The organism is Klebsiella sp. 10-1 (assembly GCF_009758445.1).
In the GTDB taxonomy this organism is placed as follows: Bacteria; Pseudomonadota; Gammaproteobacteria; order Enterobacterales; family Enterobacteriaceae; genus Klebsiella; species Klebsiella scottii.
In genome coordinates, this window is the sequence record NZ_WQRE01000009.1 from 1 (window position 1) to 57,671 (window position 57,671).

Consider the following 57,671-nt stretch of genomic DNA (forward strand, 5'->3'; position numbering starts at 1 on the left):
GGACCAGTTGAGCGGATTCGCGTTTAAACTCTGCACTGAAATTTCTTTTTTTCATTGAGGCACCTGTAATGTTCTGAGGTGAGCATATCACCTCTGTTCAGGTGGCCAAATTCAGTAAACCACTACAGGTATGACTACATTTTCTATTGAGCATAAGATTTATCTCTTAGCTGATGAGTTTGGCTGCTCTGTGCTTTGACCTTGCCCCAAAATCCTGCGCCATTCAGAAACAGAATTCCGGCATGAGCTACACTCCCTGAACGGAGCCTGAACGGAGGTGGTGTCGATGAAAAAATCACGATTCACCGAAGAGCAGATTTTTTTGCCATGAAGCAGGCGCACTCTGAAAAATGACACGGAAATGTTACCACAGTGCGGTACACGCTGATTTGCGGATTTCCTGCTTCACCGGACAAAGCGCCGTCAGAGTAAAGCTGGTTCTTTGCCTGAACTCACTTCACAAATTTCCAGACGCCAGCCGGAATTTTGTCGTATAGCTTCCCCATTGTCAGTTCAGCCAGCCGATGATCCACGGCGGCATTAAAATGTTCAAGTTCAGAATCTGAAAGCGAATATTTATTTTTTCAATAACCTTCTCCAGAGTTTCCTCTGAAGTACAGCGCCTCAATCTTAAAATCCATTCTTGTTTAGTCATTTCTTCTCTGCCGGCTTAATTACTGTTTTAGTATTAAAATTTTTCAATCATTAGGGGGAGTCAACTGTTTTTTATTGATTACCATCAGGTCTATTAAAGAGTTTATAGATACTAAAGCACAACAGTGCAGAAATGCCATATATCCAGAGGATGGGTATTGCATTATAGAAATGCGTCAAATGGTGCCATCACTACGTATATGAAAAAAACATTTGATATATACATTATTTTTCCTGACAGATCATAACTATCAAGAGTGGAAAACTGAGATATGTAGATGATCCAGGTTGAAAATGCCAAAAAACACAGGGGTATATATGTCGTGACACATATGGAGACAGTCTTAAACTCTTTCATAATAACTTCCTTTTATAAATCATGGCTGCTTAACCGGAACTCATAATGGTTGAAACCTTTGCAATTCTCTGCTTATGTGAGGGTCATGAGCAAGCAGTTCTGTTTTTTTAACATTAATTATGTATACTGAAAAGTATGGTTAGATTACTCTAAGGTTTTTCGAAACCCAGAAAATAAATATATTTATACAGTACGGTTCAGTTTTATGAAAGCATAAGTGTACTGCATGGTTTATACTACTGGGAAAAATTGTTACTCTGCTCATGATGGTACATTACTTATTCTTATTTGGATGGCAAGCAGACGACGATATCCGGGCGGAGTTGCCTTACTTGAAAATCAACCTGCAGAGTCCGGCCATTACTACCGTGGTTCGGACTAAATACGGTCGCACACCGCAGAGGTGGTCAGAAGCCATCGCTGCCGGCTTGTATGAAGGATGTGAAGATGGAGAGTCTGGTTCCTGACGGCAATCCCATACTGCTTCCGGCGCTGGAGCAGTCAATTGTGGCGGCAGTGCTTGTTGACGAGAACGATTGTGTCCTTTTCTTCAACCAGGCTGCGGAGCAGCTTTGGGGGTACGAGCGTCACGAGGTCTTGGGCAAGAACATGCGCCCTCTGCTGCCGGAAAGCCTGCGCGGGGTTCATGACGGCTACGTGCGCAAGAACCGTGAGGGCGGGTTGCCCAAGGTTGCAGGCATAAGCCGTGAAGTTCTCATGGAACGCAAGGATGGCCAGCAGGTCTGGGTCATGTTCTCGCTATCGAAGATCGACGTTGAGGGGCGCATCCACTACCTGGCACTGGTGCGCGACGTATCCGATGAAGTTGCGATGCGTGAGCAAAACCGAATGCTACTGATTGCAGTCAACAATACTGACCGTCCGATGCTGGTCCTGAATGCAGAGCGACGGATCGCGCACGTCAATCATGCGTTCACCGAACTTTGGGGATATGAAATCGATGATGTTCTGGGGCGGGAGCCGTCTTCCTTCCTGACCAGCCCGAACATGCCCGCCGATGAATTCAGGCGTTTTCATTCCCGACCTTGGGGACAACAGCGATTGCAGGACGATGCCCTGATTGTTTCCAGGGATGGCAAGGAAACCTGGATTCGCGTATCCAGCACCCCTATAGCCCGTCATGGCAACGATGGCTTTCGCGGGTACTCCGTCGATGTAATCACCGATATCACAGAGGAACGGCAAATCCGTGGTCTGGAACGCGACGTTCTTACGGCGTTGACCAGCAGCATGTCGTTTGAGGAACTGGGTGATTATTTCTGCCGCAGGATCGAGTCGATCGCGTCGGGCGTGCTTGTCTCGGTCTGCCGCGTGGCGGAGCGCAAATTGCGGCCCTGGGCGGCGCCCAGCTTCCATGCATCCTATGGTCCGGATTGGGATGGTGTCGAAATAGGAGAAGGCGTGGCCGGTTGCGGGACCGCGGCGCATCGCGGTGAACCGGTGATGGTCTACGACATCGAGACTGATCCGCTGTGGGCGCCCTACAAGCATCTGATTTTGCCCTACGGCTATAAGGCTTGCTGGAGTTATCCGGTCAGGCGGCGCGATGGCAGTGTCGCTGGAACGTTTGCGTTCTACTTCCACCGGGGTGGCCAACCGGATATGCATCTTGAACGCATTGCGGATGCCAGTGTCCACCTGTGCGCTCTGGCGATCGAGCGGGAAGAGAACCAGCAGCGGGTCAACCAGCTGGTGCGGTACGACATCCTGACCGGCCTGCCGAACCGAAGCCTCCTGCGCCAGCATATCGACGAGTTGCTCCTGTCCAATCCTGATCATGAGATCGTTTTCTTTTATCTGGGCCTGGACCGCTTCAAGGACATCAACGACACGCTCGGACATTCGTCGGGGGACCTCGTGCTGGTGGATATTGGCAGTCGGTTGAAGTCCCATCTGGATGAGGGCCAGTTTCTCGCCCGTGTCGAGGGCGACATGTTTGTCCTGGTCGTGCCCGATTGCGATGTTCATCGGGCTGCACTGGTGGCCACGCACCTCCAGCGGGTCGCTGGCGAGCCGATGGAGATTTCCGGTTTCTCCCTGGACCCGACGGTCAGTATCGGCATCAGCCAGTACCCCGAAAGCAGCCGTGATCGCGATGATCTGCTGCGTAACGCCAAGAGTGCGATGGGCCAGGTGAAGGCGTCGGGCGGTGGCGAGTATCTGTTTTTCAGTGCCGGGATGAACGAGGTCGCCCGTGATCGTCTTTTGCTCGGGACGGCGCTGCGCCGGGCAATCGCCGGGGACTGCCTGCGGCTGGAATACCAGCCACAGGTTCGACCGGACAGCGGAGAGCTCTATGGGGTGGAAGCGCTGGCACGCTGGCGCGATCCGGAGTTCGGGGTTATCCCGCCGGGCAGGTTCATCAGCCTTGCCGAGGAAATCGGCGAGATCGAAGCCATCGGCAGATGGGTGCTGCGCGAGGCATGCAGGCAGATGGCCGCGTGGCGTGATGAGGGTGTGCAGGTGCCGGTCGTATCGGTGAACCTGTCTCCCCTCAGTTTCCGAGGTTCCGATTTGCTGGACTTCGTTGCCGGTCTTCTGCAGCAATATGCATTGCCCGGTGAATGCCTGACCATCGAGATCACCGAGAGCGCCGCTATGGCGCTGACTGCCGGCATGCTGGAGGTCATCCACGGCATCCGTGCGCTCGGTGTCGGCCTGTCGGTGGACGATTTCGGCACGGGCTTCTCCAGCCTCTCCAATCTGGCGAACCTGCCTGTCACCGAGGTCAAGATCGACCGTAGCTTCATCGACAAGTGCTTGCAGGAAAGTCGCCATCAATCTCTGGTGATGGCGGTGATTGGCATTGGGCAGAACCTGCATCTGACGGTCGTGGCAGAAGGCGTGGAAACCGAGGCGCAGCGTGAACTGCTCAAAGCCCATCATTGCCCTGTGCTCCAAGGTTACCTGTTCTCCCGCCCGCTGGCTCCGGCTGACATTCCTAACTGGATAAGAACTGCAGCCAATGCCCTGACTCGGGAGCATTCAGTTGGTTATTGAGCTGTTTTTAATAGTGTTTGTTCACTACTGGTTGACAAGGCCCGTTGTTTGACCCGCATTTTCGTCTGAATATCAAAATGGTGGGATGTCTGAGTAGAAATCAGTCCTGCTAGTTCCTCCGGTTCGATCCCGCCTGATGCCTGTAAATCGTAATTGTAATGACATTTGCGTTACGTTTATCTGTATGATTAATATCTAAGAGACAGGCCGGAGGATTGCACCATGCCAGCGATGAACAGTGCTTTTCTCAAGCGTTAAACGTTAAATTTACACATCAAATCTGCCGAACGCGATCTTATCGACCATGCGACGAAATCCAGAGAAAAAAACGGACTGATTTTGCCCTGGAGGCTGACGCGCTATCGCAGAAGACGTGCTGATTGAGTAGCGTATCCGGTGTCGCTATAAGCAATATCGGTGGCATCGAAGGCGCGCCAGCGAAATGCTGGAGCGAATCAGACAGCAGAACAAGACACTGTTTGCGCACTGGAAGTTCACGGTCAGGTAAGGTTGAATAACAGGAGCCGTATGAGGTGAGGGCTTCACGTACGGTTCTATGAGCGGCCGGAGGGGGAGGTTCCTTCTGGTCTACTCGACCGCCCGTCCCTGTGCTGTTGCCCGGTAATAAGAAAACGAAGACCGGGCGGCGGTGGGACGACCGCAACGCCGGGTTCGACGAGCTGTACCGCAATGGCCGGATACCGGAAGCCGCATGATGGGCTCACGCCCGATGCAAGATCCACGATGGGCACGTTCGCACTCCATCAGCCCTGACGGGTGAAGCCCTGAAACGTATCGGCGAGTTGTATGCCATCGAGGCGGAGATAAGGGAAATGCCGGCAGAGCTGCGCCTTGCCGAACCTCAGCAGAAAGCGAAACCTCTACTGAAATCCCTGGAAAGCTGGCTGCGTGAAAAGATGAAAACCTGTCGCGGCACTCAGAGCTGGCGAAGGCGTTCACGTACACACTGAACCAGTGGCCGGCACTGACGTACTATGCAGATGATGGCTGGGCTGAAGCCGACAATAACATAGCTGAAAATGTGCTGCGGATGGTCAGTCTGGGGAGAAAGAACTGGACCACGGTAGCGTTCTGTACAGCCTGTTTCAATTATAGGTCGCTTAAAGGTGCTGTTCATTCAGCGATGTTTTTATTTGCCATAAATCACCCGGCGGGGGCTTATCGAGACATGCGGATAACTGCTATTTATGCAATGCAATGGGAAAGGACATTAACGGACAATTGATGCCGATCCGCCGCTTGTTCCATCACGCAGAGATCCGCTTTCTTCGCATGAGGATGCATTTCAGCATAGATGTAGGTCTGACCCAGCCGCGTATACTTACCCTTCCCAAATGCATGGTATGGCAATAAATCAATGCCAGTGAAACTGGAACAATTGTGCGTCAAGGCATGAATAAGCGACATCATCTTTTCCGCCTGCTCAGGCGTGTCATTGACCTCCGGAATGACCGGAATGCGGATACGCAACGGAATGTTTACCTCCAGCAGGCGTTGCAGGTTTTGAAGAATGGGTTTGATGCTGGTGCCGGTATACCGAAGATGCCGTTCTGCATCCGCCAGCTTAAGGTCATACAACACCAGATTAGTCATTTGACAGGCTTCAGCCACCGCGGTCCAGGGGGCAAAACCGGCAGTTTCCACCGCCGTATGCAGACCTTCCTGCCGACAGAGCGTCAGCAATCCACGTGCAAAGCGTGACTGCAACGCCATTTCTCCACCAGAGAGAGTGAGACCACCACCGGAAGTGCGGTAATAAATCTCATCTGCGATGACCTTCTGATATACCTGCGCCACAGACTGCAGCGTAGATTCTCCGGTCAGACGGTTGACTTCGCCGCAATCTATGCCTTCAGGATTTGCACACCAGACACATTTCATCTGGCATCCCTTCAGGAAGACAACAGTTCTGATCCCCGGTCCATCATGGAGCGAGAAGCGCTGAATATTGAACACCCGCCCCATGATTGCTGAAAGATCAGACGTTCCGGAGCATTGTTCGGCTGATGATCTCATCCTGTACCTCCCTGCTAAGTTCAGTGAAGAATGCGCTATATCCCGCTACTCGGATCATCAGATTGCGCCAGGAATCGGGATCCTGCTGCGCTTTGCGCAATGTTTCGTTGTCGATGTAGCTGAACTGCATCTGAGCATTACCCAGCAGGCTGGCGGTGCGCAACAGAGTGATGATGCCCTGTTCTCCTTCGGGTGTATCCAGCATGCCGTACATCAGTTTGAAGTTATGTACCATGCCTATTTCCATTTCCTCGACGTTGATACGACTCACCGAATTGATGATGGCGGTAGGCCCGAGGTTATCGGTCTGTTGCGATGGGCTGATCCCATCTGCCAGCGGCTGTCCAGCCAGCCGGCCGCTTGGCAATGCTCCCGTGATAAGCCCAAAGGGGGTATTATTGGATATCGACAGCGTACCATGCGTGAACGGGCCATAAAGCATGCGGTAACGACGGTGCTCATATTCAGTGAAGCGGATCAGGTCTCTTGCGATCAGGTCCACTTCTTCAAGGTCATTACCGAATTTTGCGACAGACAGACAGGTCTGACGCAACTCGCCAGCATTCTGGAAGTTGTCACGCAATACCTGAGCCATCTCGGCCGGCGCAAGCCGCTGCTGCCGGTAAACGAGCTCGCGCATCGCCATCATTGAGTTAGCGTAATCTGCCATACCGGTCCAGATGAGCCCCGGCCCGTTATTGACCATAGCTCCACCATGCATCACATCTTGTCCCCGTTCCATACAGCCTTCAATGAGGCAGGATATCAATGGCTTGGGCGCATAGTCCCGGTGCAGCTTTTGCAGGATTAGCGTAGCGCGAGCAGCCTGATGAATGATATGACGCAACTGAGTGTGTACCGCGTATTCGAAAGCAGCGTAGTCCTTAAGCTCGGTGATATCCCCGGTAACGGGTCCAATCTGTACGCCAGCTTTACTGCATCCGTTATTAAATGCCAGTTCTATAGCGCTGGTAAATGTCGTGTAACCAGCGGAAGTCCACTGATAGATTTTGCCTGACTTTTGCGGCTCGACGCAGCCCATTAGGCAATAATCCCTGGCATCCTCATAATCGAACCCCTTGCGTAGCATCATTTTGATATGCGCATCGTCAAAGTGGCAGGCAGGGAAGCCGATACCTGCGCGAATGACATCCACGACTTTTCGTAAAAATAGTTGCGGTGTACGATTGTGAATGCGTACAGCCAGGCCTGGTTGGTATATTTTCAACTGGCGAGAACATTCCATGAAAATCAGAGATAACGGATTGGTGGCATCACCTCCCTCTCGTTTCTGACCACCAACAACAAGATTGATGAATGGCTGATACCCAGCGAAATACATAGATGTTTCCGCACTGCACACCCACAGCGATTCTGACATCTTGATTAGCCAGCAAGCGATCAGTTCATGTGCCTGCTCCTCAGTCAGATGGCCGCTGGACAGGTCAGCTTCCAGCCAGGGCCATAAGTACTGGTCAGCACGTCCGAGCGAAATGCCTGTCTGATTTTCCTCCAGCGTAAACAGCGACTGTATAAACCACACCGACTGCAGCGCCTCATGAAAATCCTGTGGTGGATATTCCGGTACGCGGCGACAAATAGCCGCCAGACGACGTAATTCTTCCTGACGTTGCGGATCATTAGTTTCTTGCGCCAGTTGCCATGCATAATCGGCGTATCGTGAAGCGTATTCTATAGCTCCATCACAGGTTTCAATTACCGCCAGATAGTAATCATATTTTTCCTGGCTTTGGTGGTCAGTGCCTTCCAGCGCATCAAGGGCATCCTGCGCCTGCTGGCGAATCCCCCCCATACCAAAGCGCAGCAGGATATTGTCGTATCCGGGACAGCTGTCTCCACCGCCATTCTGTGTTTTGATGCTTAAGTCGCAGATCCCTTCCTGATGACTCCATTCCCATAGACCTGCCTGCCTGAGACGCGTCTCAGCCATTTCATCGAGCGAACGTCCCTTCCAGAACGGCAGAATCTGCTCCCGCAGTTCCTTTTTATCTTCTTCTCTAATCAGGTACGGATCCTGGGCCCGGCTGGTCATAGTATCCAGTTCATCCGCCACCCACCGCCAGGCAATTTCCGGTGCGATCTCTCCACCACGCGGACTGCCAGCAGGATGGCTGATGATCAGCTCGTCCGGGGCGATCCAAAGGGGGGCTGTCTGGCAGGCCTGGCGAAATGCCCTGGCGCGAAGAAGTACTGGCGTCAGGCCTGGATAGCGGCGGTAAACTTCCGTTACGGCGCGAGCCCTGGAAATGGAAATGAACGGCTTCGCCTTCAGATAGTGCTCGCGCAAGGCTTGAACGCGTGAAGATAATGATTGTTGTGGAGCTATGTCATTCATCCGAAAATCCCCATAATCATGCAACCAGCAACAATTAAGCCCAGGCCGCTCATGCCGGCTCTGTCCGGCTTCTGTTGGTAGAAAATGAGCCCTGAAGCGGCGACGAGCAGAATGCCCAGACCACACCATAAGGCGTACGCCAGCCCAGGTCTGATGAGGACCATCGTTTGTGCCAGAGCGTAGAATGCCCCCAGATAGCTAAAAACCACTATCAGAGAGGGGACGACACGGGTAAAATTCTTTGTTTTGATGAGCAGGCTGGTGCCGATGACTTCAAATAAAACTGATATAAACAGCCAGAAAACAATAATTAAGACTGCCATCATGCCGATACCTCTCTGTCGCTGCTGGATAACAAATTGATAATCAGCACACCCGCGATGACCAGACTCATACCCGTGATCGTTCCCGTACTGAGCGTCTGATTGAAGATAAATGCATGAATCAAATTCGTAGCCAGAATGCCAATGCCGGACCACAAGGCATAAGCCACCCCCATATGTATGCGCTTCAGAGCGTGCGTCAGGCTGTAATATGAAACTACATAACCCAGCGTAGCGAATACAGCAGGAATGGCGCGAGTCACTCCTTCGGATAAGACCAGCATAAAAGTGGCGAAAATTTCAGTGATGATCGCCAGCGTCAGCCAGAGAAAGCAATTTGCTCGAGTCATAAATTTTCCGATTTAGTTGAATAATTAACCTTGCATCCCCACAATAATGGGGCCGATATTCAGTCAGAGAATGTCGATAAAATAACCACAGTGTCTGCACTCCCCCTCTGAATAAAAATAATCATCCTTGATGACAATACATTACCTGAGTTATTAATCGAATTATAGGGTCAAAAAAATAAACCATAAGACAACAGACCATCAGTAATAACTGTGCGTTTAAACATGTTTATGGCCTGTTAGTTTAATGTATGTGCATACGTTACAGCTCAGAAGGTGTTTTAATTTGGTTGTGTTTATGGGTGGTTTATACTGCCTTTGATAATATTCAATTATGATACATGAATATTGTTTACTGTTGACTTCATTATTGTCAAAAAAGATTTAACAATAGCAGGATACATGAGAGTTCAGGGTATCTTTACTTGCATCAAGATGTCATAATGCCCACGTGCTGGCTTAAAGAGAATAAATATCATGCGTAAACTAAGTGCTCTTTTGATCACATTTGTGATGACCGCCTGTGTATCGCTTCAACCGTATGGTAAGGATACTAAGGTAACACAGAGCTACTATTACAAGGATTCAACGAAGCCCAGAGCAGTGTACTCATGCATGCAGGATGAGCTTTTTTCTCAGGGGTACCTTCTGGAGTACGGAAAACTCAACAATAAGTTTGGCGTTAATCGTTTCGATGTGACGCGTAAGTCAGAAAATGTCGCCAGCCTTGAGATTAATACTGCTGGTTCATCCGTATCAAGCCAGGCATTTGTTAAAAATGATCGAGTTCGTAAAGATATTGATGCGGTTCAGTCATATTGCGTGAAAAATACAGGCCACAGCGCCTCGATAGTAGGGGCAGTTATTGAGGGATTATGGGAGGGGTTGAAATAAAACTCAGCTCATTTCATGAGTCCTGCCAGCAACCATAATGCTGGCACACATTACTTTTATGCAGACAAAGTAACGCCGGCCAAACATTCAGTCACATCAGGTTAGTGAATATTATTGGTGTTGTTTGCCTGTCAGACAGTACTGTCTGATAGTTGACGACTTAAAGTGAATGTCATACAGGCACGTAGAGTTTTCAATTGAACCAGATGCAGAGCACGTTCGCCATTAAAAACCTGACCGATTCTATATCATTTTTATTGAATAAACAGTAGGAGCATTCTATCAAAATCAGGTAATGATAATGCTCTGATTTAGAGAGTTATCCCCATCCTAGGGTTGTAGAATACTAAATGAATTATGTTCATTAACACCATTGCAATATAGTGGCTAACATACTATATGTGTAACGAGGGTTTGTAGTCAATGATTATATTGAGTGATGCCATTAATTATTCTGAGTGATGAAATCAATGTATAAAATAATTATCCCCTTAATTGTTTCTTTACTAATGAGTGTAGGTTGCAAAGGACCATCAGCTGGTTCCCAGTATTATATTAATTATGCTCTTACTGGACAGAAAATGTCTTCGTCATACGGCATTGTCACTGGGGTAAGGTATATAACTATCCACAACGATACTGGTTATAATATTATGGGGACAGTCAGTGGGGCTGCACTTGGCGGTATCGCCGGAAATGTTATTGGTAGTCAACGCCATGCAACAATGGGTGGCGCGGCAGCAGGAATATTAGTCGGACAGGCGATCCAGAGCCGGTTAGCTCGTAGCCATGTTGTTGAACTATTTATTAGACCAGATGACGGGCGTGATTTTGTTATTGTGCAGCCAACCAGAGGAGCTACTTTTTTTGTCGGACAGAGTGTGAATATCACGTATCGTAGAGGCCATATAGTTATTTTACCGAGGCAGGAGATGTCGGTTTTATAACCTATCACAGGGTGAACTACGGTTTTCAGACCATAGATGCCGATCGCCAGCACGAGCTGAATGCAGATCACCAGCCCCATCTTGAGCGGCGACAACGCCATGGGCAAAGCCTGGCGCATAACATCCATCGCGGGAATAACCATAATTCTCACATCGCACGACATTCGGTAAGGTCTTGTCGATCTGCCGCCGTAATCGGTATAGACGACGTCCTGGTTCAGGTTTTGTTGCCGCGGGCCAGCAATGACGCGGAACACGGAATCGTCCTATTCGGCCTTAGAGATGAAACCAGTCCAGTTCGCCAGGCGCGAAAGCAGATTGGGTCGACCTGAGCCAGCAGACAGGCGCGCAGTCCGGTTGAGTTATTCGACCAGCCAGTTCAGGTAACAGTGCCGCTCGGTACTTCGGTCAATCCAGCGTCACGATTGTCATCGTAGAGCTAGGATTCGCGAGCCGTGCTGGAGAAATATCCGCGTGTGTCGTCGAAGTAGTTGGAATCGCTCCAACTGATGTCCGCCATCAGCTCCTCACTGAGGTTTGGCTGGTTAATGAACAGCTTAGAACCCGTCTCCGGAGTTGCTGGCCGTGCTGATCCGCGAGCTGACCGGGAGGACGCAATGATACCCCTCCCGTCAGGCACCCGTATCTGGCTGGTCGCCGGAGCCATGGATATGCGTAAATCCTTCAACTGGCTGGGCGAACAGATACAACACGTTCTGGATGAGGAGCCCTTCTCCGGCCACCTGTTCATCTTCCGGGGACGCCGTGGCGATACCGTGAAGGTCCTCTGGGCCGATGCTGATGGTCTGTGCCTGTTCATCAAATGTCTGGCCTGCTGCACGCGACGGCAAAATCGCGAACACCTGCGCACAACTTGCCATGCTTCTCGATAAGCTGGACTGGCGTCAGCCAAAAACAGCACGCCTTAACTCACTGACAATGTTGTAAAAAGGACATGACCGCATTATGAATGTGGTCATGAGTCAGGACTATCTCGCCCGTATCGCTGTGCTGGAAGATGCGCTTCGCCAGAAAGACAGCCAGCTCAGCCTCGTTGCAGAGACTGAGTCGTTCCTGCGTTCGTCGCTGGCCCGCGCTGAAGAGAGTGTATCGCCTTAGGGTGGCGCTGCCGTAAGGCATTTCAATGTTAATAATAAGGACGTTGGAATGAGTTTTGCTGATTTACCTGTGCCTGACCGGAATATATGTCACACAATATTCCGCTATCTTCATGACGGGCATTTATCGAAGTCAGTCTTCAGGGAAGTATGAAGCTAACTGCAGAAAAAATGTGTATCACAATCGGTGCCGTCAGCCAGAAAATCCTTCATATTGAGGAACAGATGAGGAATAAATTATTCTCACGAAAGGGTAAAATCCTGAGGCTGAGTATTCCCGGCCTCAGCTTACGTGATGCGGTTGGGCGGGGATTAAAAGAGATAGAAAATGGCTGGGCAAAAATTGTTCCGCCGTTTCAGAATCAGCTGGTCATTTCAGCGCTGCCGGTGATTGCCTACACGAACACGTAGTATTCGATAGTTGACCCCGATTATTCCTGACAACCCTTATTTTATAATTTAAAAAAACAGCACAAGATAATTTATCTGCTTTATATTTAATAATACCCATGCGGAATTAAATTTATTGCACTAGGGCATCTTACTTTTGCTCTCTAGTAGTGCAAGACATCCGGAAAGTACTGGTCAAATCCGTTTTTTTAATGGCACCACTATTTCTTTATCTCTTTTTCACACAATGGAGAGGTAATAAACATGGATCCTGTATTAAGTCATTTTACGACCAGTCATGACGAATATCATACTGATGAAACTGCTTCAACATTTGGTATACTGCAGGCACTCCCTGGACACATCCCGTCAAAAGAAAACTATATTATCCCTGACGAAATAATTCAGGAATGGGTAAGTAATAAATATGATTTTTTGATTAAACAACTGACAGACAGGATCTCAAATAATACACCGCGGAGTCTCTCACGGGTCGGTCAGGACAATCCTTGAAACATATTCCCGGGATCAGTCGCTTGATTACAGCGAGTTTTACTGTCAGTTCATGAATAATATCTATACACCCCAGAAAGAAGATGGCGAGTTATTAAGACGGGTGATCCTGAATCAGGTGCTGCAGGCAGTTGCCAGATACGTTGCAGCCTATGAAAGCAATACTGCAGGTAAAAATACGACCGGTTTCGATGATGTATGTTCCCTGCTCCCGGAAACCCTGCGCATGTCGATACACCGTAAAGATGAGAAACACGGGCATTACTCTGTGCAGATATCGCCTTCCTCCTCCCGGGTCCCCTGGCATGGTGTGGCTGTTCTGGAACCAACACAAAACGGGTTCCTGCTGGATGTCCGTCTGGAAAGAGAGGTTCGCATAGCCGGATATACCGGAGTCAGTCCGACCGGACGTGAGCAGCCTCCCTTTTTTGGATTGGCCCCTATATTTCCATACACTTTTTATCACTTAACCCATTACTGGTTCGCCGCCGCAGATATTCCCGTGGGGAACGATATCCCAGTGCACTATGCGGATGCCATTCGTTGTAATGTTCGAAGGCCTCCGCAAGGTTCTTTACCGCTGTTAACCCGTCGGGCTTGGGCATGATGCTGATGTAATCGCGCTTCATCGTTTTCACGAAGCTCTCCGCCATCCCGTTGCTTTCCATTCTGGCGAACTGACGCGTCTGATGAGAACGGTAGGCTGAACCGTTGTCTGTCAGCCACTCAACGGGGGATGCCAGCAGGCTGTTACCGAAGCGACGCTCCACTGCACCCTGCATGACGTCCTGCACGGTTTCACTGTCATAGCCACCGGTACTGGCCGCCCAGTGCAGTGCCTCGCGATCGCAACAGTCCAGCGCGAACGTGACCCGCAGTTTTTCACCGTTATCACAGCTGAACTCGAAGCCGTCAGAGCACCACCGCTGGTTACTTTCTCCAACGGCCACTTTCCCTGTATGCGCCCGCTTCGAGGGCGGTATTGCCGGTTTTCGCTCAAGCAGCAGCGTATTCTGACGCATGATGCGGTATACACGTTTGGCATTGATCACCGCCATGTCGTCACTTTCTGATTGTCTGCGCAGCAGTGCCCATACCCGACGATAACCATAGGTGGGCAGATCGCCGATAACGGTATGGATACGGGCCAGCGCTTCAGTATCATCAGGCTTGCGCTTGCACCGACGGTCCTGCCAGTCCTTCGACCGACGGGCCATGGCATGCAGTTGCACACGCGAGACCCGGAGGCAACGACTGACAAGGCTTATTCGCCATCCTCCGGCAACAAGGGCACGTGCGCTATCCACTTTTTTTGTCGGCCATATTCAACGGCTTCTTTCAGCAGCTCGTTTTCCATGGTTTTTTTGCCCAGCAGGCGCTGTAACTCTTTAATTTGCTTCATTGCAGATGCCAGCTCCGACGCGGGAACAACCTGTTCACCAGCGGCAACGGCGGTGAGACTGCCTTCCTGATACTGCTTGCGCCACAGGAACAGCTGACTGGCAGCAACACCATGCTGCCGGGCGACCAGCGACACAGTCATACCAGGCTCAAAGCTCTGCTGAACAATGGCGATTTTTTCCTGAACGCTGCGGCGTCTGCGCTTCTCTGGACCTAAAACATCAATCATCCGGACTCCAACGACTAGTCTAAAAACTAGTATTAAGACTATCACTAACTTAAGTGATGCCAACTGTCTGGAGATTCATGGGGCCAGTCTAAAAATAAATACGATCATCGTAAATATATTATGGACACTTTTACTACTGTACCCAGGTGAGCTGAGAAATTCGCAGTGCGGCTTATTCATCTAGAATCAGGCTGGTCTCGAACAGATTTCCTGTTTCATCAAAACTAAACCAATATGCGTTATGACCCTGGTGACCCTGTGACCCTGGCCCAAATTCAGTGCAGTGCTAAATCAGAGATCCTCGTCTTTCTCCGGAGACTTCGGATGAATTCAGCCGGAGTCATGTCATTTAATGATGAATGCGTTCTCTCATGATTATATTCCCTGCGCCAGTTGTCGAGTTTGTCCTGCGCATCTTCCAGCGACAGGAACCAGTGAATGTTCAGGCATTCATCCCGCAGACTGCCATTAAATGACTCAATAAACGGGTTATCCGTTGGTTTTCCGGGGCGGGAGAAGTCCATTGTGACACCGTGCTCATACGCCCATTTATCCAGAATTTTCGAAATAAACTCGCTGCCGTTATCTGTCTGAATACGTACCGGCAGGCGCTTGCCCAGCACCCGCAACCCTTCCATCACACCGACCACATCCTCACCTTTCAGCGACTTTCCGGCATGGATCGCCACACACTCCCGACTAAAATTATCCACTACAGTCAGCGCCCGGAAACGTCGTCCGTTAAACAGGTTATCCGACACGAAATCCATACTCCAGCACTGATCGACACCGGTCAGGACCGGACGTTGCTGACGATGTGCTGCACTGACATGCCTGCGCGGGCGTTTTCTGCGCAGGTTGAGGCCTTCCAGACAGTAAATCCGGTGTGTTTTCTTGTGGTTAACAGGCCAGCCTTCCCGCCGCAGCTGAATATGAATACGCGGGCAACCGTAGCGGATCCGGGTTTCCGCTATTTCCCTGATACGCAGGGTTATCGCCCGATCATCCCGCCGGCTCTGCCAGTGGTAAACGGTTCTGCTCTGCATCAGCAGTCCGCATCCCCGTCGGACACTGATACGGTAAGCCTCCCGCAGAAAATGCACCGCCTGACGCTTCTGAGCCGGCCTCAGAACTTTTGTTTCAGTACCTCCTGCAGCATCTCCTTGTCCAGACTCAGGTCAGCCACCAGTTTCTTCAGCCGTTGATTTTCATCCTCCAGTTGCCGCAGACGCCGCAGTTCGGTCACGCCCAGACCGGCGAATTTCTTCTTCCAGTTATAAAAAGTGGCTTCAGAAATCCCCATCTTTCGGCAGACTTCCCCGACACGGGTGCCGGTTTCGGCCTGTTTCAGCGCAAACGCGATCTGTTCTTCGGTATAGCGGGTCTTTTTCATGGCGATGTGCCTCTCTGTGAGATGGAAGAAAGACCGGAGACTTCAGTTTAGTCTGGCACTGTTTTCAGGGAGGAGATCACTGTTGTTGATGTACTGATGCCGGCGTTATGTGAGACCACTGCCCCGCCCGAAATATCGACACCGTTACGCAGGGAGACGCGGCCGGTGGACAGACTGAACGAAAACGGGCGCAGGGTGTTCCACTGTCCGTCCTGCGCCTGGCCGCTGGCCGTGGTCAGGGCGTAGAAATCCCGACCATCGTTACGGAGAATGACGCCGGTATTGCCGTTTGAGAGCCGGAATCCGTTCGCGGCTTTTGACACAATTTCCTCGTCGCTGACGAGGCGCTTGCGCAGCGTGGTGAGGGATTTGAGTTCGGTGATGTCGTCGTTCACGCCATTCAGTACCAGGGCGTTTGTCTTCTGTTCAGCCATTGTGAGGTCCTTTTTCTGGTTGAGTGCAACAATAACTGTATATACATACAGTATTTATTTACCTTACTTCTCTTCAGCAGCCCTGTCAACAGATGAGACGCATTCGTATTTGCCAGTCGGGGTGTGCCGCTCTGCGGCACAGAAGGCGGTGCGAAAAAGTCAAAGAGGACGCAGAAGTCAGTCCGCCGAAGCCCGGCGCAGCCGGCAACGATTTGATAGGTTCTGCCAATCCCCATCCCCGCCCTGATAAGCCATACCCACAAATAACGCTTCAGGAGCTGCTGTACGCGGTCGGAGTGGTCCCGACAAGGCGTAGCCGTAGTCGGGGCGTATCTCCGCGTTAGCGCCGTTCAGGCGCTTACGAGCGTGTACCCGATAACTTACCGCAGTACGACCTGCAGCGATGAACAAGAGTAGTTACAACACCCATCATTAAAAGCGATGTCTTCCCCGGCCTTTGGCCGGGGGCGGCGGCGCTTTTCAGTGGTGGGGAGGGGCTCGGGGTTGCAGAACGGCGCCGGGGTTTGTTTTAAAAAGGGATTTATTGAATGATGTAACTAATGTGTGTGCTGGTTATATGCCCGCCGCTTGCCGGCGGGAGGTACTTCTGGATCTGAGCGGCGCGGGCGCTTGCGACCGCTGTTAGCGAAGGCCTCATTGAGACTGTCCACAGGACAGACGACGAACAGGTTTTCCTTTGAGACGAAAGAGATTCAGATCTTTAAAAGAAGTTCAGAGCAGGTATTTAAAGGGAACCATGCGCTCTGTAACCCCTGACGACAGGCACCCTGACAACATATCGGCTGTAGCCTTGTGAATAGTTCCCTTGCAGTTAAATGTGTATAAGTAAAATCAGGCCTAAACGCCGGCGTCCGGGCCCTGATATTTCATCCGCCACGAGAATTAATGAGGCACTGGCCGGTATGGCCATAAACGAAGTGGTCAGAAATCAGCCACGTCCGGGAGACGGACGTGCGAAAGTCTCCGGCGCCAGCCGGATAACAAAAATGAGAGGGTTATATAGGGTCGGGGTACGGCGCCAGGCGGGTATAGTTATTGCCCCGGGACAGCAGCATACGCTCAGTCACGCGTCGCTCAACCTCACGCTTCAGCGCATCATGATCGCCTCTGAAGCGGCCGGTAGAATATTCCCGGGTCAGCTGCTGACGAACACGCGTCTCGATGTCCTTACGCTGGCGTGAAGCATCCCGTCGGGCGGTCGCTCGCTTCTGCCCATGAGATTTACGCTCGCTCTGATAGCTGCGGAAACGCTCGCGTACAAATCGCCAGGATTTGGCGATCAGTTCATCCATTCCCAGTTGCGGCAGGCTTTGTTTTTTTCGTTGTTTGTTTTCCCATTCCACACGGCTACGACGTGCGGCCACGACAGCCACATCTGACACATCCAGAGCCTGGAAAAGAGCCGGCGTGAACGTCATATCCGTCGGGATGTTGCAGCCGATCTGCGGGTCATATTCCGTTGTATAGGTGATCAGACCCAGCTCGGACATAAACCGCAGCGCACGGGTCGCCCGCGAGATAGACAGGTTGCCACTGGCTGATTCCGTGGCCAGCCCGCACTCGATGGCCATATTGGTAATCGAGCGCTGTACTCGATTGGCCAGCGGATCATAATGAAAGCACATTGCCTGGAGAAGCGCGTCAATCGCACGCCGGCGAAGTACAGGAGGCATACGCCGACGCTTACCCAGTGAGCGGGCAAACGCAACATGGATTGAAAAATCAAAAGTGGAGGTAAAGCCTTCGGCTTTGGCCATCAGCTTACGACAAAACGGCAGTGTCTTTTTACCTTCACGCGCCAAAAAACGCGGTTCGGCATTTTTTACCTGAACGTAATGGAATGAATCTTTAGCATCCTGGTCAGTCACCGCTTCCTGCGCTTATGTTGCATGGAAGGAGTGAGCACAGAAGGTATTGAACTTTTCTGAGCATGAATCTATACTCCCTGCATAGAGCAACAGCTTCTATGCAGTTTAAGTAGGCCCCGGTAATCTTCTCTTCCGCCAAGTAGATAAAGATTATCGGGGTTTTTGCTTTCTGATTCTGGAAAAACCTTTCTACAGAACCAAGTTCCCTGCCACCTTACGGCGTGGCCAGCCATGAAAATCTAAACTTTCAGTAATCTAGCACCACCCTCTTATACAAGCAAGGTTGTTATCCCATAACGTTTTTTGACTCAGCATCCTGAATCAATTTGCTGAATAACTCGGCCTGGCTTAAGCCGCTTGATGCACACATTTCCAGAAATTTCGTTTTTAACTCGTTAGGAACAAGAATTTTAATTTCTTTGTGGGTTTCTCGCCTGCGTGCAACAAAATTCTGTTGCCGCTCAGAACCGCTCATTGGATGGCTTTTGCGCTGAGAGCGTTTTGAATTCTTTGAGGAAGAGATAACATCTTCTGGCTGTGGCATACCCACCTCTCCAGGTTACTGATTGAGTCTGAAAAGGAGAATACTACAACTCTTACATATCCTGCAAATCAATAACTTACTTTCAATTTGAAAGATAATCTTTCTAAAATTTTAACTGCGGATATTGGTGAAGACGAAATTACAAAATAAAAGATAACGCTGTTGGCGCAGCGCTACCTTTTAAGCGAGGATTCTCAGTAGTAACAGAGCATTTAATAAGTACTCCTCCAGTCCTCCCCCATCTCCCACCTGGATTGCCAGTGCTGCAGGTAGGTCTCAGCCAGGATGGGATAATCCCGGATAACCAGTGCATTTTCTGAGTTACTGCGCACGGCTGCGCGGGAGAAATTGAATGACCCAGTTTCCACGTTTCGACCGTCGGTGATGATGACCTTGTCATGCATGATTTTAAACTGGCTGACCGTACGCACAGGGATGCCGGCGTTGACCAGCAAATTCATCGCTGCCGCACCGGCGCTCCCTTTCGCGTTATTTGCTTTCCAGTCGAGTACCACTTTCACATCCACACCCCGCTGCTTCGCCTGAATCAGCGAACGGGACACTTCCGGGGACGTGAAGGCGTATCCCATCAACCTGATACTCTCCTGTGCGGCATCGATGGTGTTCAGTACCAGTTGCAGCGCCGAACCTTCCGGGGAAAATCCAGCCTGAACGGTTGGCTGGGCAACCACGCCGCCGGAGACCAGTAAACATACTGACAGAATTCCTGAAATGGCTGAATATTTCATATACGTTATTTCCCCTGCGCTTTATTGATTGCCTTCTGGAGATTCTCAGCCTCGATCATGCCTGAAAATACGGTCGTATTTTCTTCCGAAGCACCATTAACAGGCATAATAATGATGCCTGGCGTCCCCGTTAGGCCAATAGCTGTGGCTATTTTATTAATATCTTCCAGCGTACTGTTAATCGTATCGATTGTTTTGGCTTCAAACCTGGCACCCTCAGATACTTTATTGATGACATCTTTTGTTAGCTTCCCTTCATTAAGGCCGGTAGCATAAATACCATTGTGATATTTCAGATATGCATCAGCCCCTTTTTCTTTCCAGACCTGGAGCCCTGTCTTTGCGGCCAACAACGATTCAGACCAGCGACTACCAAACACGGGCCACTCCATGAAGTAGTAACGAACATGTGCATTGTTCTTCATCACTTTCTCCAGCTCCGGAGCCAGCCGACTACACCAGATACACTGATAATCAAAGAACTCGGCGACCATCACCGTTGCGTCAGAAGGACCATAAGACGGGATACTGTTATTCCCCTGAATGATCGACGCATAGGCTAATGCTGCCCTTTTCAGGCTGGCGGTTTGTTTCTCCTGCTGCTGTTCCTGCAGTTTCTCACTCATCTGAATCAGAATGTCGGGATGCGCACGCATATAATCAGCGGCTAATTCACCGATCCTTTCCTCCTGTGCCGGAGTAAATAAATCTGGCGTCATATTTTCTTGTGCGAAACTATTTGTTATTCCGCTGACAAATACAGCCGACATCAGTAATACCGATTTAAGTTTCATGTTTATTCCTTTAAAAACGGGTGATTTAAAAAACAACAATAACAACCCACCGAAGAATTTAAATCCTCTGGCAGGTCATTATGCAGTAAACAGATCGTTCTATTGGTGGGGGGATATTTTAAACAACGTTATTCTGTTTTCGGACCGTCTGTCGGTGCTGACGGATCATACGTTCACGGGCATATTCCGCCTCTTCTTCAGAGACCGTCGCGACGATTTGCCCATGAATATCATACCGCGGCGCGCCGGGTTGCATAACAGACAGATAAAGGTCCGATCGTGTCAGGCTTTTAAGGCACTTAATGACCTGCTTATGAGAGAGTGGCAGGTCCCGCTGCGCAATATCGGCAAACAGCTGCTCTCGCATCCCCGTCGCCAGCAGACGCGGCGAGTCACCGTCAAACAGTTGTGGCCAGAACGCTTTCAGGGTCATGCTGGCCTGGTCCGGCGGCAGTAAACGAAGATAACGTACCGGGGGGGGGGGCCTGACCGCTTTCACAGCCTCCGGTGCTGGCTGGCTGGCGGCGGCTTCAGCAGCCTGTTTAGCCTGTGCCAGCTTTTCTTTCTTCAGCTTCCAGGCCGGAGGCGTCGTGACTACCACCACTTTTTTTCGCCGTACCACACCAGGCGTGTCAACGGACCCGGCCGCTGCGGTATCCGCTGCCGGCTTTCTTTTCAGACTCAGTACAGGGCGTTTTTCTTCAGTCATAGTTTCGTTTTACTATCCTGCCAGGAACCAGGCTATAAGATACGTGAACACGGCCGACAGCGCATCTATTCAGGACGCCGGGCCTCGTTCCTCTTTTACCGCCCGGACTTCGGCCAGGGATTTTTTACATCGAGGCAACGATCCCCAGCACCGCCAGATGTACGGCATAAAACATCACAAAAAAGTGCCGCGGCCAGAAGCGCGGGATAGAACGACCGAGGTCAGAACAGACCGCCAGGACCAGTAAAGCGACCATCAGGCCGGCGACAGACTGGGTGATATCATGAATATTCATCAGCATGACCATGACAGCCCACAGCACAGCATACCCGATTCGCTCTACCGGCTCTTTCGCCCGGCAAAGCCGCCAGCTGTTGATCAGCATGAAGACCCCGGCCAGACCGTAGCTGTCGGCAGACAAGGGGAGCCAGGCCACGACCAGCGCAATCGCCAGCAAAACATCATTGCGGGTCTGCAGACTGAACCAGCGCAGCGCCTGGCCGGTGACCGCAAAGCTAAACAGGATATTCCCCATGTACCACGGGTACCCGATGAGAATAAAGGAGCCCTGGGCGATCAGCGCCCAGCACCACAGACTGTTCAGCTGTGTCTGACGGATCTGCCCGTGACGCGCCAGGTTCATTCCCCAGACCAGACCAAACAGAGGAAAACAGCCTCTCCCCAGCAGGCGCATGAGCTCATTATTCCCGGCCAGTAGCAAACCTGTGTGATCGACAACCATCAACACCAGCGCCACCGTTTTGATGATATCCGTCTGTCCTGGCGTCCAGGTCAACAGCCTCTGCAGCCAGAGGTCGACGGCGTTGAGTCGGGTTTCGTGCGTTGCCATATTCGATTCCTTTTAACAGCGCCCCGGCAAGGTACCCGATTTTAATCGGGGAGGATGCCGGAGCAGACAAGCCGCAGGCGCGTCAGTCGCCCCCGAGCGTTTTCTCTCGATTCAAATCCCGGACCATATCCCGTTCCATCTGCTGCAGACGGTCTCGCTGGAGATTTTCGGAAACCACCTGCTGTACCGCCTGGGCCTTCTCCCTTCCCTCCAGATCGTCCGGCAGGGTCAGCCGTTCTCCCTGCGTTTTTTGTCCCTCCATCCCCCGGATAACATCATCAATAACCGTCTTAACCTGGCCCTCAGGTCCCCGCTGTTTATCGTCTTCTCCGGCGACTTCCCGGGCAGTTCGCTCCGCCTGTTTCTCCACTTCCTGCCGTTGTGCCTCATCAGCCACTTTCTGCGCCAGCACCTCCGGCGGGAGTGGGATCTCAACGGGATCAGCCCCTGGAGCCTGGGTTATCTTGTCTGCCCATATGCCTCCGCCGGTGATCGCCCCCGGATTCCAGGGGCGGTCATCGCCGGCAAGGCGAACCACCACGCCGCTGTCAGGATGCTCGCGAGCCACCCTGACGCCCTCGCCCATATTCTCTGCCAGCAGACTCTCCCCGTTCCGGCTGCCCTGTAGCGCCACAAACCGGGCGTCTTCGTTACCCATGACGCGCCCTTCACCGCCGATCACCTGCAGACGTCCGTCGCTATCCGTCAGCGGACTGAGCCAGATACCGGCTTCTTTCCCGTTTTTGTCGAATGCCGGCAACGCCACGTGCGGCTGAGGGTACTTTTTGCCCGGCGAAATGAATTTCCCCGGGGACTTTCCGCGCGCCAACCCCGACTGCTGCAGTGCTGCCCGTCCTGCCGCGCTTTCATCCAGGGGGCGAGCCCGGCTGAGCAACTGGTCCGCGGTTTTCACTGCCCGGTCGTTACGTGGCTCAAGAATATCGTGGGCCGTGGCTTTCGACCGGGAGGCCTGAATGGCTTCGATCCACCCTTCCCGATTGTCGGTGTAGACCTGGACGTGCTGTTTCATACGCGATAACCCGACATAGGCGGATTCGAAACTGGCCATCTGCTTCCGCCCACCCGCCACGCCTTCCAGCGCTATCGCATACGGCTCGCTGGCACCCTGCGCCCCGTGGGCCGTGATGGCGTACGCGAGATCAATGTGTCGCTGGGCTTCATCCTCCATCGGATTCAGTGTGCGGGTATTTTTTCCGTCTGAGAGCGTGACACTGTCACCAGAAACAGATTTCACCTCCCATACACTATTGGCGACGTACCCGCGCTCTGGATCGCTTTTGCTAAAGCGCATACGGTCACCCTGAGACACGGTGATGTCTTCCCGGCGATATAACGTCACGCCCTCCACCGACGCCTCACGAGGAGAGATAAACCGCTCCTTTCCTTCACTGCCTGTCAGGGTGATAAGCTGATTTTCTTTATCCACGCTCCCGATACGGTGGTAGGCATTGTCAACCAGGGCCACGGCCCCATAGTGAGCGGTCCAGGTCGACAGTCTGCGCAGTTCACCGTCGCGAATGTTGGTCGTGACCAGCACCGGCAGGGTAACTTCTTCCCTCCCGACTTCACCGTTCTCCAGCCGTGCATCGTGTATAAGGCTGTTCAGCGCCCGGCGGTCATTATTGAGATGGGTGATAATCAACGTCTGTGACTGCGCCTCCGGGGTACGGCCGGTATAGTCCATCACCAGCGCCCCGTACAGTGTGGTGGGCTGGTCTGCCGGCACGCTTTCTCCCTTTTTCAGCGCGACCTCTATCGCTTTCTCCTGCGCGGGGGTGAATTGCGTGACGGAATTCTCCGGCGCCCAGGCATCCGCTTTTCTCGGCACCTGCTCCGGGGTGACCTGTTCAATCGTGGTCAGCGCGCTGTTCACGTCCCGGTCAATGAGGCTGTAGACCGCCGGTCGCAGTTCCGGTACCTGGCGCACGATTTCTTTCATAATGGCCACATCCGCGGCGCTGCGCTGCTGCATCAGCCTGAACGGCTGCCCCGGCGCAATGGACTGCAGCTGGTCGGTATCACCGCTGAGTACCGCGCGTCCTCCTCCGGCCGCAATCAGGGAGAGGGCTTTCGCGGTGTCTGCCAGCCCCACCATCGAGCTCTCATCGAGCAGAAACAGCGTGTTGCTGAAATCCGGTGTCTGGCCATTACGCTGCAGGAGCTGCGTGTCGTGCAGGAACGAGGCGGTGGTCTGCGCATCCACGCCGGCGCTCTGCATTTCCCCGACCGCACGGTGTGTCGGACCGAGACCGATAACGCGCGGGCGGGTCTCTTCCGGCAGCAGGTCGATGGCACCTGTCACCGCCCGGAACTGGGTTGTTTTCCCCACCCCGGCATAGCCCTGAACGACCGTGAAGCGGTCAGATGTCTCCAGGATCATGCGGGTCGCCGCACGTTGTCCGGAGGTCAGGTCCGTCATCAGGCTGGCCGGCACGCGGTCCATCAGCGGTTGCATCGCCGCTTTCCCTTCGAGTACCCGGGTCAGCACACTCTTTTCTGCATCCCAGGTCTGGCGGGAAATCAGCAGGTCGTTGCCGTGACCGGGCGCCACCGGCACACTCAGCAGACTGCCCGCCCTAATCTGCGCGTGAATGGACCGGTCAATATCCACCATAGGGACCTTACATCCCCCGTCGAATTCCATTGCTGTGGACAGCAGCTGCGGACGCGTGAAGGTCAGGTTGTTGCTTTCCAGTAAGGGAATGGAAAGGTGAATGGCCTGCTCTGCCGGGGAGTGAAGGCCTGCTTTTTGCTGCGCAATGGCCGCATCCAGTTCTGTCTCGCCAGAACGGGCCTTCAGCTGCTCTGTGACCACGCTGAAGGCGGTATGACGCGCCAGCTTCTCTGTAGTGCGGGCCGCATCCTGTGCGGAGTAAAGCCGGATATGGCTGCCGCTCTGCGCCAGCTGGTTCAGCGTGGCATTATCCAGCTCACGCTGCGTCACCGAGGCAAAGACCGTTGCCGTCTCGCTGACCGACCTGCCGGGGCTTTCCACCCAACCGTGCCCGACCTTGATACCGTCGAACGGTCCGGCGCCCACAGCCAGGGTCTGGGGGGGGTTCTGCCCGGGGCGCTGCACTGTCAGCTGCCCGCCCTCCGCTTTCAGTACCGTGACACCCTCGCCCCCTTTCAGCCGCGTCTCAGGAATTTTCCCCAGCACCGCCAGACGTTCACCTTCCGCTACCGGTAGCTTATCGGCCCGAAACAGCGTCCACTGGCTGTCGACGGCAGAAACCTTCATATCCAGACGTTCCCCCTCTTTGTCCCTGAGGGTCAGCATATTGCTGCTGGCGGTCACCCGATCGATCACAAAACGGTCATGCATTCGGGTTTCCGGGTCCCAGCGCTCCATCACCATTCCTTCCCGGTAGTAGTCCCGGACACCGCGACTTTTGCTGTCCAGCCAGACCGGCGTCAGCACGGTGACCGTCATATCCTTCTCACCCAGTACGCCCTCACTTTTGAGCGTTTCCCGGATGAGCCCGTTCAGTATGCCCTGTTCACGGCTCCCGCTGATTTGCGCCACGCTTTCCTGCCCTTCGCGTACGCTGGCGGCAAACTCCTGCGCCAGGCGGCTGTAACGCGCGCCCTTTTCCGGCTCACTGATGATGTCCGCAGTCGCCTGCTTTCCGCCCTGCCAGCGATAAGTATTTACCCCGCTCTCTTTCAGTACTGTCAGCGCGCTGCCGGTACCGCTGCGCTTCCCGCTGTCGGAGAGCAGGACCTGAACGTTATGACGCATGGCGCCATCCAGCATGGACAACGTTTCCTTCAGGCTCATCTTCTCCGCTTGGTCAACGATAAGTGTCCCGCCCGGGATGAAGGCGGTTCCGTCCTGCAGGGCAGATTTCCCGGTCACCGTTTCCCCTGCCAGCCGCGCATCCGCAGACAGAAACTCCCGCGATCGGTTGTCAGCCGCAATGATGTGCACATCTCGCCCTTGCTCCCGGGCCATCAGGGTTAACTCAGCCACCCGCTCACGCTGGCCAGCCGCGCCGCCCTGGCCGGAGACAATTCCCATTGTTGGCCGGTCCTGGGCCAGCACACTGACGGCATCGCTGAACGGTGACTGGCGCACAACAGCGGTATCTGGCGTAACGGAAACATGATTCTGGCGCTGGATCTCCTGGCTCAGCGCTTTAACGGATAATTCGTCCAGGACATGGATGTTTGAGGTAAAGAGGCCTTTCTCGCGGTCGAGCGGGATCAGCTGCTCACGTTCAATCGCCGCATCGATACCCGTCCTCGCCTGCTCAAACACGCCGGGTTTGGCTTCCAGCTGGCTGACCGTGCGGGCCAGCAGGTCGGCATACGTGAACTGCACCTTGCGGTCGCTGAGACCGGCAATCGCCTTCGTCACCACATCGCTGATATCGGGGACGTCCGTTTTCACCGGACTGGCGGGCGCGCCGGCGATGTCTGTCGCGCGCTTATCGGCATCCTCGCGGTAACCGCGCATGTCGAACCCGGTCTCTTTGAGGGTATTCACCCACTCGACCATCTTCTCTGCCGGGTCGAGGGTTTCTTTGGATTTACGGGTATCGAGCGCGGCGACATCCCGGGACTTCAGGGACGCATCGGGCCCTGCGGCTTCCCTGACCTCCTGGGTGCGGGTGGAAAAAGGCTCGACCGGCACCTCTTTCATTTCCCACATGCCGTGCTTGCCTACGACTTCGGTTTCATACCCGAGCTTTTCCACCAGGGGTTTCAGCACTTCACGGTATATTTTTCCAAAAGCGAGCTGGTTGGCATACACGTTCTCAATGAAGCCGGTTTTACCGACCGTGTCGGTCCCCAGCGACTGCCATTTATCGCCGTTCTGCGTGGCATTGATCACCACGGCATGGGTATGCAACTGGGGCTCCTGATTACGGTTCGTATCGTGGTTGAATTTCGCCACAATGAGGTTACCGGTCAGCACGGTTTCACTTTTTCCGTCCGTCATGACCCGGGTCGCAGCCAGCGTTTCAATCTGTTTTACGGCTTCGGTAACGGCCTGATTGTGGGCATCAATCAGGCGCTTATCCCCGCCGATCATGGCCATGACAGACACGCTTTTGGGGGCGGAGAAGGTCAGATCGTAACCTGGCCGGTGTTTGTTCACGCCATCCTGCATCCGGGTCAGGTCGCTGCCGTCCGGCAACTTCCCTTTCAGCAGGTCCGTGAATACCTGCTTATCCACCTTCCCGTCCAGCCCCAGCGCCTCCGCCCCCTTTCCCTGCCAGCGCTCATCCATGCTCCCGATAACGTAATAGTTATCCTTGTCTGTATAGTAATTGCCGGCGCTCCCCGCGGACTTTACCGAACCAATCGACATCATCAGAAGTTCCCTCCCACCTCAATATCATCATGCTCGCTGCGGCTGTGATTGATATTGACCTCTTCGCGTCGCTGCATATCACGCTGTGTTTGCTCAGTCGCCAGCCAGGCGTCATACGCGTCCATGTCTTCAATTTCACCCGCATCATTCACCCCGGCTGGCAGCATATCCTGACCCTGTTCTGCGGACTGTTGCTCCAGTACCTGTTCCGTCCCACCCGCAGGCACAGCAGTCGCACCGGAAGTGGATGCCGCTGCCGCAGCTACAGGCCGGCTTAACGGAACGTTCGTGACTTGCGTGGCAGGAGCAGGAGACGCCGGGGCTTCAGGCGTCTTACCGGATTCATCGGCTGCCGGCGTTTTCGCCGTCGGCGGTGCTTTTACCGACGCAGGCGATATGCTGCCTCCTGCAGGCTTAGCCAGCTCAGGCTGAACGTCGGGGTTTCCTTCGTATTCGGCCGGCTCAGACACCTGCTCATCCGGCGTGAACAACGCACGGGCCAGACTGCCCTCTGCCTCCCGGGCTTCCAGCAGAGCACTGAGTCTTTCATCCACGCGCGCATCGAGACGGCGCTGAATAAATCCCTCGGCGATTTTCGGCCGGGATTTGTATTTCAGAGCCAGCTTCACTGCCGGATACGGGCCCGGCAAGGTGACATAGCAGGACAGATCAGGCAGCGTCTGGATGTCGGAGTAACTAACGAGTGTTTCCCGTTCTTTTTCCTTGCCGGTCGACACGCCGTCACGCACCGGGTCCGCACCGTAAGAGTACTGCTCGCTGGCCTTGAGGATTTCTTTCTCACCGATTTCGCCGGCGGCAAACTCAGCAATCTCTTTACTTGGGGAGCGGAAAAAGGCACGGGTGTTCATCACGTCGAACAGCGTCGCCGCGGGCTTCACGCCGTAAATATCTTCGAGCTGGGCATAAGACTGGATACCAAACACGAAGCAGCCACCAAACTTACGGGCTTCAGGCAGGATTTCGACCAGGTCCGGCAGTTTGTGCAGCGTGGGTATCTCATCGCCAAATACCCAGATACGGCGGTTACGATTCTCCCCCAGAGCCAGAAGCCCACGAATGGCAATACTCAGCCACATCGAGATAACCGGCTTCAGTGACGCATGCGTGTCCGCATTGGAGGAGATAAACAGCCAGCCGTTGGGCTGGTCCTCACGAACACCGCGCATCCAGTCGCGAATAGTGAACGGCTCACCGTTTTTCTCGATCCCCTGCAGATAGCGAATGGCTTTGACGTAGTTGGTCAGTACGGCACGAATGGAGATAGCCGTTTTCTCAATCTTTTCCTCCACCAGGTTGGCTGCCGGCGTATCTTTCAGGTACGCGCGCAGCTTGTCGATTTTGATGGACAGCATGGTATTAACCAGCTTCTCATAGCTGCGGTCTTTGTCTTCTCGCATCAGGTAGGCACCTTCAGAGAAAATGGTGCGGCCAGAGCCCTGCCAGAAGGGATCATCATTTGACGTCATCGGGATAAGCGTATTAGAGACGTTATCAAAATCCGGTAGCGTCAGGCATTCGCGCCATATATCCCAGGCAGCACAGCGGGAATCCAGTGGGTTGAGTATCTTATCTAAGGATGGGTCGTAATAACTTTTAACGAACTCGCAGGAACGGTCGTAGACAATGGCCATATCACCACGTGCACGCACGTAATTCAGCAGCCGGCGGATGACTTCGGATTTACCTGAGCCGACCGTACCGTGAAGACAGAAGTTCTGGATTTCAGAGTATTTAAGAATAGGCAGATCGCCAATTTTAATATCGGAGGCCACCCCATCGCGTTTCATCTGGCGGGCCACTTCTTTTGGTTTATCGGAAAGCTGGCGCCCTCCGGTATTCTCGTCTTCGCTTTGCTGTTTCCCCTGGCGGCCCAGTACCCAGCTGGCGACAAAGAACGTCACAATACAGACGGTCAACGACACGATGGCGGCAAAAACGAAGCTGGTCCAGAGCTGCTCACCGCACCAGATGGTATATTTATCGGCAAGGATTTGCTCCGAATTATATTCCAGCGACTTCCCATAATAGTTAATCGTATAGACCGGCTGGGAGCGAATAATATCGCGCATGGGCGCCAGTGTCGTACACCACCAGTAGACGCAGCCGTTAACGAAAGTTTGCCAGCTGAGCCGGTACATCAGCATCAACCCGCACAACACCCAGAAAATAATAAAAAGCACATAGAATATAATATTGGCAATCTGGCCAAACATGCGAAAACGCATATTGGCAATCTGACCGCCTTGCGTCATATCTTTGGCATTAAAACTCATGGCAATAATCCGTCAGCAGACCATTGAGGAAGGAATGCCGGACATAATGAAATATCCGACAGAAGGTCATTACATCGTTCCGCCGATGGCGGCAACGCCTCACAGATGCACAAATAAATTGCGCACCCGCTCACCGTTGAGTAGAGGTAGAGAGCAAGTAGGAAAAAATATCCCAACTCTGCAGATTAAGCCGGGATAATATTATCAAAAAATTAGAGAAGCTTATTTATTCATTATATCACAGGCTTGTTTATAGCCGTGCTCACACGATTTCCTCAGATATACATAACCGGTATGCTGGTTCATAGACACCCCACTACCGTTAGAGTATGAAACATATAGATTGAATTCAGCCTGACCGTTTCCTTTATCAGATGCCTTTTCCCACCAGTCTACCGCTTTACTCATACTACGCTCTACACAGACTCCCCGTAAGTAGTAATTGCCGATATTAAGATATGCCATATCATAGCCTTTACCTGCTGAGGCATTTAAAAGCTCCAGTATCCTATTACAGCGTGAATCGCGAGAATCTGATTCCGAATACAACATTGCCAAATCATTTTGCGCCCTTGGGTCACCATTACGGGAGGCTTTAACAAACCATTCCTCAGCTTTTTTGAGGTTTTTCTTAACCCCTTTCCCGTAAAAATAGAATGACCCCATATCTGCCTGCGCCTCAGCGTTGCCTTGCATTGCCGCCTTACCAAGCCAATAGAAGGCCTTTTCATAATCCCCGGACACTATCATATACATCCTACCCATTTTGAATTGTGCTTGGGCATCCCCTGCAATAGCATCTTTCTTAGTCTTGCTATAGTAGTCATCGTTTGCCAGTGCATTAAAGAGAGTAAAAATAAAAATCGCACCAATTAAGACATTACTTTTTTTCACATCGATATCTCCTTGCATCTAAATTTAGCATTTAAAATTTAAAAACTTCCCGCTCAGTAATCCGTGTGACTGTTAATACCATAGAGATCTCCGCAAATATCGACCCCACCGATCATTGGCATCCCACTCGCAGGATTTGTATCATGAAACCCACAATCAAACCCCGTGCCGCTGAATATGTCACCTCCACATTTTGAATCGTATTCAGCATCAACAGAAAAAACATCGTGACTTATATCGATTAGAGAACCTGTAACGCAACCTGAGCAATAAGATGAAGAACCGCCAATAATGTTGCCACTTGTTACAAGCCGGAAATCATGCTCCCCCGACGAAAATGAAGAGTCATTACTGTAACTACGATAATTAACACAGCTACGGTTTACAGAGATTATATTTACTTGAGGATTCAACCACAGGCGCCTACTGAGATAAAATGGATGAAAGAAAAACACAAGCATTAAACAAAGAGCAGGGTGAATTAGTACAGATAAAAACACAAAAGCCATGTACTTTAAGTTTTTCTCACAAGGAGAAGGATACCTCCCTCTCCTCTGAACAACATATTTCACATACTCAAAAATGCCTAACCAAATTACTGACATAGCGATAAGAAAAATAACAGCGAATGGGGAAATGCTATGTAATAAACATGAGAAACATACCATCAACAACATAAAAAAAATTTTCACACCCTCTCCCTAAAACGCCTATACTTAACGTTTATGTCTCTCTTGGAAATCGAGAGATTTTTTCGTCAACTCATCTCGGGTATCGGCCCCGGGAATTAACTCTTGCGCTTCCTTTCTGGTATTATATTCACTTTCAAATTTATTTCCTTCTGATTTGTGGTGATTTTCCAGATCGGTCTGCTGTTTTCTCACCTCACCGCCCTGTTGGGCTATCTTATTACTGGTTTCCAGATGTGCTTGTTTATTCTCAGCAATCATCCCTTCTACGCTCTGGTCTACGCTCTCTTTAATCCCTGCATCCCTAGTCATCGAATTTATATTTCCACTATTCTGCCCGTAATCCGCCATCACTGTGCCACGATCGCCACCGCCTGATACACCAGACATGTTCTGGCCAATTGCCTCTCGTCCCTGTTGATAAGCACCATCAACCTTTGGCTCAACCTGCGCTTTGACGAATTCACGCGCCAGGGCCTCACGTTGTGCTGCCACTTCCGGCGAACTGGTATTTGTCAGGATAGCTTCCGCATTCTGCGGAGAACGTTGTTGGACAAAGTTAGCAAACTGCTGCGTCAGATTCTCGCTCATCTGGCCGCTCATGCTTTCGGTACGCGACGCCATTTCACTGAATTCATGGCTACGTGTACGGCTGTTTGTATATTGGTCGTAGCTGTTTTTCGCACTGGAAAGTGACGCAGAGAACTGGTCCACGCGGGAGCTGGCATTATTATCTGTTGTATTACCAGAAGTGCTGGTTTTATGGCTGGTAATATAATCAGACGCCTCTTTAAAGTCTTTTGCTGCCTGACTACTTATATCATGACGACTGTCTTCTGAATGACGGCCAGATTGTCCAACCGTATCTGTTGAACCAGTACTAGCAGTGCCAGTTATTGAAGCTTTTCCACCGACTTCCGCTCGTCCCCCAGTACCGAAAACTTCAAAACCACCGCTTACTTTAGCGCTGCCATAAATTTCACCAGATACAGACCCTTTCGTTGACTTATCCATCAACTGCTGGAAAGACTCTTCATTGCTGATGTTGTTGGCTTTTGCATTAGAAACAACAGCATTCCACATTTTACTTCTGGCCATCGAATCCTGCGACGACTCAGTATTATCAGCGCCTGACGTAATGGAAGCGCTGGTCCCCATATTTGTGCCAAACTGCTTCAGGCTGTTCCAGGCGCTGGTCACGCTACTGTTATAGCCCTGCAGAGAGCTCTCTGCCTGGACGTCAGATTCCCGTGCCATCTGCTGCTGGGCACTGGCTATCTGCCGGCCTACATTAATATCCACCGGCAGTTTTGACATCGCGCCGCTGCTGTCCCAGACCATCGAACCATCCCGGGTCTGTGTACCCATGCCTCCGTTCCCCAGTTGCCGGGACATCTGTCCAAATGCCGTTGAACTGTTGGTGTTCCAGCTGTTTCCGCTGACATTGTCCGTCTGCATATTCGAAAACGAGTAATTCCCGTCTACCACGCTGGAAGAGGCCTGCGACGTCGAGCTGAGGCCCGACGAGGCAAAATGGCTGTACGCGCTGGAGAACCCTGCCCCCATACTTTTAATCATGGCCCAGGTTAAGGGAGGGATCATCATCGAGATGTAGCCCGCGGTCGTTGCAATATCCGAGTTTTTCAGCTGGACCTGAGAGAGTTCAGACAGAACCACCGGTACTCCATTTTGCTTCGCATAATACGCCATCGCACTGTTCAGAATGGCGTACAGCAGAGGCCAGGACTGCAGCCACATCAGCGCATAAAAGTAACCCTTGATGACCTGCATTGTCATCATGTTGAACATGGCGGCCATCACCATGATCGGAAACAGGCCAATCATGATCCCCATCACGACCGTCTGCATCAACGGCAGGGAGCGTAATGCCTGGTGGCCCATTGTCGCCTGTGCCAGGCGTTGTTTCTCCAGCGAAGAGGTGTTGGCGATGTTCACCAGGCTGGCCGTATCACCACTGCGGGCCGCGTAGCTCTGAATACCGCTGCGCAGGGCATTCATGGTGACATTCTGGCGGATTATCTGTCCCGCGCTCTGCCCCGAGCTGTAGAAGAAGTTATAGCTGTCACCGATCATCTGGCTGAACAGCAGGTCCGGGTTGGGTTTGCCACCAAAGAGCTGGCGCACATAGTAGTTCCAGGTTTTCCCGCCGGTCTGAGAATCCAGCGCCAAGGCTGATTTCAAATCACGGGAGGCTTCCTGACAGGTTTTAAACTGATTATTTTTATCAAATACCCCGCGCAGCGGGCTGGGGTTAGAGAAAATAATGGTGTACGGATCAGAGGAATTCAGCAGTTCCTCAAACGAGTACTTATGGTTGAGGAAAATGTCGCCCATGACGCAGTTCTGCACATAGTCGGAGAACAACGTGGTGATCTCCGGGTTCTGCGATAAAAAGTCGGTGCTTTTAGCGATTAAATTACTGCCAAACAGCATCCCTGTTTTACTGTACGTCACGCTGTCGGGCAGGGAGAAAATCATCTCATAGCTCTGTACCAGCGCATTCCCGACGCGTGTTGTCAGCGAGGCAGGAATAGCCAGGCCTATCGGGACGTTGTCGACCTGATAGACCTGAGAGACATTACTGTAGTCGATAATCTGCACTGGTTTGCGAATGACGACCAGCATCGAGACCAGCGTCAGGGCAAACACCCAGCCGACCAGATCCATAACGTTATGCTTTTTCACCCAGCTGCAGGCGACAATCAGCACGGAAAAGGCGATACACATTTTCTCGATGGAGGACCAGGTACCGGTACTCATGAAAGCGGCAATGGCATTCAGGTTACCCCGAAACCAGTCGCCGCCGGCTATCGTGTAGATTTCCAGCATCAGAGGCTTCCTCCAAATCGATAGTTGTTCTGGTAGCGGGTCATCATGCGGGCGGATACCTGTTGACGCATGTAGCTCATCTGCCGGTCAACGACCAGCAGCGCGTCCTGCTGCACCTGTACCCGGGACTGAAAAGCGGCAATCTGCACACTCGCCTGGTTCAGGTTCTCGAGGATCATGTCCATCGTCGACTGCGGGTAGTTTCCGGTTGCGACCATTGCACGGGCCTGCTGGATCAGCTCCTGAATGTACTGCAGCAGGATGTCGTAGCCGATATAGTCCGTCAGCTGGTAAAGCAGGGTATTCGAGACCCCGAGCATCTGCGGGTCAACCAGGTATTTAAAGACCGGGATGGTAGTGCTGGAAATAAACCCTTTCTCCTGTTCCGTCAGTTTTTCATCCGCCACAGCCTTGTTCTGGATGCTGCTCAGTAGCGTGGAAATCTGGTTCTTCAGCGCCTTGTTTGCGGCTATAGTTACCGTCGCATCCGCAACCACCTTGAGACATTTATCGGAATCATTGCAGTGGTAAATTTTTGCTGATCCCCCCTCCATCATCGCCTTAATCAGGTCCTGATCCGTGGTCCGTGCCGGCAGCGGCGTAATTTCACTGTTCTCGCCAAAAATAAGGGTACCGGTCAGCGTCATAACAAACTCTTTCAGCTCTTTATTGCCGTCGAAGAGCCGGTTTTTGGACAGGGCATTCCACATGATGTTGATGTTCTTCATCACACGCTCCTTGTCCTTGTCGCTGGCCTTGTCCTGCACCTTGTCCATCTGCCCTCCTACCGAACAGCCCTGTCGGGACGCGGCCCAGTCCGAAAAGATATTGCTCTCGCCCGCGATATCCTGGCAGACCTTCTGCTGCGCCACCTGGGTGCGAGGAAACAGCCCTCCGACAATCCCCTGCGCGGCCTGGCAGCTGCTGAGGTTCATGCTGTTGATGTCGCTGGCCATCTTCTGCAGGAAGTCCTTTGCGGTCTTGATTTCGGGTACAGTGGTCTGCAGCGCCAGGTCAAAAAAGTAGCCAACGGCATTACTCATAATTTGTTTGCCGAAGCGCTGTATCTGTTCGCTGTTGATAAAGGAGAACGAACCCAGATACGCATCGATGCCGCCGCAACCGGCATTGATATCCGGCAGGGTCATACTGACCAGTTGGATCGTTTTCACCTGTGTTCTGGCATACAGCGAACCGCCGGAAGCGTAACCCGCCGCCTGTCCCTGCCAGACCTGGGGCTGACTGGTATTAGAAGCGAACCCCAGCTTATTGAAGAAATTATTCATATCGCCATTCACATCAGCGGCAGCAGTGAATGACATCCCCAGCAGCACACCACAAAACAATGACAGCGGTTTAATTCTCATCCTTGCCACCTCCATTATTGTTTCTTGTCCATTTGAAAAGCACGAAATCCAGGGCGTACGATAAAGAATTCAGCAAACCAAAAAAGATATAAACCGCAAGGCAGCCAGCAGATAGCGAAAGAAATATAAACGGAACAAAATTTTTCAAGATATTCCAGAGGTCTTTTATATTTTTCTCTACCGTTACGCCTCTGGATAGCAATTCAACGGTCAGCCAGTCAAAAAACTTATCCGTCATAAACCACAAGCTAAAAGCAGCGACTACAAACATAAAAAACAAATAAAGAAAAACTCTCAGTCTTTTCCTGACATCCGCGGTATGTTCTCTGACTTTATTAAAACTTTCTTCTGAGGGTTTACTGATTAGGTTATCCATTATTGGGCGTCCCCATCATTTGAAATACCGTATCCATTCTGGCCATAAACCCCTGAGCATCGGTGGCGCCCTGCAGAATCGGCCAGGCCGCCAGCGTATTCACATTCACCAGAAACGTGGTCGGGGTAGCCACCGGGATATTCGGGAAAAAAGTCTGCATCACGTCAGGCGGTACCGGCAGGGCTTCAGGGAACGACTCGTCCCCCTGTCCGTCGATCGTGTAAGAGAACACCGAGAATCCGTATTGTCCGGACAGCTGCTTCAGAACCGGGTCAAACTTATGGCAGTACGGGCAGTGCCCCTGCATAAACAACACCACTTTCCAGTCGCTAAGATTGACCTGTTTGCCGTTGCTGAGCCGGTACCAGCGGGCCTGAGAGACCGGCTTCGCGGACGTGGGTGCGCCAGCGGACGACGCCGGTGCCGAACCTGTTATGCCCTGCGGGTCCCAGAGAGATTTCACTTCATCGAGCGTACCGGCCCAGGTCACGGGAGAAAGTGCCAGCAGCAGGGCCGCCGTTGTGATACCCGCCCTAATTGTCTTCAGGTTGCTTTTCACGGGCCTTCTCCTGTTTTTCTGCTTCAGCAATCAGGGCATTCAGAATTCGGTATCCACCAAATATCACCATACCCAACCCCAGAATCTCCCCGGCCTGAACGGCCAGCTCAGGCTGTTTTCTGACGAGCCTGGCAATCAGGTGGAAAAACACGCCCACCGCCAGCACCCACATTCCCGTAATATCCAAATCAGGGAACCGAATCTTTCGCATGACACACTCCTTAAAAATTGGGTTTAAAGTCGCTGGAGACATAGAGGAACTGTTTCGCCAGGTCGTCCTGGCTGATAAAGCCGTAACTGAGGGGTTTAACCTGCCCGCTTTTGGGATTGACCAGCATCATCGCGGGGAAGAACTTCACGCCGAGCTGTTGTGCCTGTCCCTGGTCCAGCCGGCTGTCGGGGAGCATGGGATTCACCACACCGTCGACGGAGACCGGTATCACGCTCAGTCCGTAGGTTTCGCGGAAGTTTTTAATGACCTGGACCAGTTGCCCGTCGATGGCCTCCCGGCCGCGGTAGAAAAACATCACGCCATAGTGCTGGGCCAGGGAGGAGATTGCCTTGCGCTGTTCGGCGTAGTCGGCAGCCAGCTGGTTTTTCACGGTGCCGTTGTAGTGGCTGTACTGCAGGTTGTAGTCCAGCTCGGGGTTTTCCAGCATGGCCTTCTTCGCGCTCATCGAGAACAGGCCAGCCTGCTGCGTCCAGTAGTTCTGTAGCCGGAAATACTTCACGAAATTGTCAGATGAGGGGTAAAGAATAGCCTCGTAAAGCGATCGCTTTGTGGCCGTCTGCAGCTGCGCCAGCTTCTCAAGGATGTCCTGCTTTGCCGGCGGTGGCACAGGCGTGGCAGGCGTTTCCGGGTCTGTTTTTTTTAGCTGCTCGTTATACCATTGCCAGCCCGCATCTTTCGCCCAGGCCGGCATCAGGGTGCAACAAAGGCACCCCGCCAGTATGGCGGCATGTAGTTTTCCCATAATGAATACCTTTTTGACTGAATTAATTCGGCTGGCGTGAAATATGTTGATAGACGATGTATTTATCGAGACTGACCGTTTTCGTTTCAGGGTCAGTGCGTCCCTCAAACCGGAAACCGTTGCAGTACAGTGTAAGATTATTCATTTCTAATGCCGTACGTTCACCGTTCCTGATAACCCACGCAGCCTGCGAGCTCCTGTCACACTGAATACCCCAGGCCCGGTTGGTGGCCAGAAACGCATTAATCTGTTTATCCCGCCACAGGCTGTAAGACATGATGCTGATCAGAAAAACGACAAACACGCCGACAAACACGATCACCAGCCCGTATGATTTGTTCTCTTTCATCCCTGCCCCTTATTTTCTTTTTTGCAAAATCCCTACTAAAGCAGAAATAAACAGGTGACTCATCAACCAGAAAAAGCCGACTATAAGGATAAAAACCACACTCTCAATATAATCACTGCCCGATGTCCCTTTGACGGCATCCCATGAAAAATACACCACAGGGGAGATAATAATTATCGTCAGCACCAGTCTCAGAGAAAAATCGACAACAGGATGTTTAGCAAAGCTAACTATCACTTTTATCCTCCTTACCGGCATCGGTCTTTTCATCACTGAACCCCGTGATGAGGACGTAGATGACAATTGAAACGGCACCAAATCCGGCAGCCGCTGACAGGTTGTACGCGGTAAACAGCGTGACCAGCATGGCGACGGTAAACTGAGTGCCCAGCGCGCCCAGGAAAAACATCAGCGCCCCGCGTGTCATGGCCAGCATGGCCATCAGCAGCGGAGTCGCCAGGATAATAATAAATAGCACAACGGATTTTAACATCGGCATCGCGCCGGTGCTCAGCCACGACATCGCACTTAATATGATAAATACCAGGATAAACGGATAAAGCACTTTCCCTTTACTGTACTTATTAAAAAGGCCATGTGTTTTCATGTTTACTTTCCTTTTTTATTTTGATGATGACTGCGTGAGGAGTTCTTTAATTCGCTGCTTTGTTTTCTCTGTCAGTTCCGCATTATCCGGGATTTTTTGGTTATTGATTAAATCCTCCATGAAGTTTGTAAAGTCCAGCTGATTAAAGTTAATGCCCTGCAGTTCTGCTATCGTGATCCCCCGGCAGTTCGGGCTGCTGGCGCCCCCGAAACCAATATGCAGCTGTCCATTACGGCCTTGCTCCTGGACTATTTGAGCCAGCTTTGAGTCAAACTGGCAGTAGCTGCGTTTTTTCTCCAGGCAGATCCCCAGCACCTTTTTCGAGCAGAACTCACCAATACTGACCGTCAGCTTGTTGGTTTTCGCTTTGGCCAGCGCCTTCTCTTCGCTGCTGCAGCGTGCCAGGCCCACATCCTGGCCCCATCCGCTGTCCTTGCAGCAGTTGCTGAAGCCTGCAGCAAACTTCTTACAGAATTTAGCCTTGCCGGTGAATGCCCTGACGTCCACCCCGTTCAGCTCCGCAACATCTTTACCCGCGGCGGCCAGCGCCGCGAGCTCCGAAACCGCCTGTCCAAAGCCGTTGTTCGTGCCGCTGACCGCTTTATCACACTCGCCATCGAGGCAGAACACATCCCCGCCGCAGATCATCTGCTTACCGCTGGTCCGGGTTTCACAGGAATAGGTCGCATACTCGTGCAAACAGGTCCCGTCTTCCGCGCTGAATGCACACTGGCGTGATGAGAGCGTGCAGGCTGCATTACTCATCAGGTTTTCACAGGAGCCGTTATCCGCCGGCTGAGTCAGCCAGGTGTCTTTGTATTTCCAGCATGCTTCTGTGAAGGAATACGCCTTCCCGCCCAGGTTGAGGGTTTTCGTCCCGCCCGGGCTGATACATTCTTCGCCTGTTTTCATGCCCTCGTCCTTGCTGAACGGACAGCTTTCAACCCAGACCACCTCTGGTGCAAATACGGTTTCCGTCTCTTCCATGACCAGTATGACCGTCACCTGAATGGATTTAACATTCATTGATGGTTGGGTTTTCGACGTTTTCGTTACCGCAAAGGTCTGCCCTGCAACAACGTTCCGGTCCATGCTGAAAGACTGGTGAATTTTCCCGGTACCATCGTAGTAATGGTAACTACAGTGTGTGTTCTGACCACCGGAACATATCGACATCGTATTAGGCCAGGTCATCACATCGACAGGGAATGTTTTATCAAAGAGGCTGATTTTTTCACTGACTGCAAGCTTGCAGCTATCTCTGACCTTTCCTTCGTTGTCACACTCATCAATCCAGGGAACGGGAAGGGGTTCACCATCAACGGATACACTTAACAGGCGCCCTGTCGACGGGATCGTCATCGTCCCGCCCCATCGGGTGCTGTTCCGGGTGAAAGACAGCGGGACGGCCTGCTGGTATGTACGATTGACCTTTTGCGTCGTGGCGTTGTCTTTCAGCGTCGCCTCCCGCGTGCAGAAGTTCTCCACCTGCAAATCCCGCTCGCACGTATGGTTCGTGAACTCGCTACGATTAACCACCTGTGCCGTACAGGCCTGACCGGTATTCCCCACAATCGAATCCGCTCTGGACTCGGTCTCTTTCGCCGCCTGAATGAATGGCGCGTCGGCCGAAATACTGTCCGGGGGACGGTTAGTAAACGACTCCGTGATGCTGTTCCCCACATCACTGCTGGCCCATTCCGCTGCGGAATCGCTTTTCAGGTTACTGTCACCGCTGGCGGAGACGCCGCCGTAATATTTCGTCTGCGCCGGTTTGCTGGTATACCCTGGCAGCGTGTCAGCCCCGTTGAAATTCTTCAGCGCGTCAGTCCCGCTTCCCTGTATCTGTTTTGCATAATCAGCGCCCGCTTTGTAATCGGACGTGCTGTCAGCACAGGCAGGAACCGTAAACCAGATAAATGTCCCGAGCACGAACATATGGAGCATCAGGATCAGGGGAAGTGATTTCATCAGGCACCTCCCAGCAGTTTTCGGGCAGTCTCTGCACAATCCCCTTTCTCAACCACCTTTTCCAGGGCCTGCTTCAGGCGAATATTGCCCTGTATGACGTCAAAACCGGCTTTGCAGCGCACAACCAGCGCGGGAACACTGCGGATGTTGTACTGTGAATAGAGCGTCGGGTCGATTTGCACCCCTTCGGTGATCCCCGCTTTAACCAATCCCATCACCGCATCAGTGGTGGCTTTCATATCGTTATTGACGAGCCCCCGGAGCGTGGCGGGAATACCGTAGCGGTGGGTTTCATGCAGCATCCGTTTTAACCCCTCGTCCGGTATTGAGAAGGAGATGAAATACACGGCACCTTCCGCCGGCTTATCCCGGGTCAACTCCCGCTGCTGACTGGCCAGATTATCGATGAACTGTTGATCTGAACGGGTAAGGGGGTTACGGCTGATTTGTGCTTCAAGATCCTGCTGCAACGCCTTATCCGGATGCCGGCGCAACTGCTCGCTGAAATCCTCCTGCTGCTTAAGCCACTGACGATCCGCCGCCATCGGGTCTGACGAAACTGCGCCCTCTGCCGCGGTGACGGTACGGGTCAGTAACAGCATCACCGTCAGTATGTTCAGTAATTTCACAGTAGACTCCTTTCAGTAGACACAGTTACGTTTTCGCCACATCAGATAGCCGAAGTTCTTTCGGGTTACTGGCGGGTTTTTCCCGACCTCCCAGCGCGTGACCGTTCGCCCCAGGGGATGGCACTGCGCGCTGTCGGGGTACATATTCACCATCTGGTACCGCCAGCGCTCCTTGGGAATAATCGGTGACGGGTATTCGTAACAGACCGCGACATCGGCCCCGACGGTCTCCAGGATCTGTCCCTGCCGGTGGAGCTTGTAGGCCATGCGTTCACTCAGCAGCAGCGATGACTGCAGCGGGCTGGATTCGTTGCTGACCCACCCGCTGAAGGGATACATCGAGCCCTGAGAGCCTGCACACCAGAAGAGGATGTCCAGCGGCTTGTTGAATGCGCTGGCAATGGCATCAGCGGCACAGGCGCCCTGGGCAATCGGGTTCGCAAACAAAACGGCCTCGGGGTTCAGAATGGTGGTCAGGCTGCTGTCCACCCAGGTCGGGTCAATTTCAGAGAGGTAGGCGATATCCATATCTCCGCCCTGCAGGCAACCCGCCGACGTGATAATGCTGAGCCAGCTGGTCAGCGGATATTTGTACCAGTGCACGTGATAGAAGGCCCCGTTGACCTGCTTATCATCCTTTTTCGCGGTCCCCATCCCGGTTTTTCCCAGGTTGAGGCTAAACCCGCCCATATTCACCATGCACCCCGGAGAGCGGCTGACATCCGTCAGGGCCATCGGCTCCCAGTAACCTATCGCCATCCCAATACGGTAAAAAATCGGTGGCGGCATGGGGCACGTTTGAACAGGGCTGGCCGGATTAACCGTGTCCGGGCCGCCACCGGCCGCCACAGAGGCACTCCCGATGGACATCGGGAAAATGCACTGCCAGCACACATCGGAAATCGGGTTAACAAAGCGCCCCTCGCAGGACGGGTCGGCAAGGGCATTCAGACTTTGCCCCCACAACAGCACAGTGGTGAAGAAAAGCAGTAAAGGTTTCACGGCAACATCCTTATTGATGAGCGGGGAATGTCTCGATGTTCAGCCGCTCACCAGAGGGCGCCGGGGTAATGCGCGCCGGCACCCTGGTCAGGCCGAACCGTTTTGAAAGCACACCGTTCTGGTCAAAATAAATTCGGGCATCGAGCGCCACTGACGTATCCGGTACGCTCCCTTTCACCAGAATAATTTTGCTTATCAGGGTGTCGGGGACCTGCCGTTTCATCCAGGCGACCTGGTCCGGATCGTCACCGTCGATAAAGTACAGCGTCTGCATAAAGGGGACCGTTTTCAGCGGATTCAGAACGTCGCCTTTGCGCGCGAACACCCGCCCGTTGTGATCTTTCAGGTCCTCAGTCAGCCGGATACTGGGGTCGAACCAGCGCTGTTCATACTTATCCGCTTTCCCTACTCCCTCAACCGGCGCCGGTCGCTGGCTGTTCTCAATCACGCGTCCTTTGAAAGCTTCCATTTCCTGCCCCCATTTCCCCGACTTCTGTAGCGCCTCGAGACGCTGAGTAATGAGCGTCAGCATGTCCTGCTCCTGAACCGGCCATAGATCACCCCAGGTTCCCAGGTCAGCAGCCGGCACGCCCGGGGAAATCAGGCAAAACGCCAGCACGGCAATACCGGTGCGTTTCATTCCCGCGCCCCCTTCATTCGGGTGGCAATGTCGGTCTGGATTTTACGGGTGACATCGGGTGCGCCCTGAACCACGGCCGGTGAAACCAGGATCAGGACATGATTCGTTTTCTGATAGTCGGCCAGGCTCTGCTCCAGCGCATCGTTAAAGCGGTCTGAGAGCGCTTTTGACTGCGCCTCTGACAGCGGCTTCTGGCTGACGCTGTCCATAAAACTGTCCAGCGTCTTCTTCATATCGAAGGCCACCACCCGTGGCGCGGTATGTGCCAGCACCAGACGCGTGATAAAGACGTTGGTCGCCAGAATGGTGCCCATGAGGGCGATAACGGTCAGACTCCGTCGTAAAGTGAAGAATGTCGTTCTTTGCTGCTCAGAGTTGTTGTCCATCAGGCTACGTTCCTTATGTTGTCATGGGCAATGCGGGCTTCCAGGTCAGACATTTCTGCCGGGAAATTCCGGCTGGCCAGCTCGTACACCGCGTCGTGAATGTCCGTTCCCTGCTTTTTGCGACCTTTGATGTACTCGAAATCGGCCCCGCTTGAGGAGTACATTGCGCGGCTGAGGGGATCGACGAACAGACGATGCCAGGATGTATGTGCCTCCACCTGCAGCATGAAGGAGCTGAACCACTGGTCTTTGGCTGACCCAAAGCTGTTAATCATGTCCCGCTGCATTTGCGTAAACTGATCCGGGTAGAGCTGGTTATATTTGGCAAACTCTTTGGCAGACTGCTTAAGGATGACTTTGTATGAGGAGTTACCCCAGGCCGCCCGGGCCGCACTGGATGCGGTGGGTGAGTCGAAATCCACAATATTTTGCGTGATGGTGATATATGACCCCAGGTGGCGGCGCGCGGTACGGTAACCCTTCTCAATAAAGGTGCCGACTTTTTCGTTTTTGAAGTCCAGCAGCCGCCAGCCCTCGTCAATGACGTTCAGTTTCTTCAGGCTTCGGGGGGACTGATACATCCGGTTTTCAATGTAGATAATGAGCGAGAACATGACCGCGACCAGCAGGGAAGGCCGCGATTCAAGACCGCCCAGCTCGAGGACCACCATCCGGGCATCATCGTGCAATGACGGTTCATCGGAGTTGAAGTAATCGCCGTAGATACCATTCACCGTGTACTGGTCGAGCAGAATAATCATCTCGTCCAGGCGGCTGCGAATGGTCGGTGACTCGGCGTACTCCTGACTCTCTTTCGCGGTTTTGAGAAAATCGACCACATCATCGATACGGGCCTTATTACGCTTGCTCAGCCAGGCCGCCTGCACCGCCTGCAGCAGCAGACCTTCATGCACCTCATCCAGGTTGCCGTTCGGGCTCGCCATCACCGACATCTGGTCGCGGATACGCTCAGCCGACAGGTCAAAATTGGCGTCATCAAGAATGTTGGCAAACGGGTTGAATTTCAGTGAGTCACCGTCGAGGTAAACCCCGCCCATGTTCTCGCATAAGGACTTATAGCCGTCGCCCATGTCGAATACCCAGGCAAAACCGCCAGAGTCCAGCACGCTGCGGATCAGTGGCTGAATAAGGCCGGTTTTACCCGCCCCGGAGGTCCCGCAGACCGCCATATTGAAGTTGGTGTTGTTCATCCCCTCATAGAACAGGTCGATGAACGCCAGCTGGTTGCGATAGGTGGGCGCCAGTAATCCGGCAGGCGCTAACGGACTGTCGGCAACAACCGGCAGCAGGTTGGCCACATTGAAGGTTTCTGCCCGCTTGACGACGCCTGCAGCCTGAAGCTCTTTGAAAAGCCCCTCACCGGATTTAAACGGCAGCATGGCCAGATAATTTCGCAGATGGTGGTAACGTGCGGGCAGCAGCTCAAAGCCGCCTTTACGATAGCTGTTGAGGATCTGCTGCTCGGTCGCCAGAGAGGCTTCGGCGTTATCGTCGGTGTAGGCCGTGATATTAAAGAAGTAACTCACCAGAGAGGACTGATTGGTAGCCAGCCGCTGGCGGATGTCCCCCCACTCCTGAACCTCTTTTTCCACTGACGGGAAGTATTTCGCATAAGAGGTTTTGCTTTTTTTCTCCAGATCGAGGTACTTCAGGTTGGCCTCGTTCTGGGTCTTCACCTGGTCCTCCACCATTAACGTCAGCGTGATGACAAACGGGCAGGAGATGGAGAGCTCCGGGTTCAACAGGTTGGCGTAGTTGTCCGCACTGGTCCAGAGGAAGGCGATTTCCGGATCGCGGGCCAGATGATAATTGGTAACACGGGTGACTTTCTCTTTACCGTTCCGGTCCAGCAGACCAATCTTCAGGTGGTTTGCAGTGACCTGCATATCAAAACTGTCATCCACACACTGATAATTCAGGTCCTGGTACGGGTCCAGTTTGTAAGGCTTACGGTACATTTCACCCGGATCAGGGTTCACCTGTTCACGCACGATATCGACCAGGCCCTGGGCATCCAGTATCCGCGTTGGAATTTGCGCACCCTGCAGGGAAGCCCGGATGATTTTTACCTGGTTCTCCAGCTCGACGATCTGTGCTTTCGAATGTTTCTTTCGGGGTACACAGCAGGAGATAAAGACACGGTAGTTACGCAGAGTCAGGGGTAAATCCATCCCCGGAGGCAGGGAGAACTGTGTTTCAGCCGCCCGAAGATAATAGGCGCGGGTAATGGCATTAAACTTTTTGGCCTCTTTACCGCTCCAGCTGAACTCCCGTAACCCATACTCAATATCGTCCCCGACCAGCTTGCTCGAGATAAGATTAATGGTCACCGGAACACCGCGGGGAATTTTGGTTCTCAGCAGGTTTTCCAGCGAGGCCACGATATGTGCGTTAGCGCCCGGTAAAGGTCGGGCCTCAAACATAAAACCGACGGTTTTGGCATTAATAAACAGTCCGGTCGCAGAGTCATAATCCTTATAGGGCAAAACCCGGCTGAACTGTGGGAAATTCATGCTGCCCAGCATGTCGTTGGCTTTGGCAGATTCGTCGGGCAATTTAAACGCAGACACCAGCGAATTCACGGCCTGAGCAACGGTATCCATCAGGTTATTACTCATGCGAGCGTTCCTTAATGAGGGTGTTAATTAACCATCTAAAGTAGAAAACAGATTATCGTGAAAATATCAGCATTAACGGTTTAATCACCGCAGGAGAAGGTAAGCAGGCATAAAAAACAGCAATAACATGGAGGCCCCCAGTTGCCAGAAGAAAATAACGTCCCACAAAAGCGCCCCCTTCCATAAACAGATAAGAAGCGTAAGAACTAACGCAGCCACATGAAAACCAACAATAGACCAAAAGAGTACTGCTGAGATTTCACTACCACTGTCTTTAATTCGTAAACAAGCAAGATAGAACACCAGTAAGCCACAGATAATAAACACACCGTCATGACGAATGCTCTGAATGAAATCAGGCGTGTACTCTCCCGCCAGTCCGTTATAAGTAAACCTGACTACCAGATAAACAAGCCAGTAGATAACAGGGACAAACAAAGACCCGTATTTTGTAACAAACCCCATTGTCATCACCCCTTTCATTTATTTATACCGTTGAGAGTTTTTAGTTGTTTTTCGTGCAGATTAATTTCCTCGTCCCTCTCCGTACATTCTGATGCGAGGTTGCGTGCATCACGGATTGTCAGAGGTTTACTGTTGGAGCGGTCCGACGGGGTCAGCGCGTTAAGGAATTCTTCGGCTGCACAGGGCGTTTCCCTCGAAATCATTAACAGTTCATCATCTGTTGCTATATGGTCCGGCGGCATAATATATTTATTAAAGATTCCACCACCCACGATGGTTAAAACCAACACTAAAATAGCAAGTACAAATAAATCAATCTTATCCATTTTGTTTTACCTTCATACAACGCCACTAGTCATTGCAAGCAAACCTGGTGACCTTAAAGGTCCGGATTGTTCTTCCAGGCATCAGGTTTTAAAGCCTGTTTAAACGCTTCTTTTGCGCAGGGGGTTTCTTGTGAAATAGCGGTCAGTTGCTCAGGAGTTGCAGGTAATCCTTCAAGGTAATCACTGCAACAAAAATAAAAAAAACACCGCAACCGGGATACCACAAAATACAAATAAAAGGGTGAGCTTTAAAAACATTACCTTCATCTATTTTTAGCCTGATACAATTTCCACTGGCGGATATACTTATCATACTGAAGCACCGGTGCATTAATGATGACACCGGCGCATTCCAGTTTATTCACTGGTTCGGTAAACGTGCCTGTCGGGATGTTCACCTCCAGGAGCTTGCAGTCATTCTTCCAGTGTCTCCCGGCTTCGAGCTCATCCATCGTGAATGCCCCTCTGGTAAAGACGACAACCGTGACAAACGCAGCCAACGTTATAAGCACACTAAAGATAAATGTATTACCTCTGTTGACTCGCAGATTAATTTTTTTAGGGATGATAAACATGGCCAGTGCCACGATAAACCCGGCAAAGATAAGAAATAAGCATACACCATTTAGCCAGGCAATATTAACACCGTCGATATAGTAAGCAGTCATTTCCCACCCCGGTGTATAGAGTCCATCGCATCGTTCAAAGACTCACTGGTTTTGATTTCAATGCAGTACCAGAGTCTGATGCAAATAAAATGATATTCTTTCACTATCGTCTCAATCGAGATTATTGAAATTGCATGACTTCCAATCCATTCATTCATATCAGCAGTGGCTTGCGTTTCATCACGAGAGATAAAGAATGAACTCTCTTTACCGCCAGGAAAGTCTATAAAGTTAATCATCCTGTATCACTCCTGATTTTTGGATTTGTCATAAGCAGATATGGCCATGTCGTACCTGTCCGTCGCGACATTAACAACAATATCTGAACAATCCAGTCGGTTAATGTTACTGGTTAAAAAGCCGGTAGGAATATCAACCTCCTTCAGGGTGCAGTCAGGCAACAAAAGAAGTTTAAAACGTTATCATTACCCATAATGCTCTCCAGAAGAAAAAACACGCTACCGCCCATCCCTTTCAACGCACAGGGCACTCGTTTTAAATCCGGTATTAATTCAGTATTCACAGCGCCATTAACGGCGCTGCTAATTAGTTAATGCGGGGCTGGCCCCACGCCGATGGTGTAACAACAAATACAACCGTTGTGGGCTGGTGATAGACATCCTCAGAATCAACGTAAGGCGCTATCCATAATGATGCTGTTTGCTCACCCTTTCTTAGCGGCCTTGGATAATTACCGGGTACCGTAGACGGAGAGGTATAGGTACCAACACTAACCGGCCTGATATATACCGGAGCAGTCCGGGTTCTCAGGACGTCATCATGATTGACCGGTACCGTATTCAGGAACCCGGATTTATTGCTCACCGTCACAGCGGGCGCAGTATTTCGCACCGGTTTAATGACTGGCTGCGGCGGCAGCGGGTATGAGTTTGGCGAAGACGTCCTGAAATTTCCGTCAGCCAGTCGTGGCAACCCTGCCGCAGCCGGCTTTGCTGATGCGTGTTCCTCCAGGGCTTTTGCTTTCTCATTCGCCTGCTCCATCGTCATACAGGTATCGGATGTTGTGGCATTACATTCAAAATCGGACTCTGTGCCCGCGCACCCGGTTAAGAGCAAAGCGCTGCCCAGAGGAATTAACAGTATTAATTCCTTCATGTATTCCCCTTTATATTCCTGGTGGGTTATTTATGGTGATTAACCCTTGTTGATGCCCTGACTTACTGACCTGAGTTTTCGCCCCCCGACATTGCTCCCGGCGAGAACTGATGCGGGTCCAGCTTGCCCAGTTTCTTCAGCATCTCATCGGTATTAAAACCATTCAGGTTCCCGCCGGATTGCTGTGACCTGCTCTCAGGTTGTTCGGGTTGCTGCTGGTTCTGTGCCTGCTGTTGTCCATTTTTCTCCGCTTCAAGCTCCTCAATAGTTTTCAGCTGGAAACCGTCCTGAAACACTATGGTGACTTCGTTGCCCGCGCCGATCGGGATCACCGCGTGATACTGCTCAGCGCGTTTGATGTAGTAATCGCCTAACGTCTGTGCAGCTTTCGATGATCCGCCGCCAATCCCCATTTTCAGGACATCACCGGCGCCAACGGAGGCTGTGGCACCCAGACCAACAGCTGGCTGCGAAGCTCGCTCAATCCCCTGACCAATCCCGTCAATAAACCCAGCCCCCCAGGCCCAGCCGAGGATTTTTCCGTTACGCATCACCACTTCCCCTTTTATGCCGTTTTTGCCCATAAAGGACACATGACCCTTAATGGGTTGGTCGATAGTTTTGTCGCCTTTGATACAGCTGATATTGCGGGTGCGAACGATGGCGCGCTCACTCGATACGTCACCCCAGGCTTCGAGGCCGACAAAGCAACCAGTCAGGTCATAGGTTTTGCTGTTCGGCATTTCCACATGCCCAATAATTCTCAGCGACATCGGTACGGTTGATTCATTCCCGGTAACGGAAGCGTTGGCATCGGCACCTTCGATCAGCTTGCTTTTGGCAAAGCTGCCTGACGGAATGTAGGGCAGTGACTTCGTTTTCTTACCGCGGTCATAGCTGAACGTTTTGCGCTGTATCTGGTTCGGTACCGGTACGGACTGATAGCTAACCTGTGGAGCCTGCACGGTGCCATTGCCAGGATAGAACGCTGTTGGCGGAGGGACTGCCCCACCAGGTTGAGGGGGGAAATTTGCCGGCTGCGGCTCCCCTTCCGGTCCCGGAGGCGGCGAGGGTGGCGAAGGCGCAGGCTCGCCGCCAGACACGGCTGGTTTCACGCCCAGCGTCTTAAGTTGCTCCTGCATGGCCACATTTTCATTGCTGAGTTTGTCGATACGGATCTGGTCTGCGCTGCGCGCTTTACTGAGCAAATCCACTTCCCCCTGCAGAGCGCCAAAGCGCTTATTCAGATCTGCTGCAGTGGCCTGCATTTCCGTAGTCGCATGTTGCTCCACCTTACTGTTGAACTGACTGTCCACCACCCCGGTCATGTCCGGCGCCGGTTCACCCTGTATGGGGGCTTCTTCTTCTGAACTCAGATTCAGATCGGACAGATACATCCCGCCGGCAATCGCACATGCACCACCGACAAGAATGAGGACCAGCCAGAGATACTGTTTACGTTTGATTAGCGTATTAAAGTTGGCCATCAACGTGACTCCTCTGCCGTGGTGACCCAGACCTGCATGCGACCACCGCCAACCAGCTGGCTCGCGGAGCCACTGAGCATGATGGCGCGAGTTCCCGCCTGCCAGAAATCGCTTTCCCGGATGTTTCGCGCCGACAGCGTTACATTTTCAACGTTGTACAGAACAACTTTTAGATGGTGACCGGTCCAGACCCGGGCCGCCGTGGCGCGAAGGCCGGCAGGCACGGATAACACTTCTGATGTGACAGGGATGGACTGGTATTCATCAGGGATCTGACCCTGGCGAACAGCGCGGTTCAGCGAAACAAGAACGCTTTCATACGGGTTGGATTCCTCCCATGATTTAGCCGGCCCGGGCGTGCCAATGAGCTCGGATACCAGCTGGATAGTCCGGCCCACTCCGGCACGCGGCACCGCACGGATAGAAAAGTTGAGGCCGCGCTCTGTTTCCACAATAAACGTGAATGGTTTCTTGCTGACCGTAGCAAGGATCGCCCCGCCACTGTCGGTCTGCTCCTGGTTCGTCAGCCCGCCATCCAGACTGTTAATGGCGGTGATCCGGTCTCCTGGTACCGTGAAGAGGTTTGGGTCTGTGTTGCTGACAGCGATGTTTGCCTGTCCGCCGTTGGCCAGGGGTACAACAGTCGGTGCCAGCGTACCGCTGAGGGTAGCCGATATCGCAGGTAGCGAAAAAAACAGGCAACCGGAGATAAATAACGGGTTAATTTTTTTCATTATTTATTTCTCCAAAACGCGCCAGCCAGCTGACACCATCAACACGATTAAACTGCAGGACGTAACTTTTAATTTCACTGTAGGGCGCAGAATCCCCTATCCAGGTTTTCAGTTCTCCACGGTAATCCACCCGATTTTCTGCCGGATACGCACGAACAGACGTCATATAAAAAGTGGAGTTCACGTTATTGTCTTTTATCCGCTTCGCATCTTCAGCCAGCTGGACCTTAAGACTGTTCTGTGAGGCAGGTAATACATACCGGAGCAGTTGTTGATGCTGGGCGTCGACCGTTTCCGGCGTGACATTCAGACGTAATGCAATAAAGCTCATGCCCAGTTGTTCAAGATAAGAAGCGTCCGCCTGATTCTGAGAAACAGCGAAAGGCGCATTGAACAGCATGGGAGTAACCGCCACCTTCTGTTCGTTCTGAAGGCGGTAGTTATTAATCCCCAGAATGATATTGGTAGACAGACTGAGAAGAAGGACTGTCCCCATACAGATATATCCCAGCGCAATGACACGCGAGGTGCTGAGTCGGGCGCCATGTTCCATGTGTTATTCCCCACTGTTTTATTTAATCCACTGCCGGAAACAGGAGTCCGGGATATCGTGAAAAAATCCTTTAAGAAGGGATGTCGGCAGATACCAGTAAATAAGGTCGCGCAACCAGGTACTGCCCCGCCCTTTTTTGAGTTTCTTAATACCCCAGAAAACCAGTACCGCTGCAGCTATACCAAAGAGGAACTTACTGGTCCAGAAACCCCAGCCGAGGCAAATGACGGCCGGGATAAGCTCATCGAGATATAAACCAAACCAGCGGGACTGGTTTGTCAGTGTTTCCGGGAAACGGTATTTCTTTAATTCGTCTCCCGTCATCACCTTTATCCTGTTAGTAACCTGCGACCGACATACCGACGGTAATAAAGGTCGAAATGATGGCGAAGCCGAACAGGAACTTCACGTTTTTGGTCATCATATACATGATGCCGCCCGCGATAACTTCAGCCAGAACAACCCATTTGACCACGCTGGAAGACTTACCGAAGGTGCCTTTCACGGTGGTATCACCGGATTTCATCAGGTCTGTTGCGGTAGTGGTGGCCATAGCAACGTCCGGGAAGAACGACGCCAGAACTGCCAACGGCAGCGCAGCCTTGGTCACTTTCAGCGCTGTCTTTTTATTGAAAACGCGTGACAGAAAAGACGGTTTGGTTTCTTCAGAGAAAGCATTTCCCTGAACACTTAATACAGCATTCATGATTATTTCCTTATCTAATGATGGTTTAAGATAAATTAACTGCTAGTTCATTCTTTACTCTCTGTTACTTCCCTCCTGATAATGTCTACTTCAGAACTATAGAAATCCGGAAACTTCTCCAGATGTTGTTTGAGACGAAGATACACCTCGAGTGTTTTAGAGCGACCACTTCTGTTTTTCGCCTGAATTAACAATCTATTTGTATCTTTATCAAAACGAAGGAAGAGTTTTTTGGACCTTTTTTCCTTCGTACATAATAAATTCTGCACATCGTACAGCTCAGGTTGTTTTCTTAGGTGATCATCTACTCGCAATTGTACTTCGGTACCTTTTACTCTCCCGCTGCGTAGTGTTGCTAACACCAATTTTTGGTAGGTATCTTCATCGCAACTAAAAACAACAGCACTACCTGTAGCGGTACGATTAACAAGTCGTTTCACAATAGGGCCTCAATAACAAAAGCTATATTAATTGTTCCCTACTTCTTTTCAAAAAACAACTGGAAAGATGTCACCCTTTTATTTACAAGTTATTAACATTCTTTATTATTATATTTTTAACCCCTTTCATTATGGGCACAGCCAATTCACTCAGGTGAACTATTAAAAAGGCATCATCTCTGTTGCTAATTTTCAACTTCTTAAGTATTTCACTCACGGCATTTCTCGAAGAAGCATATTTACAGCCCATGATTTGAGATATCAAATTATGACTAGCACCTCCAGAATACAAACCTAAAAAATCGAATTCAGTCCTCGACAATTCCTTGACGTTTTTCATAAATTGAATAATGTCATTATGCATAGGTAAATCTTTGATTATCTTTTCATTGGTATTTAGCGATCTACCAAATTTCCATAGATAATAAACCTCCCCACTCTGCTGAATTTTCTCCAGTGTGAAATCAAACTGCTTATCATTCATATATACACATTTCTCTATATGAAAGTCGGCGTCTTCACCGCGCAAGATGAGCTCAATTTCACGGAGATGAAGGAAATCATCTACTCCGAAATGCGCCTCCCAGTATTTATCTGAAACGGGTCCGTTTCCAAACTCCGTTAAAAAAGCAGGATTGAATGCTGGGAAAAAACCATCATGGGTATGAATGCACGCAGGGAAGGAATAGTTCATGATAAGCATCTGAAGAGAAGATGCCAGGGATTGACGGCAGGTGTCTTTTTCTTTACGATCCATCGGATACATAGCGGCCTCCTTGTTAGGTCTCTATGGGCAGTAGGTATGAGAAGGTGAAGTCTTCTCATACCTGCGATAATCAAATTTTAAGTTAAATTAAATCTTATAAAATGATAATAAACCAATTATCTCTTAATGTCACCAATAGAGCACAGATCATTATTCTATTTATTAAATATAAAATAGAATAATTCATTAAGACTCTTCGGACTCAACCTCAGGGAAGTATGTTCGCAAAACTTCCTGCACATCCTCCTGAATGTTCTGAACCATACTTTTCCATTGCCATCTTGGGTCATCTTTTACATGGGGACTCAAACACTCCATACCCAGAACTTTGTTTATCGAAAACTGAGTTTTAACTACGTACTCAAGTAAAGCTTTATTGAAGGCCATCTGATTAAAACCTGATTCTTTTCTTTCCATCTGGGCTTCATAGACACGCAACCCCAACTCTATCAGCATTGAACTGATACTTGAAAAATTGACGTCTTTATCTTTTGCACCTTCAACACGGCGGCTTTCAATTATAGCGTTAATTTTTTCAACAACTTGGTCGCTTATATAAACCTGAACCCTTGGCATAGCCTCTCCCTACTATAAGTGTCAAATCATGATAGTGTATATAGTGCATATTTTTTTCGGCAAAACGCAGAAGAGAGTCCAGACTACACTCTAGAGTCCCCTTCGAAAAGTATCGCACTTAAAAGGACTACACTCTAGAGTATAGTCCCCACCATCTTACTCTTTTTTCAAAGAATAGTCGGTAACGACTCTATATAGACTCTACGCCGACTCTACATAGAGTTGTTCTAGAGTCTGATTTAACTTTCCATTAGAAAGAAACAGAAAGTTTATATCCGTAAACTCATAATTTAAAAGCGCAATCTGCAAAATTTTAATTTTGCGTGGGGTGTGGTGATTTTGTGGTGAGGAGTGCATATTTGTTGAGTCCGCGTCTGGGATGGGTTAACGTATTTCCAGAAATCGACCCTGGAGGGGAAAACGATGCGGAGCATCATCATTGCCGTTTTTTTTGTATTCTCGTTTGCCGCCAATGCTGCAGATTGTTTTACCCTTGCCGGACGCGATTACAAAATCGATCCGGATCTGCTCAGGGCTATATCCTGGCAGGAATCAAAATTCAAAATTGACGCTATCGGAAAGAATCCTGTCTCCGGCTATGGTTCAGGACTGATGCAAATTGACTCGCAGAATTTTGAAAAGCTGTCGAGCTTTGGAATAAAACCGCATCACCTGTTGACGGACGCCTGCCTGAACATTTACACCGGCGCCTATTACCTGGCACTGGCATTTAAAAAATGGGGAGTGAGCTGGGAGGCTGTCGGAGCTTACAATGCGGGGTTTAGCAGAACGGAGAAGCAGGCCATGAGACGTCTGCAGTATGCCAGGAAGATCGAGGCCATTTACAGGGCTATTAAGGCGAATAACAAAGCGGGCCAGGTTCAGCCGACACAACGATAAAGACCTCAATCAAGAGGTCTTTACGTTAAGATTGAAATCAATCAATTGCTCGCAAGATTAAATGACTCTCCGGATGATGAATAATGCTGAGATAACTTTTCAGCGCATCCTGTCGGGCAATGAGATGTTTGCATACATGGGTATATCCCGCCCCCATATCCGCAACCTGCCAGGACAACCAGTTAATTATCATCAGCGTGGAGATGATCCCGGCAGCATCTGCACTCACGTCGCTGTCAAAATTATTTTCGGGTATCACCATTCTGTAATACTGTTCACCTGCCGGTGCAATATATCCCGTCTGTGTCGTAATGAACTGAATCCGGTTCGGCGCCACATTCCCGCCGACACCCTGCGGAATAATCCAGTAATCCCATGCGCCGTTACTGTAATCCGAATACTGGCGTAACCAGCTGGCTACCATATTTATTGCCGACGGAGTAAAAAAGAGTGCCGGGATGAAATCCTCGCGCTCCTCACTGTCAGTCACACAGTAGCGATGATATTTATCTGTTTTAAATTGTTCGGCTGATTCTCGAGTGGCGGCGTTGACGTTTTTTGTGTGCATTCTGGTTTACTCCTTAGCGGTTTATTGTTTCGTTCGACTTCATCACTGAGCGGCAAAGGGCAATGAGCAGCAGGCGATGAATAAATACAGGGGCGCTTTGCGTTCATTTACCCCTGTATTTATTTAGCGGTTGATGCTAGAAGCAGCCCTCCGCGAAATGATGAAAACGGACGAGATACAGCTGAGGAGAATGCACACAACCCGTAACGGAAATTGGTCGCCAGACGAATTATCGTTACGGTCTTCAGAGTAGCGAATATTTTCGCTACGGTGAAAGCGGCGTATCCGTTTACGGATACAGCAAGCGTGCCATTGACGTTAGCCATCAGACCCTAGCGTTAGCCCGAAACCGCCCCGCGGGTTCGGCGGAGACTGACAGGTGCGCAGCAGCTGTCTGGCGGAGTGGGGCTGACGACTGAGCAGCGTAGCTGATCGGGAGCCGAAGGTGGCCATATTCCGTACGCCCGGGGTAATAAGCCTTATTTTCAGCAAAGTTAAATAAATACCGAGAAAGAAAAACAGCAGGAAGAAGAAAGACAGAAAGCGGCAGAAAGAAAATAAAAGAGAGGGGCTAATAACGCGCGATATTAATACTGGTGGCGCGTCAGCGCAGCCGGTATTATTTTGCGCCGCAGGCGCGCGGCCTTTTTCAGAGGTTGGGCAGGTTCTTCCCTGCCCTTCTGGTAATTTACGCGGCCTCCTGTATTCCGCGCATAAAGTCCCGCATTGCCCTGAACCGGCCCAGGTCTGCCAGCCGTTTTTCAAAGTCGTTGAGGTAGTAAACCGGGGTATACCTCACCCGCCGGAACTGCATCGTGAGCGTGTTCCCCGTCACCACTTCCGCCGCTATCCCCAGAAGTGACAGCTGGATGAAGGCCATATCTGCCGCCACCGGATCGATATCGATGCAGCTGCCGAACATGTGCATGGAAGGGTTGATATCTGCGTCAAGCAGGCACTCTGCATAGGCGATCAGCATCCCGGCAGCCCCACAGGCCGGGTCGCTGACAGTGGCAATCCCTTCCCGGCTGATAGTATCTCTGACGCCTGGCATCAGCATCCGCGCCATCAGGCATTGCACCGAATACGGAGTAAAATACTGCCCACGAAAGTTATCACCCAGCTCAAGCTCCATAAAAATCGCGCCGAGGAAATCATGAAATTTTGCCTCCAGCGCGCACACCATCAGGCAAAACATCTCCTGCATGTTCGCGATATCTGAAGCCTCGTACCGCGCGCAGATTTTCCGGCAGTGCTCCATGCTCTCAGGCGTTCTGATCCGGGCCATATCCAGCTCACTGGCGGCGAGAGACAAAAAATCGCTGAACACTTCCCAGCGCCCCAGATGGCGGCCTGTGGATTTGAACACGCTGATAAAATGGCTCCGGCTATAATGCGCGCTCATCATCTTCTGAACAGAGGGCACACATTCGATCCCCTGCAGCATGTCCTGTGTGGCCGGTCTTTTGTCAGCGCTCTCTCTGGCCATATCAAAAACATCGGCAAAACTTAGCTGTGACATGATTTTTCTCCTGGAAAAGCCGCCCCTTACAGAGCGGCAGGTTTCACATCACGCCAGACCGAGGCCAGCGTATACCGTGACCATGAACTGCTGCCAGTATTCCAGGCGCATAGCGGGAACGTGGGCACGCTTCCCGCTGCGTAAGGCATTTACAAACTCGTTCGCCTGTGCGACGATTTGAGGGTCAAATTTCATGGTGTTATCTCCATGTGGTTTTTGATGAAGCCGGATACGCACTTTTGCGGGTAGGTATCCGGCGTTGAATGAGCAGGCGAAAGCCTGCTTTTTTCATTTCTGGGCCAGTTTCAGCGCCTCCTTAATGCGCGTCTTAATCTGCGCATGGCTCATTTGACACACGTCCCGCAGACGGTAGTAATGTGCTCCGTTCCGGGCGTAAATTTCGGTTACGTCACAGCAGTACATTTCAGCCATCATGAAGGACTCCCATTCATTGTTTTCGCTCGTTGACCAGTTCAGCGGGTACATCAGTCCGAGCGCCTCATGAAAGGCATGAACATCGATTTCTTCCGGTGCTTTCACCGCATCGTTACGAAGACTCAGCCAGTACGCGCGCTCTGTCTCTGCAGTGGCCTGCATTCCCAGGACTGCAGAGGATTCGGTCAGGTGTAAGTACATGGGTCTCTCCTTCGGGTTAAGGGATGGCAGCGACATGCCGCCCCCTGTGTTTATTTATTCGTTTGCCGCCAGTTCGCTCATCAGCACTTTTTTTGCTTTCAGCGCGTGCTCTTCTTCCGAAAGCGTCAGGATGTAACCGCGCTTTGCCGCCGCGCCCATTAAGATCGGACGGTCTTTCAGCGGCAGGGCTTCCAGATAATCCAGCGCATCGCCCAACACACGGGCCTGATACAGTTCGAAGTGCATCCCGCAGCACCGCCCCGCCTCTTTCTCAATACGCGCCAGTACTACATCCGCGCGGATAACATCGAACGGGTTACGGGTGTGGATATTGCGAATAAAGCCATCAGTGCGCAGGTGCATATTTCTACGGTTCATAGCAGTTCACCTTCAGTGGGTTAATTCACACCTAAACGCTGGAACATATCGGAGATAATGTTCCGTCGTGCATATGACGCACCGGCAGCTTTCAAATCAGCCAGGACATTAAATGCATAGCTGGCGCTCTGTCCGTGAAATGCCAGTATCTTTGCTGCGATCGGTTCCGGGCAGGCCATAACCCATCTTTCGGTAGATTCTTTGGTGGCGGTTTTGACGTTGACGTTCTGTGTGTTCATTCTGCTTTTCCTCTGGTCTGGTGGTTAATCCATCTCTCGGTGAGTTCCCTGGCGGCAAAGGGCAAAGGAGC

General features: G+C 51.6%; 58 protein-coding genes and 4 pseudogenes. 9 read left to right on the forward strand and 53 right to left on the reverse strand.

What is annotated here, in order from left to right; genetic code table 11:
* Window positions 1-452: 452 nt before the first annotated feature.
* Window positions 453-655, reverse strand: a pseudogene (hha, locus tag GO007_RS24675) (hemolysin expression modulator Hha).
* 804 nt (window positions 656-1,459) lie between these two features.
* Between hha and dosP the strand changes: the two are divergent.
* Both dosP and GO007_RS24685 read left to right on the forward strand, forming a co-directional pair.
* On the forward strand, window positions 1,460-4,033 hold the full coding sequence (gene dosP, locus GO007_RS24680; protein WP_189339917.1) for an oxygen-sensing cyclic-di-GMP phosphodiesterase DosP: 2,574 nt from the start codon (window positions 1,460-1,462) through the stop codon (window positions 4,031-4,033).
* Window positions 4,034-4,629: 596 nt separating this feature from the next.
* A pseudogene (locus GO007_RS24685) lies at window positions 4,630-5,111 on the forward strand (IS66 family transposase); the annotation flags it as partial.
* Window positions 5,112-5,239: 128 nt separating this feature from the next.
* Here GO007_RS24685 and GO007_RS24690 read toward each other — a convergent pair.
* The 4 genes from GO007_RS24690 to GO007_RS24705 are packed head-to-tail and all read right to left on the reverse strand — an operon-like array spanning window position 5,240 to window position 9,099.
* Window positions 5,240-6,070 (reverse strand): glycyl-radical enzyme activating protein, encoded by an 831-nt coding sequence (locus GO007_RS24690; protein WP_095104569.1) that lies wholly within the window; start codon window positions 6,068-6,070, stop codon window positions 5,240-5,242.
* A complete protein-coding gene (gene cutC / locus GO007_RS24695; protein WP_095104571.1) occupies window positions 6,033-8,426 on the reverse strand; it encodes a choline trimethylamine-lyase in 2,394 nt (797 codons plus the stop codon). Before cutC ends, GO007_RS24690 begins: the two co-directional genes overlap by 38 nt.
* Window positions 8,423-8,752, reverse strand: coding sequence for a DMT family transporter (locus GO007_RS24700; RefSeq protein WP_095104573.1), 330 nt, complete (start codon window positions 8,750-8,752; stop codon window positions 8,423-8,425). The genes cutC and GO007_RS24700 overlap by 4 nt, the downstream gene beginning before the upstream one ends.
* On the reverse strand, window positions 8,749-9,099 hold the full coding sequence (locus GO007_RS24705; protein WP_095104575.1) for a DMT family transporter: 351 nt from the start codon (window positions 9,097-9,099) through the stop codon (window positions 8,749-8,751). Before GO007_RS24705 ends, GO007_RS24700 begins: the two co-directional genes overlap by 4 nt.
* A 477-nt stretch (window positions 9,100-9,576) precedes the next feature.
* On the opposite strand from GO007_RS24705, the gene GO007_RS24710 reads away from it, so the two are divergent.
* The 6 genes and pseudogenes from GO007_RS24710 to GO007_RS24735 all read left to right on the forward strand — a co-directional run bounded on the left by GO007_RS24710 (window position 9,577) and on the right by GO007_RS24735 (window position 12,961).
* Entirely contained in the window at window positions 9,577-9,993 is a 417-nt protein-coding gene (locus GO007_RS24710) for a hypothetical protein (RefSeq protein WP_095104577.1), read from the forward strand.
* 470 nt (window positions 9,994-10,463) lie between these two features.
* Window positions 10,464-10,940, forward strand: coding sequence for an outer membrane lipoprotein (locus tag GO007_RS24715; RefSeq protein WP_143350198.1), 477 nt, complete (start codon window positions 10,464-10,466; stop codon window positions 10,938-10,940).
* A 617-nt stretch (window positions 10,941-11,557) separates the two neighbouring features.
* A pseudogene (gene tnpB / locus GO007_RS24720) lies at window positions 11,558-11,888 on the forward strand (IS66 family insertion sequence element accessory protein TnpB).
* Window positions 11,889-11,906: 18 nt separating this feature from the next.
* Entirely contained in the window at window positions 11,907-12,059 is a 153-nt protein-coding gene (locus GO007_RS24725; RefSeq protein WP_157349370.1) for a hypothetical protein, read from the forward strand.
* 125 nt (window positions 12,060-12,184) lie between these two features.
* Complete coding sequence (locus GO007_RS24730; RefSeq protein ID WP_223261829.1) at window positions 12,185-12,469, forward strand: LysR family transcriptional regulator; 285 nt, start codon at window positions 12,185-12,187, stop codon at window positions 12,467-12,469.
* A gap of 243 nt (window positions 12,470-12,712) precedes the next feature.
* Window positions 12,713-12,961, forward strand: coding sequence for a hypothetical protein (locus tag GO007_RS24735; RefSeq protein WP_095104581.1), 249 nt, complete (start codon window positions 12,713-12,715; stop codon window positions 12,959-12,961).
* 440 nt (window positions 12,962-13,401) lie between these two features.
* Here GO007_RS24735 and GO007_RS24745 read toward each other — a convergent pair.
* The 42 genes and pseudogenes from GO007_RS24745 to traM all read right to left on the reverse strand — a co-directional run bounded on the left by GO007_RS24745 (window position 13,402) and on the right by traM (window position 53,357).
* Window positions 13,402-14,591 (reverse strand): IS3 family transposase gene (locus GO007_RS24745; RefSeq protein ID WP_157349371.1). Its coding sequence is split into 2 segments (ribosomal slippage): window positions 13,402-14,276 and window positions 14,276-14,591, totalling 1,191 coding nucleotides; the frame shifts between segments, so codons are not numbered across the junction.
* Between the two features lie 275 nt (window positions 14,592-14,866).
* Window positions 14,867-15,984 (reverse strand): IS3 family transposase gene (locus tag GO007_RS24750; protein ID WP_095104585.1). Its coding sequence is split into 2 segments (ribosomal slippage): window positions 14,867-15,729 and window positions 15,729-15,984, totalling 1,119 coding nucleotides; the frame shifts between segments, so codons are not numbered across the junction.
* 80 nt (window positions 15,985-16,064) lie between these two features.
* A pseudogene (locus GO007_RS24755) lies at window positions 16,065-16,418 on the reverse strand (phage tail fiber protein); the annotation flags it as partial.
* A 1,016-nt stretch (window positions 16,419-17,434) separates the two neighbouring features.
* On the reverse strand, window positions 17,435-18,307 hold the full coding sequence (gene repA / locus GO007_RS24760) for an incFII family plasmid replication initiator RepA (RefSeq protein ID WP_095104587.1): 873 nt from the start codon (window positions 18,305-18,307) through the stop codon (window positions 17,435-17,437).
* Window positions 18,300-18,371 carry a RepA leader peptide Tap gene (gene tap / locus GO007_RS24765; RefSeq protein WP_142469928.1) on the reverse strand — a complete coding sequence of 24 codons (72 nt, stop codon included), beginning with the start codon at window positions 18,369-18,371 and terminating at the stop codon, window positions 18,300-18,302. Before tap ends, repA (GO007_RS24760) begins: the two co-directional genes overlap by 8 nt.
* Window positions 18,372-18,593: 222 nt before the next feature.
* Window positions 18,594-18,851, reverse strand: coding sequence for a replication regulatory protein RepA (gene repA / locus GO007_RS24770; RefSeq protein WP_095104591.1), 258 nt, complete (start codon window positions 18,849-18,851; stop codon window positions 18,594-18,596).
* Window positions 18,852-19,063: 212 nt separating this feature from the next.
* Window positions 19,064-19,600 (reverse strand): phospholipase D family nuclease, encoded by a 537-nt coding sequence (locus GO007_RS24775; RefSeq protein ID WP_095104593.1) that lies wholly within the window; start codon window positions 19,598-19,600, stop codon window positions 19,064-19,066.
* Window positions 19,601-19,605: 5 nt separating this feature from the next.
* Window positions 19,606-20,394, reverse strand: coding sequence for a DsbA family protein (locus GO007_RS24780; RefSeq protein ID WP_095104595.1), 789 nt, complete (start codon window positions 20,392-20,394; stop codon window positions 19,606-19,608).
* 118 nt (window positions 20,395-20,512) lie between these two features.
* A complete protein-coding gene (locus GO007_RS24785; RefSeq protein ID WP_095104597.1) occupies window positions 20,513-21,103 on the reverse strand; it encodes a fertility inhibition protein FinO in 591 nt (196 codons plus the stop codon).
* A 124-nt stretch (window positions 21,104-21,227) separates the two neighbouring features.
* On the reverse strand, window positions 21,228-21,953 hold the full coding sequence (gene traX / locus GO007_RS24790; RefSeq protein WP_095104599.1) for a type-F conjugative transfer system pilin acetylase TraX: 726 nt from the start codon (window positions 21,951-21,953) through the stop codon (window positions 21,228-21,230).
* A gap of 82 nt (window positions 21,954-22,035) precedes the next feature.
* Window positions 22,036-27,294: a conjugative transfer relaxase/helicase TraI gene (gene traI / locus GO007_RS24795; RefSeq protein WP_095104601.1), complete on the reverse strand. Its 5,259-nt coding sequence runs from the start codon at window positions 27,292-27,294 to the stop codon at window positions 22,036-22,038.
* The gene (gene traD, locus GO007_RS24800; protein WP_095104603.1) at window positions 27,294-29,588 is read right to left on the reverse strand and encodes a type IV conjugative transfer system coupling protein TraD; all 2,295 of its coding nucleotides are present in this window, start codon (window positions 29,586-29,588) and stop codon (window positions 27,294-27,296) included. Before traD ends, traI begins: the two co-directional genes overlap by 1 nt.
* Window positions 29,589-29,810: 222 nt before the next feature.
* Window positions 29,811-30,482: a tetratricopeptide repeat protein gene (locus GO007_RS24805; protein ID WP_189339918.1), complete on the reverse strand. Its 672-nt coding sequence runs from the start codon at window positions 30,480-30,482 to the stop codon at window positions 29,811-29,813.
* Window positions 30,483-30,535: 53 nt separating this feature from the next.
* A complete protein-coding gene (locus GO007_RS24810; protein ID WP_143350200.1) occupies window positions 30,536-31,174 on the reverse strand; it encodes a hypothetical protein in 639 nt (212 codons plus the stop codon).
* A gap of 24 nt (window positions 31,175-31,198) precedes the next feature.
* On the reverse strand, window positions 31,199-34,021 hold the full coding sequence (gene traG / locus GO007_RS24815) for a conjugal transfer mating-pair stabilization protein TraG (protein WP_095104607.1): 2,823 nt from the start codon (window positions 34,019-34,021) through the stop codon (window positions 31,199-31,201).
* A complete protein-coding gene (gene traH / locus GO007_RS24820) occupies window positions 34,021-35,403 on the reverse strand; it encodes a conjugal transfer pilus assembly protein TraH (protein ID WP_189339919.1) in 1,383 nt (460 codons plus the stop codon). The genes traG and traH overlap by 1 nt, the downstream gene beginning before the upstream one ends.
* On the reverse strand, window positions 35,378-35,764 hold the full coding sequence (locus tag GO007_RS24825) for a hypothetical protein (RefSeq protein WP_095104611.1): 387 nt from the start codon (window positions 35,762-35,764) through the stop codon (window positions 35,378-35,380). Before GO007_RS24825 ends, traH begins: the two co-directional genes overlap by 26 nt.
* Window positions 35,757-36,323 carry a type-F conjugative transfer system pilin assembly thiol-disulfide isomerase TrbB gene (gene trbB, locus GO007_RS24830; RefSeq protein WP_095104613.1) on the reverse strand — a complete coding sequence of 189 codons (567 nt, stop codon included), beginning with the start codon at window positions 36,321-36,323 and terminating at the stop codon, window positions 35,757-35,759. The genes GO007_RS24825 and trbB overlap by 8 nt, the downstream gene beginning before the upstream one ends.
* On the reverse strand, window positions 36,298-36,534 hold the full coding sequence (gene traQ, locus GO007_RS24835) for a type-F conjugative transfer system pilin chaperone TraQ (protein ID WP_064386186.1): 237 nt from the start codon (window positions 36,532-36,534) through the stop codon (window positions 36,298-36,300). The genes trbB and traQ overlap by 26 nt, the downstream gene beginning before the upstream one ends.
* A gap of 10 nt (window positions 36,535-36,544) precedes the next feature.
* Window positions 36,545-37,297, reverse strand: coding sequence for a type-F conjugative transfer system pilin assembly protein TraF (gene traF / locus GO007_RS24840; protein WP_095104615.1), 753 nt, complete (start codon window positions 37,295-37,297; stop codon window positions 36,545-36,547).
* Window positions 37,298-37,319: 22 nt separating this feature from the next.
* Window positions 37,320-37,646, reverse strand: coding sequence for a hypothetical protein (locus GO007_RS24845; RefSeq protein ID WP_095104617.1), 327 nt, complete (start codon window positions 37,644-37,646; stop codon window positions 37,320-37,322).
* Between the two features lie 9 nt (window positions 37,647-37,655).
* Window positions 37,656-37,904, reverse strand: a complete 249-nt coding sequence (gene trbE, locus GO007_RS24850) for a conjugal transfer protein TrbE (protein WP_157349377.1) — start codon at window positions 37,902-37,904, stop codon at window positions 37,656-37,658.
* On the reverse strand, window positions 37,873-38,253 hold the full coding sequence (locus GO007_RS24855; protein WP_095104621.1) for a hypothetical protein: 381 nt from the start codon (window positions 38,251-38,253) through the stop codon (window positions 37,873-37,875). Before GO007_RS24855 ends, trbE begins: the two co-directional genes overlap by 32 nt.
* 15 nt (window positions 38,254-38,268) lie before the next feature.
* Complete coding sequence (traN, locus tag GO007_RS24860; protein WP_095104623.1) at window positions 38,269-40,224, reverse strand: type-F conjugative transfer system mating-pair stabilization protein TraN; 1,956 nt, start codon at window positions 40,222-40,224, stop codon at window positions 38,269-38,271.
* Window positions 40,224-40,853, reverse strand: coding sequence for a type-F conjugative transfer system pilin assembly protein TrbC (trbC, locus tag GO007_RS24865; RefSeq protein ID WP_095104625.1), 630 nt, complete (start codon window positions 40,851-40,853; stop codon window positions 40,224-40,226). Before trbC ends, traN begins: the two co-directional genes overlap by 1 nt.
* A 12-nt stretch (window positions 40,854-40,865) precedes the next feature.
* Entirely contained in the window at window positions 40,866-41,843 is a 978-nt protein-coding gene (gene traU / locus GO007_RS24870) for a conjugal transfer pilus assembly protein TraU (RefSeq protein WP_157349379.1), read from the reverse strand.
* A 22-nt stretch (window positions 41,844-41,865) separates the two neighbouring features.
* Window positions 41,866-42,495, reverse strand: a complete 630-nt coding sequence (gene traW / locus GO007_RS24875; RefSeq protein WP_095104629.1) for a type-F conjugative transfer system protein TraW — start codon at window positions 42,493-42,495, stop codon at window positions 41,866-41,868.
* Window positions 42,492-42,881 (reverse strand): type-F conjugative transfer system protein TrbI, encoded by a 390-nt coding sequence (gene trbI, locus GO007_RS24880; protein ID WP_095104631.1) that lies wholly within the window; start codon window positions 42,879-42,881, stop codon window positions 42,492-42,494. The genes traW and trbI overlap by 4 nt, the downstream gene beginning before the upstream one ends.
* Entirely contained in the window at window positions 42,881-45,520 is a 2,640-nt protein-coding gene (gene traC / locus GO007_RS24885) for a type IV secretion system protein TraC (RefSeq protein ID WP_095104633.1), read from the reverse strand. The genes trbI and traC overlap by 1 nt, the downstream gene beginning before the upstream one ends.
* A gap of 84 nt (window positions 45,521-45,604) precedes the next feature.
* A complete protein-coding gene (locus GO007_RS24890) occupies window positions 45,605-46,003 on the reverse strand; it encodes a hypothetical protein (protein ID WP_223261826.1) in 399 nt (132 codons plus the stop codon).
* Complete coding sequence (locus GO007_RS24895; protein WP_095104635.1) at window positions 46,000-46,311, reverse strand: hypothetical protein; 312 nt, start codon at window positions 46,309-46,311, stop codon at window positions 46,000-46,002. The genes GO007_RS24890 and GO007_RS24895 overlap by 4 nt, the downstream gene beginning before the upstream one ends.
* A gap of 263 nt (window positions 46,312-46,574) precedes the next feature.
* On the reverse strand, window positions 46,575-46,979 hold the full coding sequence (locus GO007_RS24900) for a hypothetical protein (RefSeq protein ID WP_095104637.1): 405 nt from the start codon (window positions 46,977-46,979) through the stop codon (window positions 46,575-46,577).
* Window positions 46,976-47,218, reverse strand: a complete 243-nt coding sequence (locus GO007_RS24905) for a hypothetical protein (protein ID WP_095104639.1) — start codon at window positions 47,216-47,218, stop codon at window positions 46,976-46,978. The genes GO007_RS24900 and GO007_RS24905 overlap by 4 nt, the downstream gene beginning before the upstream one ends.
* A 307-nt stretch (window positions 47,219-47,525) precedes the next feature.
* Window positions 47,526-48,095 (reverse strand): type IV conjugative transfer system lipoprotein TraV, encoded by a 570-nt coding sequence (gene traV / locus GO007_RS24910; protein ID WP_095104641.1) that lies wholly within the window; start codon window positions 48,093-48,095, stop codon window positions 47,526-47,528.
* 62 nt (window positions 48,096-48,157) lie between these two features.
* The gene (traB, locus tag GO007_RS24915; RefSeq protein WP_095104643.1) at window positions 48,158-49,582 is read right to left on the reverse strand and encodes an F-type conjugal transfer pilus assembly protein TraB; all 1,425 of its coding nucleotides are present in this window, start codon (window positions 49,580-49,582) and stop codon (window positions 48,158-48,160) included.
* On the reverse strand, window positions 49,582-50,316 hold the full coding sequence (traK, locus tag GO007_RS24920; protein ID WP_095104645.1) for a type-F conjugative transfer system secretin TraK: 735 nt from the start codon (window positions 50,314-50,316) through the stop codon (window positions 49,582-49,584). Before traK ends, traB begins: the two co-directional genes overlap by 1 nt.
* The gene (traE, locus tag GO007_RS24925; protein WP_032744110.1) at window positions 50,303-50,869 is read right to left on the reverse strand and encodes a type IV conjugative transfer system protein TraE; all 567 of its coding nucleotides are present in this window, start codon (window positions 50,867-50,869) and stop codon (window positions 50,303-50,305) included. The genes traK and traE overlap by 14 nt, the downstream gene beginning before the upstream one ends.
* Before the next feature lie 18 nt (window positions 50,870-50,887).
* Window positions 50,888-51,193, reverse strand: coding sequence for a type IV conjugative transfer system protein TraL (gene traL, locus GO007_RS24930; RefSeq protein ID WP_032744112.1), 306 nt, complete (start codon window positions 51,191-51,193; stop codon window positions 50,888-50,890).
* A gap of 13 nt (window positions 51,194-51,206) precedes the next feature.
* Window positions 51,207-51,575 carry a type IV conjugative transfer system pilin TraA gene (gene traA, locus GO007_RS24935; protein ID WP_095104647.1) on the reverse strand — a complete coding sequence of 123 codons (369 nt, stop codon included), beginning with the start codon at window positions 51,573-51,575 and terminating at the stop codon, window positions 51,207-51,209.
* A 47-nt stretch (window positions 51,576-51,622) separates the two neighbouring features.
* Window positions 51,623-52,015 (reverse strand): TraY domain-containing protein, encoded by a 393-nt coding sequence (locus tag GO007_RS29635; RefSeq protein ID WP_095104649.1) that lies wholly within the window; start codon window positions 52,013-52,015, stop codon window positions 51,623-51,625.
* A gap of 82 nt (window positions 52,016-52,097) precedes the next feature.
* Window positions 52,098-52,781 carry a LuxR C-terminal-related transcriptional regulator gene (locus GO007_RS24945; protein WP_095104651.1) on the reverse strand — a complete coding sequence of 228 codons (684 nt, stop codon included), beginning with the start codon at window positions 52,779-52,781 and terminating at the stop codon, window positions 52,098-52,100.
* Window positions 52,782-52,967: 186 nt separating this feature from the next.
* Complete coding sequence (gene traM, locus GO007_RS24950) at window positions 52,968-53,357, reverse strand: conjugal transfer relaxosome DNA-binding protein TraM (protein ID WP_095104653.1); 390 nt, start codon at window positions 53,355-53,357, stop codon at window positions 52,968-52,970.
* 423 nt (window positions 53,358-53,780) lie between these two features.
* Between traM and GO007_RS24955 the strand changes: the two genes are divergently transcribed.
* Window positions 53,781-54,257 (forward strand): transglycosylase SLT domain-containing protein, encoded by a 477-nt coding sequence (locus tag GO007_RS24955; RefSeq protein WP_095104655.1) that lies wholly within the window; start codon window positions 53,781-53,783, stop codon window positions 54,255-54,257.
* Between the two features lie 37 nt (window positions 54,258-54,294).
* Here the strand turns inward: GO007_RS24955 and GO007_RS24960 are convergent, their stop codons facing one another.
* From GO007_RS24960 to GO007_RS24985, 6 genes are all read right to left on the reverse strand, one after another.
* Window positions 54,295-54,825, reverse strand: a complete 531-nt coding sequence (locus GO007_RS24960; protein ID WP_095104657.1) for an antirestriction protein — start codon at window positions 54,823-54,825, stop codon at window positions 54,295-54,297.
* Between the two features lie 688 nt (window positions 54,826-55,513).
* The gene (locus tag GO007_RS24965) at window positions 55,514-56,347 is read right to left on the reverse strand and encodes an N-6 DNA methylase (RefSeq protein ID WP_095104659.1); all 834 of its coding nucleotides are present in this window, start codon (window positions 56,345-56,347) and stop codon (window positions 55,514-55,516) included.
* A 48-nt stretch (window positions 56,348-56,395) separates the two neighbouring features.
* The gene (locus tag GO007_RS24970) at window positions 56,396-56,542 is read right to left on the reverse strand and encodes a succinate dehydrogenase flavoprotein subunit (protein ID WP_095104661.1); all 147 of its coding nucleotides are present in this window, start codon (window positions 56,540-56,542) and stop codon (window positions 56,396-56,398) included.
* 93 nt (window positions 56,543-56,635) lie between these two features.
* Window positions 56,636-56,983 (reverse strand): hypothetical protein, encoded by a 348-nt coding sequence (locus tag GO007_RS24975; RefSeq protein ID WP_095104663.1) that lies wholly within the window; start codon window positions 56,981-56,983, stop codon window positions 56,636-56,638.
* Window positions 56,984-57,037: 54 nt separating this feature from the next.
* Window positions 57,038-57,361, reverse strand: a complete 324-nt coding sequence (locus GO007_RS24980) for a hypothetical protein (RefSeq protein WP_095104665.1) — start codon at window positions 57,359-57,361, stop codon at window positions 57,038-57,040.
* A 20-nt stretch (window positions 57,362-57,381) separates the two neighbouring features.
* On the reverse strand, window positions 57,382-57,540 hold the full coding sequence (locus GO007_RS24985) for a hypothetical protein (RefSeq protein ID WP_223261830.1): 159 nt from the start codon (window positions 57,538-57,540) through the stop codon (window positions 57,382-57,384).
* Window positions 57,541-57,671: the final 131 nt, after the last annotated feature.

Bases quoted from the DNA above. Each gene is read 5' to 3' on its own strand.
- dosP (WP_189339917.1), top strand. From the start codon at position 1,460: ATGGAGAGTCTGGTTCCTGACGGCAATCCCATACTGCTTCCGGCGCTG.
- GO007_RS24690 (WP_095104569.1), bottom strand. From the start codon at position 6,070: ATGAGATCATCAGCCGAACAATGCTCCGGAACGTCTGATCTTTCAGCA.
- cutC (WP_095104571.1), bottom strand. From the start codon at position 8,426: ATGAATGACATAGCTCCACAACAATCATTATCTTCACGCGTTCAAGCC.
- GO007_RS24700 (WP_095104573.1), bottom strand. From the start codon at position 8,752: ATGATGGCAGTCTTAATTATTGTTTTCTGGCTGTTTATATCAGTTTTA.
- GO007_RS24705 (WP_095104575.1), bottom strand. From the start codon at position 9,099: ATGACTCGAGCAAATTGCTTTCTCTGGCTGACGCTGGCGATCATCACT.
- GO007_RS24710 (WP_095104577.1), top strand. From the start codon at position 9,577: ATGCGTAAACTAAGTGCTCTTTTGATCACATTTGTGATGACCGCCTGT.
- GO007_RS24715 (WP_143350198.1), top strand. From the start codon at position 10,464: ATGTATAAAATAATTATCCCCTTAATTGTTTCTTTACTAATGAGTGTA.
- GO007_RS24725 (WP_157349370.1), top strand. From the start codon at position 11,907: ATGAATGTGGTCATGAGTCAGGACTATCTCGCCCGTATCGCTGTGCTG.
- GO007_RS24735 (WP_095104581.1), top strand. From the start codon at position 12,713: ATGGATCCTGTATTAAGTCATTTTACGACCAGTCATGACGAATATCAT.
- repA (WP_095104591.1), bottom strand. From the start codon at position 18,851: ATGCCACAGCCAGAAGATGTTATCTCTTCCTCAAAGAATTCAAAACGC.
- GO007_RS24775 (WP_095104593.1), bottom strand. From the start codon at position 19,600: ATGAAATATTCAGCCATTTCAGGAATTCTGTCAGTATGTTTACTGGTC.
- GO007_RS24780 (WP_095104595.1), bottom strand. From the start codon at position 20,394: ATGAAACTTAAATCGGTATTACTGATGTCGGCTGTATTTGTCAGCGGA.
- GO007_RS24785 (WP_095104597.1), bottom strand. From the start codon at position 21,103: ATGACTGAAGAAAAACGCCCTGTACTGAGTCTGAAAAGAAAGCCGGCA.
- traX (WP_095104599.1), bottom strand. From the start codon at position 21,953: ATGGCAACGCACGAAACCCGACTCAACGCCGTCGACCTCTGGCTGCAG.
- traI (WP_095104601.1), bottom strand. From the start codon at position 27,294: ATGATGTCGATTGGTTCGGTAAAGTCCGCGGGGAGCGCCGGCAATTAC.
- traD (WP_095104603.1), bottom strand. From the start codon at position 29,588: ATGAGTTTTAATGCCAAAGATATGACGCAAGGCGGTCAGATTGCCAAT.
- traG (WP_095104607.1), bottom strand. From the start codon at position 34,021: ATGCTGGAAATCTACACGATAGCCGGCGGCGACTGGTTTCGGGGTAAC.
- traH (WP_189339919.1), bottom strand. From the start codon at position 35,403: ATGGAGGTGGCAAGGATGAGAATTAAACCGCTGTCATTGTTTTGTGGT.
- GO007_RS24825 (WP_095104611.1), bottom strand. From the start codon at position 35,764: ATGGATAACCTAATCAGTAAACCCTCAGAAGAAAGTTTTAATAAAGTC.
- traQ (WP_064386186.1), bottom strand. From the start codon at position 36,534: ATGCGAAAGATTCGGTTCCCTGATTTGGATATTACGGGAATGTGGGTG.
- traF (WP_095104615.1), bottom strand. From the start codon at position 37,297: ATGGGAAAACTACATGCCGCCATACTGGCGGGGTGCCTTTGTTGCACC.
- GO007_RS24845 (WP_095104617.1), bottom strand. From the start codon at position 37,646: ATGAAAGAGAACAAATCATACGGGCTGGTGATCGTGTTTGTCGGCGTG.
- trbE (WP_157349377.1), bottom strand. From the start codon at position 37,904: ATGCCGGTAAGGAGGATAAAAGTGATAGTTAGCTTTGCTAAACATCCT.
- GO007_RS24855 (WP_095104621.1), bottom strand. From the start codon at position 38,253: ATGAAAACACATGGCCTTTTTAATAAGTACAGTAAAGGGAAAGTGCTT.
- traN (WP_095104623.1), bottom strand. From the start codon at position 40,224: ATGAAATCACTTCCCCTGATCCTGATGCTCCATATGTTCGTGCTCGGG.
- traW (WP_095104629.1), bottom strand. From the start codon at position 42,495: ATGAAACGCACCGGTATTGCCGTGCTGGCGTTTTGCCTGATTTCCCCG.
- trbI (WP_095104631.1), bottom strand. From the start codon at position 42,881: ATGGACAACAACTCTGAGCAGCAAAGAACGACATTCTTCACTTTACGA.
- traC (WP_095104633.1), bottom strand. From the start codon at position 45,520: ATGAGTAATAACCTGATGGATACCGTTGCTCAGGCCGTGAATTCGCTG.
- GO007_RS24890 (WP_223261826.1), bottom strand. From the start codon at position 46,003: ATGAAAGGGGTGATGACAATGGGGTTTGTTACAAAATACGGGTCTTTG.
- GO007_RS24895 (WP_095104635.1), bottom strand. From the start codon at position 46,311: ATGGATAAGATTGATTTATTTGTACTTGCTATTTTAGTGTTGGTTTTA.
- GO007_RS24900 (WP_095104637.1), bottom strand. From the start codon at position 46,979: ATGACTGCTTACTATATCGACGGTGTTAATATTGCCTGGCTAAATGGT.
- GO007_RS24905 (WP_095104639.1), bottom strand. From the start codon at position 47,218: ATGATTAACTTTATAGACTTTCCTGGCGGTAAAGAGAGTTCATTCTTT.
- traV (WP_095104641.1), bottom strand. From the start codon at position 48,095: ATGAAGGAATTAATACTGTTAATTCCTCTGGGCAGCGCTTTGCTCTTA.
- traB (WP_095104643.1), bottom strand. From the start codon at position 49,582: ATGGCCAACTTTAATACGCTAATCAAACGTAAACAGTATCTCTGGCTG.
- traK (WP_095104645.1), bottom strand. From the start codon at position 50,316: ATGAAAAAAATTAACCCGTTATTTATCTCCGGTTGCCTGTTTTTTTCG.
- traE (WP_032744110.1), bottom strand. From the start codon at position 50,869: ATGGAACATGGCGCCCGACTCAGCACCTCGCGTGTCATTGCGCTGGGA.
- traL (WP_032744112.1), bottom strand. From the start codon at position 51,193: ATGACGGGAGACGAATTAAAGAAATACCGTTTCCCGGAAACACTGACA.
- traA (WP_095104647.1), bottom strand. From the start codon at position 51,575: ATGAATGCTGTATTAAGTGTTCAGGGAAATGCTTTCTCTGAAGAAACC.
- GO007_RS24945 (WP_095104651.1), bottom strand. From the start codon at position 52,781: ATGTATCCGATGGATCGTAAAGAAAAAGACACCTGCCGTCAATCCCTG.
- traM (WP_095104653.1), bottom strand. From the start codon at position 53,357: ATGCCAAGGGTTCAGGTTTATATAAGCGACCAAGTTGTTGAAAAAATT.
- GO007_RS24955 (WP_095104655.1), top strand. From the start codon at position 53,781: ATGCGGAGCATCATCATTGCCGTTTTTTTTGTATTCTCGTTTGCCGCC.
- GO007_RS24960 (WP_095104657.1), bottom strand. From the start codon at position 54,825: ATGCACACAAAAAACGTCAACGCCGCCACTCGAGAATCAGCCGAACAA.
- GO007_RS24965 (WP_095104659.1), bottom strand. From the start codon at position 56,347: ATGTCACAGCTAAGTTTTGCCGATGTTTTTGATATGGCCAGAGAGAGC.
- GO007_RS24970 (WP_095104661.1), bottom strand. From the start codon at position 56,542: ATGAAATTTGACCCTCAAATCGTCGCACAGGCGAACGAGTTTGTAAAT.
- GO007_RS24975 (WP_095104663.1), bottom strand. From the start codon at position 56,983: ATGTACTTACACCTGACCGAATCCTCTGCAGTCCTGGGAATGCAGGCC.
- GO007_RS24980 (WP_095104665.1), bottom strand. From the start codon at position 57,361: ATGAACCGTAGAAATATGCACCTGCGCACTGATGGCTTTATTCGCAAT.
- GO007_RS24985 (WP_223261830.1), bottom strand. From the start codon at position 57,540: ATGGCCTGCCCGGAACCGATCGCAGCAAAGATACTGGCATTTCACGGA.